This window comes from Rhodococcus sp. 14-2470-1b (assembly GCF_002259415.1).
Taxonomy (GTDB): domain Bacteria; phylum Actinomycetota; class Actinomycetes; order Mycobacteriales; family Mycobacteriaceae; genus Rhodococcoides.
Genome location: NZ_NPFY01000038.1, coordinates 1 through 56839, shown reverse-complemented (window position 1 = coordinate 56839; position 56839 = coordinate 1). Strand labels below are relative to the sequence as shown.

56 protein-coding genes, 2 pseudogenes and 1 riboswitch (1 of these 59 cut by a window edge) are annotated in these 56839 nt (G+C 63.9%); of the genes and pseudogenes, 22 read left to right on the top strand and 36 right to left on the bottom strand.

What is annotated here, in order from left to right; all coding sequences use genetic code 11:
* The 8 genes from CH293_RS26265 to CH293_RS26235 form a co-directional block, all read right to left on the bottom strand.
* A protein-coding gene (locus CH293_RS26265) for a hypothetical protein (RefSeq protein WP_094721887.1) crosses the window boundary here: on the bottom strand, window positions 1–175 show its start. The gene continues 401 nt to the left of window position 1, outside the view; only the first 175 of its 576 coding nucleotides appear in the window; the start codon lies at window positions 173–175; its stop codon lies off the left edge, out of view.
* Window positions 172–999, bottom strand: coding sequence for an NAD(P)H-binding protein (locus CH293_RS26260; RefSeq protein ID WP_094721886.1), 828 nt, complete (start codon window positions 997–999; stop codon window positions 172–174). The genes CH293_RS26265 and CH293_RS26260 overlap by 4 nt, the downstream gene beginning before the upstream one ends.
* Window positions 996–1607 (bottom strand): TetR/AcrR family transcriptional regulator, encoded by a 612-nt coding sequence (locus tag CH293_RS26255; RefSeq protein WP_094721885.1) that lies wholly within the window; start codon window positions 1605–1607, stop codon window positions 996–998. Before CH293_RS26255 ends, CH293_RS26260 begins: the two co-directional genes overlap by 4 nt.
* A gap of 83 nt (window positions 1608–1690) precedes the next feature.
* Window positions 1691–2095 carry a hypothetical protein gene (locus tag CH293_RS26250; protein WP_094721884.1) on the bottom strand — a complete coding sequence of 135 codons (405 nt, stop codon included), beginning with the start codon at window positions 2093–2095 and terminating at the stop codon, window positions 1691–1693.
* The gene (locus CH293_RS28430) at window positions 2085–2441 is read right to left on the bottom strand and encodes a hypothetical protein (RefSeq protein ID WP_217900791.1); all 357 of its coding nucleotides are present in this window, start codon (window positions 2439–2441) and stop codon (window positions 2085–2087) included. Before CH293_RS28430 ends, CH293_RS26250 begins: the two co-directional genes overlap by 11 nt.
* A gap of 73 nt (window positions 2442–2514) precedes the next feature.
* Window positions 2515–4233 (bottom strand): hypothetical protein, encoded by a 1719-nt coding sequence (locus tag CH293_RS28425; protein ID WP_217900790.1) that lies wholly within the window; start codon window positions 4231–4233, stop codon window positions 2515–2517.
* On the bottom strand, window positions 4230–6062 hold the full coding sequence (locus CH293_RS26240) for a hypothetical protein (RefSeq protein ID WP_094721883.1): 1833 nt from the start codon (window positions 6060–6062) through the stop codon (window positions 4230–4232). The genes CH293_RS28425 and CH293_RS26240 overlap by 4 nt, the downstream gene beginning before the upstream one ends.
* Entirely contained in the window at window positions 6059–7567 is a 1509-nt protein-coding gene (locus CH293_RS26235) for a hypothetical protein (RefSeq protein ID WP_094721882.1), read from the bottom strand. The genes CH293_RS26240 and CH293_RS26235 overlap by 4 nt, the downstream gene beginning before the upstream one ends.
* Window positions 7568–7882: 315 nt before the next feature.
* Here CH293_RS26235 and CH293_RS26230 point away from each other — a divergent pair, with 315 nt between their 5' ends.
* The 7 genes from CH293_RS26230 (at window position 7883) to CH293_RS26205 (ending at window position 16087) form a co-directional block, all read left to right on the top strand.
* A complete protein-coding gene (locus tag CH293_RS26230; protein ID WP_231893742.1) occupies window positions 7883–9259 on the top strand; it encodes a site-specific integrase in 1377 nt (458 codons plus the stop codon).
* 35 nt (window positions 9260–9294) lie between these two features.
* On the top strand, window positions 9295–11076 hold the full coding sequence (locus CH293_RS26225) for a hypothetical protein (protein ID WP_141215008.1): 1782 nt from the start codon (window positions 9295–9297) through the stop codon (window positions 11074–11076).
* Entirely contained in the window at window positions 11073–13166 is a 2094-nt protein-coding gene (locus CH293_RS26220) for a hypothetical protein (RefSeq protein ID WP_094642678.1), read from the top strand. The genes CH293_RS26225 and CH293_RS26220 overlap by 4 nt, the downstream gene beginning before the upstream one ends.
* On the top strand, window positions 13163–13597 hold the full coding sequence (locus CH293_RS26215; RefSeq protein WP_042940335.1) for a hypothetical protein: 435 nt from the start codon (window positions 13163–13165) through the stop codon (window positions 13595–13597). The genes CH293_RS26220 and CH293_RS26215 overlap by 4 nt, the downstream gene beginning before the upstream one ends.
* A gap of 614 nt (window positions 13598–14211) precedes the next feature.
* The gene (locus CH293_RS27990) at window positions 14212–14547 is read left to right on the top strand and encodes a hypothetical protein (RefSeq protein ID WP_141217217.1); all 336 of its coding nucleotides are present in this window, start codon (window positions 14212–14214) and stop codon (window positions 14545–14547) included.
* Window positions 14548–14628: 81 nt separating this feature from the next.
* Window positions 14629–15429, top strand: coding sequence for a matrixin family metalloprotease (locus CH293_RS26210; RefSeq protein ID WP_008720606.1), 801 nt, complete (start codon window positions 14629–14631; stop codon window positions 15427–15429).
* A gap of 160 nt (window positions 15430–15589) precedes the next feature.
* Window positions 15590–16087: a hypothetical protein gene (locus CH293_RS26205; RefSeq protein WP_008720607.1), complete on the top strand. Its 498-nt coding sequence runs from the start codon at window positions 15590–15592 to the stop codon at window positions 16085–16087.
* Window positions 16088–16445: 358 nt separating this feature from the next.
* Here CH293_RS26205 and CH293_RS26200 read toward each other — a convergent pair whose 3' ends face one another.
* The 5 genes from CH293_RS26200 to CH293_RS26185 all read right to left on the bottom strand — a co-directional run bounded on the left by CH293_RS26200 (window position 16446) and on the right by CH293_RS26185 (window position 18343).
* Window positions 16446–17297, bottom strand: coding sequence for a hypothetical protein (locus CH293_RS26200; protein ID WP_094721881.1), 852 nt, complete (start codon window positions 17295–17297; stop codon window positions 16446–16448).
* A gap of 65 nt (window positions 17298–17362) precedes the next feature.
* The gene (locus CH293_RS27985; protein WP_141217216.1) at window positions 17363–17563 is read right to left on the bottom strand and encodes a hypothetical protein; all 201 of its coding nucleotides are present in this window, start codon (window positions 17561–17563) and stop codon (window positions 17363–17365) included.
* Between the two features lie 2 nt (window positions 17564–17565).
* Complete coding sequence (locus CH293_RS28320) at window positions 17566–17718, bottom strand: hypothetical protein (RefSeq protein ID WP_176460132.1); 153 nt, start codon at window positions 17716–17718, stop codon at window positions 17566–17568.
* A gap of 41 nt (window positions 17719–17759) precedes the next feature.
* The gene (locus CH293_RS26190; protein WP_008720161.1) at window positions 17760–18146 is read right to left on the bottom strand and encodes a hypothetical protein; all 387 of its coding nucleotides are present in this window, start codon (window positions 18144–18146) and stop codon (window positions 17760–17762) included.
* Window positions 18143–18343, bottom strand: coding sequence for a type II toxin-antitoxin system HicA family toxin (locus CH293_RS26185; RefSeq protein WP_008720157.1), 201 nt, complete (start codon window positions 18341–18343; stop codon window positions 18143–18145). The genes CH293_RS26190 and CH293_RS26185 overlap by 4 nt, the downstream gene beginning before the upstream one ends.
* A 197-nt stretch (window positions 18344–18540) precedes the next feature.
* On the opposite strand from CH293_RS26185, the gene CH293_RS26180 reads away from it, so the two are divergent.
* Window positions 18541–18912 (top strand): Lsr2 family protein, encoded by a 372-nt coding sequence (locus tag CH293_RS26180; RefSeq protein ID WP_094721879.1) that lies wholly within the window; start codon window positions 18541–18543, stop codon window positions 18910–18912.
* Window positions 18913–19086: 174 nt separating this feature from the next.
* Here the strand turns inward: CH293_RS26180 and CH293_RS26175 are convergent, their stop codons facing one another.
* From CH293_RS26175 to CH293_RS26165, 3 genes are all read right to left on the bottom strand, one after another.
* Window positions 19087–19848, bottom strand: coding sequence for a DUF4839 domain-containing protein (locus CH293_RS26175; RefSeq protein WP_094721878.1), 762 nt, complete (start codon window positions 19846–19848; stop codon window positions 19087–19089).
* Between the two features lie 169 nt (window positions 19849–20017).
* Complete coding sequence (locus CH293_RS26170) at window positions 20018–20959, bottom strand: DUF2637 domain-containing protein (RefSeq protein ID WP_094639408.1); 942 nt, start codon at window positions 20957–20959, stop codon at window positions 20018–20020.
* A gap of 458 nt (window positions 20960–21417) precedes the next feature.
* Window positions 21418–22038, bottom strand: a complete 621-nt coding sequence (locus tag CH293_RS26165; RefSeq protein ID WP_094721877.1) for a recombinase family protein — start codon at window positions 22036–22038, stop codon at window positions 21418–21420.
* A gap of 810 nt (window positions 22039–22848) precedes the next feature.
* Window positions 22849–22939, top strand: a riboswitch (Fluoride riboswitch).
* A gap of 17 nt (window positions 22940–22956) precedes the next feature.
* Here CH293_RS26165 and CH293_RS26160 point away from each other — a divergent pair.
* From CH293_RS26160 to CH293_RS26115, 9 genes are all read left to right on the top strand, one after another.
* The gene (locus CH293_RS26160; RefSeq protein ID WP_027494245.1) at window positions 22957–23442 is read left to right on the top strand and encodes a CrcB family protein; all 486 of its coding nucleotides are present in this window, start codon (window positions 22957–22959) and stop codon (window positions 23440–23442) included.
* Window positions 23439–23804, top strand: coding sequence for a fluoride efflux transporter CrcB (gene crcB, locus CH293_RS26155; protein ID WP_027494244.1), 366 nt, complete (start codon window positions 23439–23441; stop codon window positions 23802–23804). Before CH293_RS26160 ends, crcB begins: the two co-directional genes overlap by 4 nt.
* Before the next feature lie 26 nt (window positions 23805–23830).
* Window positions 23831–24391 (top strand): universal stress protein, encoded by a 561-nt coding sequence (locus CH293_RS26150; protein ID WP_027494243.1) that lies wholly within the window; start codon window positions 23831–23833, stop codon window positions 24389–24391.
* A 367-nt stretch (window positions 24392–24758) separates the two neighbouring features.
* Window positions 24759–25637: a phosphatase PAP2 family protein gene (locus CH293_RS26140; protein ID WP_051364869.1), complete on the top strand. Its 879-nt coding sequence runs from the start codon at window positions 24759–24761 to the stop codon at window positions 25635–25637.
* A gap of 312 nt (window positions 25638–25949) precedes the next feature.
* Window positions 25950–26381, top strand: a complete 432-nt coding sequence (locus CH293_RS26135; RefSeq protein WP_027494242.1) for a MerR family transcriptional regulator — start codon at window positions 25950–25952, stop codon at window positions 26379–26381.
* Between the two features lie 20 nt (window positions 26382–26401).
* On the top strand, window positions 26402–27412 hold the full coding sequence (locus CH293_RS26130; RefSeq protein WP_027494241.1) for an arsenic resistance protein: 1011 nt from the start codon (window positions 26402–26404) through the stop codon (window positions 27410–27412).
* A 170-nt stretch (window positions 27413–27582) separates the two neighbouring features.
* Window positions 27583–28488: a LysR family transcriptional regulator gene (locus CH293_RS26125; protein ID WP_230074817.1), complete on the top strand. Its 906-nt coding sequence runs from the start codon at window positions 27583–27585 to the stop codon at window positions 28486–28488.
* A gap of 69 nt (window positions 28489–28557) precedes the next feature.
* Window positions 28558–29730: a TDT family transporter gene (locus CH293_RS26120; protein WP_080729195.1), complete on the top strand. Its 1173-nt coding sequence runs from the start codon at window positions 28558–28560 to the stop codon at window positions 29728–29730.
* Window positions 29731–29825: 95 nt separating this feature from the next.
* On the top strand, window positions 29826–30173 hold the full coding sequence (locus CH293_RS26115) for a hypothetical protein (RefSeq protein WP_051364864.1): 348 nt from the start codon (window positions 29826–29828) through the stop codon (window positions 30171–30173).
* Window positions 30174–30204: 31 nt separating this feature from the next.
* On the opposite strand, the gene CH293_RS26110 is transcribed toward CH293_RS26115, so the two are convergent.
* The 9 genes and pseudogenes from CH293_RS26110 to CH293_RS26070 all read right to left on the bottom strand — a co-directional run bounded on the left by CH293_RS26110 (window position 30205) and on the right by CH293_RS26070 (window position 40135).
* Window positions 30205–30840, bottom strand: a complete 636-nt coding sequence (locus CH293_RS26110) for a uracil-DNA glycosylase (RefSeq protein ID WP_051364861.1) — start codon at window positions 30838–30840, stop codon at window positions 30205–30207.
* A 504-nt stretch (window positions 30841–31344) separates the two neighbouring features.
* Entirely contained in the window at window positions 31345–32022 is a 678-nt protein-coding gene (locus CH293_RS26105; RefSeq protein WP_094721876.1) for a zf-HC2 domain-containing protein, read from the bottom strand.
* Window positions 32019–32570, bottom strand: a complete 552-nt coding sequence (locus CH293_RS26100) for a sigma-70 family RNA polymerase sigma factor (RefSeq protein ID WP_027494238.1) — start codon at window positions 32568–32570, stop codon at window positions 32019–32021. Before CH293_RS26100 ends, CH293_RS26105 begins: the two co-directional genes overlap by 4 nt.
* Window positions 32571–33557, bottom strand: a complete 987-nt coding sequence (locus CH293_RS26095) for a DUF302 domain-containing protein (protein ID WP_080729192.1) — start codon at window positions 33555–33557, stop codon at window positions 32571–32573. It lies immediately after the preceding gene.
* A 259-nt stretch (window positions 33558–33816) separates the two neighbouring features.
* The gene (locus CH293_RS26090; protein WP_052059180.1) at window positions 33817–34806 is read right to left on the bottom strand and encodes a hypothetical protein; all 990 of its coding nucleotides are present in this window, start codon (window positions 34804–34806) and stop codon (window positions 33817–33819) included.
* Window positions 34807–34907: 101 nt separating this feature from the next.
* Entirely contained in the window at window positions 34908–36080 is a 1173-nt protein-coding gene (locus CH293_RS26085; protein ID WP_027494235.1) for a site-specific integrase, read from the bottom strand.
* A gap of 204 nt (window positions 36081–36284) precedes the next feature.
* Window positions 36285–37517, bottom strand: coding sequence for a TniQ family protein (locus CH293_RS26080; protein WP_176456963.1), 1233 nt, complete (start codon window positions 37515–37517; stop codon window positions 36285–36287).
* Window positions 37514–38451, bottom strand: a pseudogene (locus tag CH293_RS26075) (TniB family NTP-binding protein). Before CH293_RS26075 ends, CH293_RS26080 begins: the two are co-directional and overlap by 4 nt.
* A 4-nt stretch (window positions 38452–38455) precedes the next feature.
* Window positions 38456–40135, bottom strand: a complete 1680-nt coding sequence (locus CH293_RS26070) for a Mu transposase C-terminal domain-containing protein (RefSeq protein WP_032386874.1) — start codon at window positions 40133–40135, stop codon at window positions 38456–38458.
* 296 nt (window positions 40136–40431) lie between these two features.
* Here CH293_RS26070 and CH293_RS26065 point away from each other — a divergent pair, with 296 nt between their 5' ends.
* Together CH293_RS26065 and CH293_RS26060 are read left to right on the top strand one after the other, a co-directional pair.
* Complete coding sequence (locus CH293_RS26065) at window positions 40432–40854, top strand: hypothetical protein (RefSeq protein WP_032370903.1); 423 nt, start codon at window positions 40432–40434, stop codon at window positions 40852–40854.
* Between the two features lie 85 nt (window positions 40855–40939).
* Window positions 40940–41566 carry a DUF305 domain-containing protein gene (locus tag CH293_RS26060; protein ID WP_032370902.1) on the top strand — a complete coding sequence of 209 codons (627 nt, stop codon included), beginning with the start codon at window positions 40940–40942 and terminating at the stop codon, window positions 41564–41566.
* A 106-nt stretch (window positions 41567–41672) separates the two neighbouring features.
* Here CH293_RS26060 and CH293_RS26055 read toward each other — a convergent pair whose 3' ends face one another.
* From CH293_RS26055 to CH293_RS26020, 8 genes are all read right to left on the bottom strand, one after another.
* Entirely contained in the window at window positions 41673–43841 is a 2169-nt protein-coding gene (locus CH293_RS26055; protein WP_094622984.1) for a heavy metal translocating P-type ATPase, read from the bottom strand.
* A gap of 34 nt (window positions 43842–43875) precedes the next feature.
* Window positions 43876–44106 (bottom strand): heavy-metal-associated domain-containing protein, encoded by a 231-nt coding sequence (locus CH293_RS26050; protein WP_032364250.1) that lies wholly within the window; start codon window positions 44104–44106, stop codon window positions 43876–43878.
* Between the two features lie 677 nt (window positions 44107–44783).
* On the bottom strand, window positions 44784–46025 hold the full coding sequence (locus tag CH293_RS26045; RefSeq protein WP_032371006.1) for an Nramp family divalent metal transporter: 1242 nt from the start codon (window positions 46023–46025) through the stop codon (window positions 44784–44786).
* Window positions 46026–46124: 99 nt separating this feature from the next.
* Window positions 46125–46973 carry a cytochrome c biogenesis CcdA family protein gene (locus tag CH293_RS26040; protein WP_032370900.1) on the bottom strand — a complete coding sequence of 283 codons (849 nt, stop codon included), beginning with the start codon at window positions 46971–46973 and terminating at the stop codon, window positions 46125–46127.
* Complete coding sequence (locus CH293_RS26035) at window positions 46970–47602, bottom strand: TlpA disulfide reductase family protein (protein ID WP_080729299.1); 633 nt, start codon at window positions 47600–47602, stop codon at window positions 46970–46972. The genes CH293_RS26040 and CH293_RS26035 overlap by 4 nt, the downstream gene beginning before the upstream one ends.
* A complete protein-coding gene (locus tag CH293_RS26030; RefSeq protein ID WP_094721875.1) occupies window positions 47599–48228 on the bottom strand; it encodes a TlpA disulfide reductase family protein in 630 nt (209 codons plus the stop codon). The genes CH293_RS26035 and CH293_RS26030 overlap by 4 nt, the downstream gene beginning before the upstream one ends.
* A 55-nt stretch (window positions 48229–48283) precedes the next feature.
* Window positions 48284–48931: a vitamin K epoxide reductase family protein gene (locus CH293_RS26025; RefSeq protein ID WP_094721874.1), complete on the bottom strand. Its 648-nt coding sequence runs from the start codon at window positions 48929–48931 to the stop codon at window positions 48284–48286.
* On the bottom strand, window positions 48906–49565 hold the full coding sequence (locus CH293_RS26020) for a thioredoxin domain-containing protein (protein ID WP_032370897.1): 660 nt from the start codon (window positions 49563–49565) through the stop codon (window positions 48906–48908). The genes CH293_RS26025 and CH293_RS26020 overlap by 26 nt, the downstream gene beginning before the upstream one ends.
* A 136-nt stretch (window positions 49566–49701) precedes the next feature.
* Here CH293_RS26020 and CH293_RS26015 point away from each other — a divergent pair, with 136 nt between their 5' ends.
* From CH293_RS26015 to CH293_RS26005, 3 genes and pseudogenes are all read left to right on the top strand, one after another.
* Window positions 49702–50100 carry a metalloregulator ArsR/SmtB family transcription factor gene (locus CH293_RS26015; RefSeq protein ID WP_032370896.1) on the top strand — a complete coding sequence of 133 codons (399 nt, stop codon included), beginning with the start codon at window positions 49702–49704 and terminating at the stop codon, window positions 50098–50100.
* Window positions 50093–52300 (top strand): cation-translocating P-type ATPase, encoded by a 2208-nt coding sequence (locus CH293_RS26010; RefSeq protein ID WP_032370895.1) that lies wholly within the window; start codon window positions 50093–50095, stop codon window positions 52298–52300. The genes CH293_RS26015 and CH293_RS26010 overlap by 8 nt, the downstream gene beginning before the upstream one ends.
* A 48-nt stretch (window positions 52301–52348) precedes the next feature.
* A pseudogene (locus CH293_RS26005) lies at window positions 52349–52648 on the top strand (DUF3703 domain-containing protein).
* Between the two features lie 9 nt (window positions 52649–52657).
* On the opposite strand, the gene ccsB reads toward CH293_RS26005, so the two are convergent.
* Genes ccsB through lnt form a run of 3 tightly spaced genes read right to left on the bottom strand, consistent with a single transcriptional unit; the run spans window position 52658 to window position 56757 of the window.
* On the bottom strand, window positions 52658–53620 hold the full coding sequence (gene ccsB / locus CH293_RS26000; RefSeq protein ID WP_032370894.1) for a c-type cytochrome biogenesis protein CcsB: 963 nt from the start codon (window positions 53618–53620) through the stop codon (window positions 52658–52660).
* 4 nt (window positions 53621–53624) lie between these two features.
* Entirely contained in the window at window positions 53625–55250 is a 1626-nt protein-coding gene (locus tag CH293_RS25995) for a cytochrome c biogenesis protein ResB (protein ID WP_176460131.1), read from the bottom strand.
* A 13-nt stretch (window positions 55251–55263) separates the two neighbouring features.
* Window positions 55264–56757: an apolipoprotein N-acyltransferase gene (lnt, locus tag CH293_RS25990; protein WP_094721873.1), complete on the bottom strand. Its 1494-nt coding sequence runs from the start codon at window positions 56755–56757 to the stop codon at window positions 55264–55266.
* Between the last annotated feature and the right edge of the window lie 82 nt (window positions 56758–56839).

Below are 56839 nucleotides of genomic sequence, written 5' to 3'. Positions count from 1 at the left end.
CGGACGCTTCGAGCTGTTCGAGATCAACCCGATCGACCCGGTCGATGCGGACGATTCCTGCCACGGTTCGTAGGGTCGAGCCGGCCTTGATTCCCCGTGTATCCATCCAGCGGCGGTACGCAACAGTGACGTCCCCGGCGGCCACGCCATGAGCGATCCTGTCGGTCAGAATCATCGAATCTCCTGAACGAACTCACCGAATCGCCGGGTAGGGCGGCCGAGAATATTCGCGGCGTCGGGCAACACCGGTGCAGCGTGTCCGGCCGCGATGGTGGTGAACAAGCCGCTGATGGTGTCGACGTAGTCGAGGTGCCACCCCAGGTCGATCACCATCGCGCGGAACTGTGACGCGGTCACCGGCTGGTAATCGTCCACGAGCACCTTCGAGTTGCGGCAGGTGTCGGCGACATCGGCGAAGGTGAGACTTTGTGGTCCGGTCAGGTCGTATTCCCGGTAGGTGTGGTCGCCAAGGAGGGCTTCGACAGCGACCGCAGCGATGTCGCGGGTATCGATGAAGCTGACTGCGGCATCTGATGTCGGGAGCCGTAGTGTTCCTTGTCCGGCTTCGGCGATGGTATGCAGCGGACCGTCTACGAGATTCTGAAAGAACCAGTTCGGGCGCAAAATCGTCCACTTGAGCTTGCTTCGCTGTAGGTGCAATTCGACAGCGCGTTGCTCGACTTCGGCTGGTGCGTAGTTCATTCCCAGCGCGGTCATCAACACGACGTGTGTTACGCCGCTCCGACTGGCGAGGTCCAGAAAAGCACACACTGCAAAGCCGAGGCCGAGTACGGATCGGTGGCCGTCATCACCACCGGGCACGATCACGAACACTCGCTCGACACCGTCGAGCGCGGCGGGCCAGGTCGTCGGATCGGTCCAGTTCAGCGGGATCGCGCTGCGCCGCGATCCCGGCCGCAGATCCGCTCCCCGATCCTGTAGCTGCGCAAGGACTTCCCTACCGACCTTGCCGCTCGCCGCGGTAACGAGGATCGTCACGCGTCCGCCCTGAGGGCGAAGGCCAGCTGTGCAAGCACCACGTCGCGGTAATCCAGATCAGCCGAGGCTCGGTGATCGAGTACGAGCGGGTAGAGCCGCCCATCCATGGTCGCCACCGCAACATCGACAATCGCGGAAACCTCGAAACGGGGGTCGAACGAGCCCGACTCAACGCCGCGTGACACAGCCGCGAAGAATGGACGGCGGTAGTGCTGGGCGAGGTCCGCGGCACGCTCACGCAACTCGTCGTCGTGTGCCGCGGCGGTCCAGAATTCCATCAGCATCCGCCACGTGTGCACTGGTGTCGACAATCCACGATCGACCAACGCGACCAGCTGATGCCACGGATCCTCGAACCCTGCAGCCAGCGACCCCAGCGCATCGACTTCATCCGATGTGGCACCTCGCAGAGCCTCGATCAACATATCCTCGCGGGAACCGAAATAGCCCTGCAGTGTCGACACGGCGACCCCCGACGATTGGGACACGTCAGCGAATCGAGTTGCGGCATAACCACGCTCCGACAACACCGCCACAACATGGGCCAGAACCTGGGCTCGTTTCGCTCCGCCTGCTCGCCGCGTCCGCGACATCTCCTTCGCACTCATGTACGTACCGTATCACGATACGGTACGTACATGAGTGATCTATGCAGCAACATCGCGCTGGCCGTGAACGCGACGTTGACCGGTCAGTGCCTGTGAGTGGTTATGTGCGAAAGCTTGCGCGCAGGTGACTGCGGACTTGTTCTGTTGCGTTCGGTGGTGAGTTCGTGGATGACCTGCGCGTAGATGTTGACTTGTTTCTGTAGCCGATTGTTCTCTCGCCGAAGGCGATCGTTCGCTGCTTCAGCAGTTTTCGCGCGTCGATCGAGGTCTTGGAACGCAGCTGGCATCTTGCGCTGTGTTCGTGCACGTCGTGTGAATTGTTCGGCGAGGTCGGTGTGTTTGTGGGTCAGTACCCATCGCTTGACGTCGGCTTCGACGGCGAGCTGGACGATGCTCAGGGCACCGGTCGAGCGTTGAGGTGTGCCGTCGAGGAGCCGAGTCATAGCTGCCTCGATCGCGTGGCGTTCCGTCATGTTCTCATAAGTCATGATCGTTGCCTTCGCGACGAGTGTGTTGGGTCACAGCGTCTTCGAGTCGGAGTAGTTGCTGTCGTTCACGTGCGACACGTATCGGTGGTGCCAGAGGATCGTCGACCAGGACGCGGAGGGTTTCGATGTCGGTGGTGAGTTCGTCGATATCGCGGTCGGTGCGGGCGATGTTGACGCAGTTGGGTCGGCAATCGGCGAGGTCGGGGGTGCGGCGGGTGTCTGTGTCGTCTCGGCTGAGGCGGCATGCCGCCCGGCGCGGGTCGAAAACGCAGGTCATCCCGTGTCCCGGGTAGATCTGCAGGTCCGGGTTGGCGAGCAAGGTGCGTGCATCGCTACTGGTGCGCAAGACGTATCCCGCGAATCGTTGCGCGCCATCGACGCGGTGCCGGTAGGTGTGTGCAGCCGGGCCGCTGACATGTTCACCGTGTCGAAGGTGCTCGTCCGCGTCGGCGAGCAGATCGAGTCGGGCGAGCCACTCCTCGAACGCCAGGTCGTCTGGGAACCCGGAGGCATAACTGCCGGGCGTAGCCGACGGTCATCTGCACTTTCAGGTGACCGTACTGGATCGCGGCAGCGACGAGGCCGCGTGGTTTGCGGGCGATGAACCAGGCCAGTGTGCGCCGCAGACGGCGGGCGGGAATGCTCGGATCGGTCGGATCGGGGGGTATGACATCGGTGCGGCCGGTGGCCGCGCAGTAGGAGTCGACCCAGCCGATCATGTCGGCGATATCGGTGTTGATGCTGCCGGTGGTGCGGGCTTGCCCGGTCCGGAACTGTCGTGGCCCTGAGTTGTGTTCGCCGAGCATGTGCGGGAACAGCAACGAGTCGTGGTGGAGTTTTTCCAGCACACCGATCGCGGTCGCGACGGGTTCGGCGACCACCCAGGGGTCCGGACGAATCTGTCCTTGCGGCACGGTGGAGCCGGTGGCGTCGTGTGCCCCTTTCCAGTGTCGACCGCGAATGAGCAGCAAGCCACTGTCGGAATCCCGCTGCAGGCATCCGCGTTCGAGGGTGAGTACCTCACCGGTCCGCATGCCGGAGAGGTAGCCGATGACGATGAAGCAGGCGGCGGTGAGGTGGCGGGCCAGCTGGTGGGCTTCGCGTTCGTCGATGGAGTCCTCGCACCATAGCTGCCCGTCGAGGGTGCCGGTGGCCGGTGTCAGCAACGGTGCACCTTCGCGGATCGGCAGCCCCGACCGGCCCAGGATGTCGAGGATCTCCGGACGGCGGAGTGAATCGGGCGCGGTGTCGAGGAGCCGGGCCAGATAGGGCAGGTGGTGGATCAGTTCACCACTGCGACTACGGATGCCCGGTAACGGGCGACCCATATCGGCGTACTTATCGAGCAGGGTGTGCAGATCGGTGACGAGCTCACCTGGGCGGCGCCGCACCCGGTCAGGGCGTAGACGGGTGGGCAGCATGCGTCGGTGGAGCCGTTCGTATTCATCGAAACCGGCCGTGATGTCGTCGGCGAAGTCCTCGACGAATCGCAGTGACCATGCCAGCAGGCTGTTCATGGTGTCGGGGTGAATGCGTGGGGTTCGAATTTCCACATGGCGTGAGGCTTCGAGCAGCCGGTAGACACGTTCGCCGTTCCACAACGGTGTGGGTGGGAGACGATCGGATTCTGGCACGAGTTTCCGGTAGCCCCACATCTTGATTACAGCGGCGAGGAGGTCCTCGCGATTGGCGTGCGTCGTCTCCGCGGTTTTGACGTGCACCAGGTAGTCGTCGAGATCGGCGGGGCTGACCTGTGTCAGAGATCGACATCCACGCGATGCCAGCCAGTCGGTGAAGGCGCGGGTGAACCGGAACATGGTCGAGATCGTCAGCATCGCGGGCGTGCCCCCACGATGATGTCTGTTGACAGTGGCGTCGTCACCGTCATGGTTGATCATCGCCCAGTACAGGTGTTTGAGTGCGAGCTCGAAATCGGGGTGCACGGACCCGAAGTTGAGCGAGGTGCTTCGTGCGTGCGGAGCTAACAACGCAGGTGTCAGATTCCAGCGCTCGTCGCCGAAACGGGACAGGATGACGGTGTCGGTATCGGTCCGTAGTGGGCGGTTCTGCAGGACAACGGTTTCCGATCCCGGGTACCCCGCGTCGTCATCGTCGGTGAGGACGCTGGTCGTGGTCATCGGATGTCCAGGTTGCGCGCTAGGAACCTGGCTACAAGTGTTCGTTGTTCCTCACTCACGTGTGTGCGCGCTTCCTCGATGACGGTGTCGGGGTATCGGCTCATCACGTGGGAGAGTTGAGCCACGGGGCCGGCGAATCGTTGCGCCCACTGCAGCGGCGTCATCTCCTTCGCCTTGTGTTGCAGTCTGTCGTGGACTTCGGCGATGACCGGTAGGTGCTGTGAAGTTGCCCGTGCGCACGGGCACGACAGGCACAGCAGAAACGATGCCGTGCACGGCTGTCCCGTGGGGGCGTGTGGGCTGTGGGTGTTGTCGACACAACCAGCAACAACGGTGTCGAGACGGCCAGCCAACAGGTCAGTCAGCACGCTGGCGGTCAGCCCGACGTGCGCGGCGACTGCGTCCGGATCGGTGTGAGCGTGTTCGATTTGTTTCGGGGTCAGGCTGCGCATCACCGCGGTGCGTCGCGCTTCGGTGACCTGCTCGTCGAGGGTGGCGGCCACGATCTGCTGGTATTCCGCGAGGTTGCCGCGATGCCGGGCTAGATAGTCGTTGGCGAGTGTCTGCTCGGTGTGTGCGACCGGTTGCTGGTGCTGTTCGAGCCAGTTCATCCGTAGTCGTCTGCTGTCGAGTCGCAGCGGGGCAGGCTGACCGGTCTCGTCGACCGTATCGCCGAGTACACCGCGGGCTTGCGCCCATTGGCCGAGCACGTTGCGGCGGAGCCCTGGTAGGAACAGCATGCCGTTCTTCGGCGTGAAATAGGCGAACAGCACCTTGGTTTCGGCGCGGGCACGCACCGGTCCGCAAATATCGTGAACGACCTGATACACGGCGTACGCACTGGACAAGTCGAGCCGGGTCGGAGCGGACGCGGCCGGGTCGTGCAACGCGATGCTCTGGTGGGCGTGCTGTCGACCGCGCCGGGGTTTGATCGTCTCCACAATTGCCGTGCGGGAGGCTCCGGCGTCGCCGTCCGGCCTGTGATGCCGTGCTGGAAGGGTGGCGATCGTGGACAGGTTGTGCCCGGTCAAACAAATCAACAACGCTGCCGCAGCGGCGACATCCTGGGGTGTGGGATACAACTCGGCGAACAACGCCGCCGTCCCTCCATGGGCGGTGGAAATATTATGCTTCGCACCGTTCGAATATCGGGGCACTTGGTCGTGGCGGTCGATGTGATCGAGTAGCCACCCTCGCTCCCAACCGTGTTTGTCGAGGTCCCGATCGATCTCCCCGGCCCTCCATCGAGCCAACAGAGCACGACCCTCATGAATCCGGTGGACGCATTCGCGCACATGCGATTTCGCTGCTGCCGTGATCCGGGTGAACTCTGCGGCACTGTAGGCCTGGAACTTCTGCTTGCTCGAACTGATCTGTGTGCGATGCATCCTCGCCGCGAAATCGTCGGGCACATTGCTGGCATGTCGCAGCAAGCTGCGCAGATTGATCACTTGTGTTCGCCGGTTCGACACCCCTTGCGCCAGCACATACTGATCCCAATGTGTCCCGTGCAGCTGCGCCGGCGTCGCCGGTGACCGATCCGATGAGTCCAAGTATCGAGCGAACGACCGTGCTGCGCCGAGCAGTGTTCGTGCCGATGCCAATGTTCGGGCGGAGCCGCTCGGTCCGGTTCCTTTCGCGAGCGCTGCGGTAAGCCACTCACGCATCGCCTCCCCAACCGGCAGGTCGGAGAGGTCGAACGTGGTCGGGCGGCCACCACGCTCTGGATGGAAGACGACCCGAAAACGGTTGTTCCCCAACGGCTCGTGCCGTCCGGGAGATGTGTAGCCCAGGTCGGGCAGTTGCGCGCGGCGGCCTTGTGCGCTCATGAGAGCTCGATATCGGCCAGTGGGTCGGTGAGCACCCGAGGGTCGGTTCGGAACAGATCCGTCAATACTCGGTCCATGGCCGCACCGTGCGCATGCTCGATCAGTAACGAGACGTCCAGATCGCGGAACGGCTCCAGGTAGGTGTTCATCGTGGTGGCAACATCGGCGTGCCCGAGCAGCGTCATCACGAAGTACCAGGTGTCACCGAACTGTGCCCGGTAGTCCCTCATCTCCTCGGCATCGAGGTGGGCGAAGCGCCGCTCGTACAGCAACCGACCGACAGAGAACCATCGCAAAGCGAACGAGTGCCGCAACATGTGCGCAGTCGCGGCCAACCCGATCAAACCTTCACGCTCGACCCGCTGGTTTGCGGTGACGAACGTGTGCTGCCAACCGTGCGGTATCCGCGGCATGCCGTCCTCGTTCACCCACAGCGACGCCGGGCTCAGCCCGCCGGCATCGTCGTGGAACAGATGCAGCCGCGCGGCCGGGTCGAGGGCGTCCAACGACACCACGGATTTGACACCGCTACGGTCGCAGAGTTCGAGCCGGCGGCCACCGAGCATCCGAATCACGATCCGGCGCTTCAGGATCCGGTCGTATCGGCCCTCCCGGCGTGCTCGCCGTACTGCTCGGGCTCGTTCGCCCTCCACGTAGGCATGTACGTCGGTCAACGTTTCGCGGGGCATCCAGAACCTGCGACCGCGGCTGCCTTTCGCGCATGCGGCCGCCAACCGGCACGTCGTGAACCCGCGGCTGGCATCGTCGACCGGTAGCTCGACCATCAACATGCTCGCCCACTCCGACAACCGCAGCCCAGTTCCGTACAGCCCGTCCGCGAACGCAGTGTCGCGCTGTGCGTTCCGGCCACGCCACCCCGCCACCTCTCGACCACGCCGGTCCAGACCACGCAATCCGATATCACGCCATCGCCGATACCCTGCTGGGTCGAGCCACTTCACGTCACGATCACGCACCACGTGCGGAGTCGCCGAATATTCCTCGGTAGCTATTCCTCTGGATCGGCGACCGCGGACGGCCGTCCGCAGTACCGGATTCGTCACGCCATAAGTGCGGTGTGCCCACTCATAGAACGTGCTGATCGCGACCAGATCCGATCTGACGGTGCCACCTGCAACGCGTACCGGGTTTGCCGCATCGGTCATCCGCCAGAACTTGAACGTATCGATCTGCTCGGAACCTGCCTCGTACCAGCAGCATTCGATCGCGTCGAGGAAACCTAACCATGTTGCGAGAGCGAACGCATACTTGCGAAGCGTTCCCTGCTTGCAGCTCCGCATTCGAGGCGAAGCGAAGAACTCGTCGACCTCCGGCACGCCGTGACCATCCGTACGCAGCAGAAACGGCTGTCCGGCACGCGTCCCGTGCAGGCGGGCCCACTCCGACAACGAGGGCAGCGCGGCCAGCACCGGATCGTCGACGACATCAGCCGACGAACTGGGTGGATCACACCAGAACACTTGCCACCGACGAAGACCGACCATTGCGATCCACCGTATCGGCAAGTACCACGCTGGCGGCCCGAAATCAGTCAAATCGATTGCAACAACAACACTTCACTGGCTAGAGACCCTCGGATCGGACCTTGAGCGGTGTCCCATCGCGAAAAGAGCCGCTTCCGGATGCGCCTGCCACGGTGAGCGCCACGTTTTGTGCACGGATGGACAGATGTCCACGTACTGTTGCCCACCATGCCGAGACCTGGTTGGCGTGTTTGTATCACTCCACACGAGTTGGTGCCGCGGCCAGCGGTGCCGGACACAAATTTGGAGTGGCCTGGGTTCGCGCGGCCAGAGTTGGTGGCCGGCACGCCGTTCCTCATTGACCCATCATTTGAGTATGACATCGAGTTGAATGCCTTCTTCAGATCAGTCGATATGCAGGCGAAGGCGCGCCACACCCAGGTGGGCTACGCCCGCGATCTAGCCGCGTTCTTGAACTTCGTTGCTGTCTCACGAGACAGAGCTCGTTGGTGCGACGTCAACGAGGCTGACCATCTGGCGTACTGGCGCTGGCGCAGGATCGACTCTCAAGGGCCGCACATACAAGGTGCGACATGGGACCGAGAGGTTGCCGCAGTCGACAAGTTCTATCGATGGCAGGTCCGCGCGGGCCATATATTGAACAACCCTGTGCCGCAGAGAGTTCGACGACCAATGCCGTTCGGCGCGGGCCTCGTCCGTCATGACTCTTCGACCACAACACCGGCAACCTACTCGCACGATGCCGCGACGGATCGTATCGAGTGGCTCCCACCCCAGTCCTACCGTTTATGGCGCGATGTCGGGATTCGCGGATATCGCGCCGACGGTGTCCACGACACCGGGTTTCGCGGTCGCTGGGCGGCGCGCAATGCATCATTCTGCGACTTGATGGTGCGCACCGGCATGCGGTTGTCCGAGCAAGCGGCGCTGACGGTATTCGATGTGCCAACAGCTCGCGGTCTCGGGGGCTATCAACGTTTTTGGCTGCCGACGGCCATCGCCAAAGGTCGTTCGGCCCGCCGAGTCTACGTTCCTGAATCCGTGATCGCCGACCTGATCGGGTACGCGACACTCGATCGCGCGGAGGTCATCGCCCGCGCACGCGCCTGCGGACGGTACGAACAGGTTCGCCGCCCGCTCGTGATCCCTGATCCGCATTCGCCGGTCGTCGTACAGACTCGGTCCGGTCTGCGATCGACCGTGAAAGTTTCCAACCTCGATGCCGACGAACGACGCCGCTTGCTCATCGACGGGCCCGATGGCTTGACGCCGGCCGCGTTCTGGCTGTCGGAGTTCGGCACCCCCATCGCGGTCTCGACCTGGAAAGACATGTTCGCAGTCGCCAACACACGGTGTCGTCGAGCAGGAGTTCCTCTGACTGCACATGCTCACCTCCTGCGGCACACGTTCGCGGTGGTGACTCTGGAACAGCTACAGCGCGGACATATCAGCGCGATGACCGAAATGACTGCCGAACAGCGAGGGCAATGGACACAGATCTTCGGTGACCCTCTGGACTGGGTGCGACGTCGCCTCGGACACCGCTCCGTGGTGACAACACAGATCTACTTACACGCGCTGTCGGAATTGGAAATGGAAACGCGAATGATGTTGGTGCCCAACACATGGGAAGATCCCCGCGACACTCCACTCGACGTCTTCGACGTCGCCACTGAGAACAAAACACAGTGAACGGTCGCGGCAGTACCGGCACCGGGCGCCGCGCGATGCTCCCATCTGGCCCGTACACACCGACCGAAGGCGAACACGCCATCGCCTCCGGCCTCACGGTCCGATTCGATGGTGAAGACGGCCGGACTCTGCTGGTGGACGTCGCGAAGATGGCGCTGCCCGGTTGGCACACGGCAGTTGCAGAGGCTCTGGCCCTTGCCCTCGGGGCGACGGGACGCAGCAGGACGCTCAGCTCAGCGAAGGGACTGGTTACGAGGGTGCGATCCATGCTGCGATCCCTCTCGGAACTGCCGGATCCACCGACCGGACCACCGTTGCTGGAGACCGCCCACCTCCAATCTGTCTACAACCAGCGCAGAATCACGCAGAAGGACGTCTACGCCTGGCGAGGCATCGCACTTTTCGGACAGTTCCTGACGTTGCCACCGCTGGTCGATACGGTGAATTCATCAGTGATCGACTACACCTGCCGCCAAATCGGGCAGACCCGGATTGGCCAACCTGGCTACTCGGACGGAGAGTTCGATCGTATTCTCTCAGCCGCTCGGTCAGACATCACCGCATTGCGCGATCGAATTCGACTCTCGGAAGCTGCAATAGGACAAACGGGTGAACAGGAAGGCTTGGAGGGCGACAAAGAGCTCGTCGCGATTGCGGAATCAGGAGTCGTACCCCCGAGCCGGAGCTTCAGCGCGCACGTCGTCAGACTGGAGCTTGCGAGCCGGCTCTATATGACGATCCGGGACCTCGCGCCAATGCTCGTGTTGATGGTGGCGCTGACCGGCCGCAATATCGAAACCATCAAAGAGCTCCCCTGGGAACACCGAATCCTGGAGACACGCGCCGTCGAAGTTCGTGTCATCAAACGCCGCCGCGGCAATCACCGATGGTTCGAGACCGCGACGTGGGAGATCGGGCCACCGGGTCGCGAACTGCACTATCCCGGCGGTCTTTACCTACTGCTACACGAACTGACCACTCGCAGCAGGAACACTTCTGGCAGCGCATCCGTTTGGTCGATCTGGCGTAGCGGCCACAACACCGGCCTTCGCGGTATCGAAGAACATTTCGACCCATTCGCTCGCGAACTGACCGCGACAGCAATCAACCTTGCCGGATGGCGCACCCGGCATTGCCTCCACGCTGACGTCGTCGACGGAACGCCCCCGGCTCCGCTTGCGGTCACCGGCAACCGGATCAAGACCACGGCAGACGTGCGCCGTACCAAACAGATCGGCGGTCACCTCCCGTCCGCTGCCCGGAGCAACACCATCCCGGTTCTGTTCCGGAACTATCTACGCGGAGACCCGACAACACAGGAATGGGCACACACCGTTGTTGCGGCTGCCGTCAGCGACGCCGAATCGAGCGCTCTGGCAGCACACAGACGGGCGCTGCACGTTGCAGGAGGCACACTGAACGTGCAGCCGGAACGCTCCGCCACCAATCCTCACGGGGATACCCCGCCGACGCACACAGACGCAGCCGATACCGCCTGGTCAGCGTGCCGGGATCACGACCACCATCCCGCCACCGGGAGAAGCTGTCGCGCATCGTTTCTCGACTGCTTTCACTGCGGAAACTGCGTGATCACGCCTGATCACCTTCCTGGACTGCTCGGATTGCTCGATGCGCTGGCGGCCCGCCGCGATCAGCTGTCGGAGGCCGATTGGTGGGTCCGATACGGACCGACGTGGGCGGCCATCCGCCATGACGTTCTCTCGAAGTTCAATCGGTCCGAGATCCTGGCGGCAACGGAGATCAAACCCACCGATGCACTTCTCGATCTCGTCGAATCACCATGGGAGCAAACATGACCAACGCCCACCCTCAACCGTCGACGTCGCACCCGTTCGACGAACGATGCGTACTGAACGGGCGGCCGGTGCGCCCGGAGACAGAACTCAGCCGAGCTTCCCGATTCGTAGAGGACGTCTGGGATCTCAGTCCAGCTTTCTTTCAGCAACATCATGTTGCTCTGATCCTCGACTTCACATCCGTGCCGTCTGTCTATCGCACCGTGGCCAAAGAACTTTTCATCGGGCTGCTGGGCGGGCCTGCACCCGCCAGAGGACGCGGCTTACCGAAGGTAGCGACGATTGCCTCGATGTTGCCCACGCTCCGCCACTTCTTCTCCTGGCTCGCTTCGCGACCCAACCTGCGCCAGCCGCTGCTATCGGAGTTGCAACCTTCCGATTTGATTGCGTACCAACTGCATTTGCTCGCGACGCAACCCACTCTCACGGTTCGTGATCGCTATCGCAGTTCGGTTCGGTCGCTCTATCGCTACCGCGGACTCATGGTTACCGATCAGCTGACTTTCGACCCGTACCACATCGATGGTTGGAGCGAGTCCGGCGACAGGAGCGGGCCAGACAACGCGACCGCCAGAATTCCGGAGGCGGTGCTCGGACCCCTACTCACCTGGAGTCTGCGGTTCGTCGATGAGTTTGCATCGGACATTCTCGCGGCAGACCGCGAGTGGCGACGAGTTCGATTGCAAGAAGGGGTAGTTCCGCCCGAGGCAAGGCGTTGGGTAGAGAAGGATCTGGTCCATCTGTTAGCTGAATACCGTGACGCAGAACGCCCACTACCGGGACACAACGGCCAACCGAGCTTTCGCCACCTGTCCCGCCTGCTTGGATGCGATCGCTCGACCTTGCGGACTTACCATGACCTCATCGAGGACACAGCTCGACTGGTCGGGGTCGACAACGATGTCTCGTGTGACGTGGTGATCAACGGACGGATCAACGGGTCCCCCTGGATTGACCGCATCCTGTTCAATCGGCGTGATCGGCAGGCCGGGATCTTGCACCTGCTGTCGGCGCTGAGCGCAGCCTGCTACGTGATCATCGCGTTCCTGTCCGGCATGCGTGACAGCGAGATCAAGCATCTGCAGCGGGGCTGCATCAGCGTCAAACGTGACCCTCACGGCAGGCCCTACCGGTGGATGATCACCAGCCTGGCGTTCAAAGGTGAACGCGACCCCACCGGAGTGCAAGCGACCTGGGTTGTCGGCGCTCCGGCCGCCCGCGCCGTGGCGGTCCTCGAACTCCTCCAACCCCGTAACGAAACCCGGCTGTTCGCACCCTCAACTCATGGCACCGCTGTGCGGATCGGCAAAACCGCCGCCCACGTCAATTTGACCAAGACCACGAACGACCACATCAACAATCTGGTGTCCTGGATCGATGGCTATTGTCGCGCACATGATCTCGCAGAGGACATTCCGGCTGTGAATGCCCAAACGTGGCGGCTGACAACCCGCCAGTTCAGACGAACACTCGCCTGGTTCATCGCACGCCAACCCGGCGGATCCATTGCCGGGGCAATTCAATATCGCCACCAAGCTGTCCAGATGTTCGAGGGCTACGCCGGCACATCGGATAGCGGTTTCCGCGCCGAAGTCGAGTCAGAGGAGGCCCTTGCCCGAGGGGAGGGTCTGATGGCAATGATCGATGCCCACGAACACACCGATCTCGTTGGACCCGCCGCCGACGAAGCCCGCCGACGTCTGAGCGAGCTCGAGTCGAATATCCGATACCAAGGACAGGTCGTCACCGACCGGCGTCGGCACGACCGCTTAATACGCCGATTCGACCCAGCAATCTATCCAGGCCGATACGCCACCTGCGTCTACGATCCGGACAAGGCACTGTGCACACGCGCACAAAACCTTTCGGGCCAGAACGCGCCGACGCTCGGTGGTTGTCGACCTCTCGAATGCCGCAACGTCGCGCTCACCTCAGGCAACCTCGACGAGTTGCGTTCGGAGAGCTCCGATATCGAGCGCGAGCTCGAACGAACACCGTCGCTGCCTCCGTTGCTGCAGCATCGACTACGGCAACGGAGTGAGCAGATAAATCAGTTCGTCGACCGACACGATCCGAACTCAATCCGATGAGTAAACGCATCGACCTCCCGAGCGAGCAGGACGTCCGTCGAGTGATGACAGAGCACATCGAAGACGCAGCATCGGCCGGCGGCCGCGCCACTGTCATCGGCCTTGCCCGTCGACTGGGTCTGTCCAACGCAACCTTCTGGCGGCACTACCCCGCTATCGCTGCCGAACTCAGAGCCGCTTCCGTCGCAGCTCCCGTCGCCACACGGCATGACGACCGGACCGAACTCCTTGCCTCCAACAAACGCGTGCAACGAGACAACGCGGCGCTGACTCAAGACCTCACCCTCGCACTGGCCGTCATCCAGCGGCTAACACTCGACAACCACGCCCTACGGAAAGAACTGGAAACAACGTCAGGGGTGACCTCCCTGCAGTCACGCTCGAGCTCCGCGGACGCTGTCGTGGGCGCGTGTGGCCGGCAGGACCGCTAAGCCTCGATCCACCGATAAAGCTGCAAGATACTGGGCGTCGGGGAGGAAGTATCCTCCGACCAGAATTAATTCGAGTTCTCACACAGCGAATCAGACCAGACCACTCCGAGTATGTTCACCGCTGTCCTTTTTGAGATGACTCGTTCAGCTTTTGACGTCGGATGGCAGATACACCAACGACAATGCTTGCGATCCCAGCCGCGAGGACAAGCGTTGACAGCGGATCAAATTCATTAGTCTCCACACGCGTGTCAAAATCCTGTGCAGCGCAACGCACGACGACTAGCGGTAGGAGGGGACGACTGGACTCGACGTCGACAGCCCCCGGATAAGCATTCTCGCAAATTTCTGAGGCCGAGCGACCGAGCCCAATCTGGCTGGTCGCCCCAAATGCAACACCAACGAGCAAGACGCCGATTAGAACCAGCAGGACAGCTGGCCGTAGCCACCGAGAACCTGTATTGCTCATGCGTTCGAAGTCTAGCCGCCGTCGAGTTGGCGGCGGTCACGGTGACCGAATTGTGACCAAACTCGTGTTCGCGTGTCTCTCCAACGGTGGGCAAACTGACCGTACTGTTCGGTTCGTCCTTGATGCCCTTCACTGTGGGAGCTCCATGAAACCGAGCAGGCTACCTCTCAAGTCGCATATTGGCGATCCAAGCCCATTGATCAATGTCCGCTTCAGGCAGCATCGGACGCGAAATCAAATTGTCGCTCGAAGAATGTCACTTATCGGTGCGTTAATTACATCCCTTGCATTGCTAGTTTCTACACCTGGCGTTGCGAACGCCGATCAATTTCGCAACAACCAGTGGGTATTCGGCTCCATCGAACGCGAATTTATCGATTTCCTTTCCGGTGCTAACCAATACGGCCAAGGCGGCACCTCGAGTATCGGAGAACCCACCAGTGGCGAGCTTTACGCAGGAAACAGCAACGAGGGGCGGTAGCAGGAATTCGGGTTTACTAATCGCATTTACTGGTCGCCGAATGTCGACCCAAACAAAGGTCGTCAAATCGGCGGCTTGATCATGAACAAGTGGCTTAATTTGCCATCGCGTCAGTACAGAACGTATGTCAACGGCCCGTATCAGTACGAGAAGCGAAGCGACGAACGTGGACGACTCGGGTACCCGGTCACACGTGAGAGCCCTGCTTCTGGCGGGCGGTACAACAACTTCCAGGGCGGCGCGATTACATACAAGTTCGGAGCCACATCTGCCTATGCCACCTGGGGTAACATTCGCGATCAGTGGGCTGCGCAGAACTACGAGCTTGGACCCTTGGGCTTCCCGAGCAGTGATGAGTACCTGTGTCAAGATGGAACAACGTCCAATGATGGTTACGAGTCATATGGCGCTTCCGGACAGAACTTCCAGAACGGCCAGTATCTGACGTCAGGACGCAGGCCGCCGACATTGGGCTACAGCTCAGTCCTCTTCTCCAAACTCACCTATCAGTCATCTTCCCAATACACGACCGCAATTTCGCAGGCATCCACTGCTTGGAATGCACTTGGGAGCGTCCAGGTTACCCCCTATGACCCTGTGAACCCGACGCTCACTAATGTGGAAATTTCCGACGCCAACCGTCCGGACGTCACATGGGCCGGGCTATACAGCAACACCGACTTTGGGGTGGACACTATTCAAATGAATACAGCGAAGCTCGGTAACGCCAGTAATCAACGGAACGTTATGACACACGAGATGGGTCATGCGCTCGGTTTGGCGCATAACTGCAAAAGTCAGCTGATGGATCCGATTTCAAACTCATCGGTTTTTGCGCCGCAGTTCATGGATCAAGCCGCCTACCGTCAACTCTGGGGATGACATGATGAAGGTCAGAAGTTTAGGATCAAAGTACGGCACGGTGGGCGTTGCGAGCTTATTCGCCTGCATTGTATTAGTTGGCTGCAGCACTTCGGCAGGCACGCAACCTGGAGATGCTGGCACGACTGCCAGCGTGACTACGCGCACACAAGCAGTGGAAATGGACTCGGCTTTCGATGTGACAGACCCTCAGCAGCTTGCCGGTTGGGCCGACGCGGTCTTCGTCGGAACAGTGATTGAGCAAGTCGGTACGAAGGCAGTTGGGCCGTTTCCCGAGACGCAGTTTTCTGTTGAGGTGCTTCAGACCCTAAAGGGTGACGTCGCGGGCCAAATACTCGTCAATCAGCAAGGCGGGTATGGCACCGACGGTACGTTGTACTTACTGGACGATGACCCACTGATCGAGCCGGGAGCAACATACCTTATGTCGGCTGGCTTCTTGCCGTCCGAAAACTGGTACACGGTCGCTCCACGCGCGGGCAAAGTGACGTTGTCAGCAGAGGAAGTTGCTGCCGTCAGCGATGGAACTGCGCGGCGATCAACCGATGAGCCAGCGCCGGTCGCAACAATGCGAGATGCCATCGACAACGAGATTCCGTTCGATCCGAACCGCGAATCGGAGCCCGTCAGCTCCGAACCGCCAGTGCCACCAAGGTAGGTGTGTGACTTCAGTCGACTGGACCGGAAGCTGATCTTCACGTCCCACCAGTGCAGTTCGGGGGTGTATGACTTATTCCCGAACTGCACTGACGTTTTAGCCTGTCTTGGCTGTCGACGGGCCAAATCCTCATCCGCGGTGGCTCCGCTACAGCGGCAGCTCATGGTCCGAGCGTGATTCGGGCAGGTGTCGAACCCTCGTTGGTGATGGCCCGAAACAGCGGGATACTAATCGGATGCACAGTGGTCAGAGGCAAACCCCGTCTACAATATGTTGACCAGGACTCTCCGAGGTGGGTCGACGATGCGGCGCGTGGGGGGATCGAAGCTCACGGGCCAGTTCTCGTACAGGTCGGGGGTCATTGTGCGACCGCCAATCGGTGCGGCCCATGTTCGGCGACTGCGTCGGAGGCCGCAGGGGTCCAGCGCAAGCCGTGTTCGCCGAACGTAGGTGCGGTGAGGGTGTAGCGGCCTGTGCGCTGGGTGATTCCGCGTCCGTGGACGGTGGTCTCGAGTGTGATCGAGCGGATGCGGCCCCTGCCTTGCTCGATGCCGCCGTAGACGATGGGCCGAGAGGAAATCGTCAGATCGAGGCCGGGCATTCGACCGTCCGTGATCGCGAATATCCCTGCGTGAGTGCGGTTTCGGGCCAGCAGGGCACGTGCGCGGGTCGGTGGTACGTCGCGACCGTGGACGGTGCTGATGACCAGATCGATCCCATCGATGCAGATATTGGCGGCGTCGAGAGGGTCTGCTTGACCGGGGTCGATCAGGGCGATCTTCGACAAGTCCCCGCCGTGTTCGTGGACGGCGAGGAGCCCGAACTTGGGTTGACCGATCAGGGCGACGTGGTGGCCGGCCGCGGTGGCGGTGGCGACGAGTCCGACGAGAATCGATCCGGCACCGGTGATCGACAGGGCCGTTCCACGGGCCAGTGCGCCGCGTGGGAGCAGTTCCGACAGCGGCGTGGGTACCGGCAGGGTTTTGAGGGTTCGTGAGCGCACGGGGCCGCTCAGGGCCCGCTCATCGCCGTCGGTCGCGGCGGCCTGCGCGTTCGGCTGCGAGGGGGCGAATGCGGGCGAGTCGTCGGAGTCGACTGGTGCGTGGTCGCGGCGTCCGGGGATCGCGGCCATGCTGCGGCGGAGAGCGGCGAGCTGTGCAGCCTTGTCCAGGTTGGTCAGGTCGGGGATCGTGTCGGCGGTACCGGCCATGAGTGCGACCTTTCGCCGAACGGATCAGTGCCCTCAATCTATGCGAACATACGTTCGATGTCGAACTACCTGCGTACGTTCGTAGCTGGCCCTGGTTCGCGAACCCTGGCGGCGTTCACGAGGCGGTCGAGGGAGAGTTCGGGGTCGGCCGTCAGGTGGCGATGTTCGGCGAGCAGACGCCTGACGTGATCGAGGTCCGCGCGCACGATCGGGTCGTCGGGGTCGTAGCCCTCGTCGATGATGGCCGCGCGTTCTTCTGGGTCCATGTCTAGTTCGACGCGGCGGCGTCGGGCGCGGTTCCCGTGTCATAGATCAGGTCGTCAGAGCCGTCGTAGCGGTAGGCCCGCTGTCCGCTGGGGAGCGTCACCCATCCGGCCTGTCCGTGATCGGGATTCGGATCGAAACTGCGGTCGCTGGTCATGGGATCAGTATCTCGTTCGCCGTGCCTGCACGGTCGGGTGGTCAGCTGTTGACGAGTTGGCTGGCGCGCTGAAAGGTCACGCCGAGTAGCGATCCGATATCTCGGACGGGTACCTGAGCGGTGGCGAGCTTCTTCGCGAAGGCCTCGGTGCTGGCTTTGACGCGGGCTTCGTCCTCGGCCAGACGTGCTCGCTGTGTCGCAATCTCGGCAATGCGGACCGCGAGATCCTCTCCCCCGGGTTCGAGTTCGATGTGCTGCTCGATCTCGACATCGGCGAGGGCGACTCCGGTTTCGAGGGCGATCAGTTCTTTCGCCGCGGTGGGGACATCGTCGATGCGACGGGCCTGAGTGAGGGCGTCGAGTTCGGGGACAGCGATCATCCACCACTTGCCATCTCGGGTGACCGACACCGTGTAGGTCTTGTTCACTGCTGCGCCTCCTTCATGGCTGCGAGGATCTTGCGGTAGACGCCGGGCGAGATCGTCCGGTGCCCATCGGGCACAGTCACTTTGACTGCGCCATCGGCCGAGACCCACGTACTGTGCGAGCCGACCGTGCGGACCGAAGTGAACCCAGCCGCCTTGAGGGCCTTGACCACTTTCCGCGTGGGCTGCTCGGTAACCATGACTTTAGTCTAGTTTATTGGACACTTTCTAGTCAAGTCGACTAGACGAAATATGGCCGAGTAGCGGTGCTGTGGTCGACACGGAGGAAGTGCCTATTCCAAATTTCCTCATCCGGTTCATCTGCCTGCGAATTCGGTCCGGTTAGGGTGGTCATCGACAGCAATGTGTTTCCATTCGAGAGAGGCCGCATCGAACCGTGGCGAAAAAAGTATTCACTCAATTGGTCGACGATATCGACGGCTCGGTCATCGACGACGAATCAGGCGAGACGATCGAATTCTCCGTCAATGGTGTCGACTACCTCGTTGACCTTAAGGCGAAGAACGCCAGCGAGTTTCACCGGAAGATCGGCTACTACATCGAGCACGCAACCCGGGTCGGCGGGCGTAAGCGTCGACACTCCCCCACCTCCACGCCTCCATCTGCTGCACCCTCGAACAGCGGGGCCACACGTGATCCGGCTCAGACCAGAGCGATCCGGCAATGGGCCGCAGACAATGGTTACGAAATCAACGATCGCGGCCGCATTCCCGCTGCGATCGAAGAAGCGTTCAACGCTACACACTGACGTAATCGGCCTCGTCGGCCGGTTTTCTCCTCTGCCCTACACCAACCGGCCTCCCGATTTGCTCACGAAACGACTGCGCGAGATCAAAGCCAGGCCGTGCGTGCGCTGCGGGCATGTGTGCCGGGATCCTGTTCTGCGCAGGCAAGACTCTCTGATCTTTGGTTCGAGTTCGAGTTAGCGGACGGCAGTGGTAACCGGATCGAGAAGGAACAGGCACTGCTGCTCCACGTAGCGGTCGACCTCCGCCGTGACGCCAAGGTTCGTTCCGACGCCAATAGTGTCTGGCGCCGAGCCGATCCAGTTGAGGTCGTAGCTGGTGTTCTCATCACGGAACTGGAAACTTGGCCCGGGCTGCGAGAAGGTTTCGCTGAAGTCGCCGGCGTTGATGAGGATGTCGTATCTGGTACTCGCGCCCTCGTGAGGTCCCATCGCGACGATGCTGCCCGGGAACGAGATTGTCTGACCTCGATGAGCCGCAGCGAACGCTGCGATGTCAGGCGAGCAAGTGTCGGTCAATGCGAGCAGGGCCGCGAACTCCGGACTGTTCTCCGACGTGAGAACAACGTCGTCAGGCAACGGCGATGGTGTAGGCGTCGCCGTGGCCATCGATTCCGGGGACGGTTGCTCGTTCGGGGCCGCTACCTCACTGGGCGCAGGACTGGCAGTTTCCGCAGGGCCGGTATCTCTTTCGCCGATAATGCCGATGGTGAAGATGACCGCGAGCGCAAGCGCAAACACGCCGCCACCGACAATCAAAAGGCCCCGACGAGACTTGGGTGCCGGGCGTCGGAACGTGATCTCCGTCCGGATCTTCGCGGGTACCTGAGAGACAACCTCCCAGCCTTCACTTTCCCACTTTTCGATGGTCCGCGACTCCATGCCGCGAACCGCGCGGACCGTCTTAGTCTCATAAGTGATTTCGGTGTCCGTTGTCATGCGTCAGCTCCAAGATCTTCGCCGGAACGTCACCGGACTCGCGAGGACCCTACCGAACGACAACGCTGAAGTGACCGGCGGCACTGAGGACTCGGTGCAACCGTATCGAGTGGAATAGGTCTCAACTTCGCCAGCAGAAGTGAGCGCGTCGCAGTGGCTCGATTCTCGGTCAGCGACTTGAACCTACGAAGTCACGACCGGTGTCCATCGGGGCGTACTCGTCGTCGACTCGGTCGTCCGTGCCCGCTTCATCGATGCCTGGGCTCTGGTCTTGGCCGGGGTCGGTGGTGTGCGTGTGGTTGGCTGCGAGGGGGGTTGCGGTGCTGCGTTCGCTGGCGATGTTCTGCTGGACCTGTGTCCAGGTCTTGATGTGTCGAGAGACGGTCGAGGTGTGCAGCTCGAGGTGGCGGGCGATGTCACTCAACGACCAGTCGGGGTGCGCGAGGTAGAGGTCGACGCTGGTCCACACGGCGGGCTTGAGCAGGCCGTTATCGAGGTCCTCGTCTATCCCGGCGAGCGCCGATCCTGCTGTTGCGCTGTACTGTTCGCTCTCCACGCGATCGATTGGGTATTCGATGCGAACTGTCTCGGTGGCCGTATCGAAGGATTGGGGGGTCTCGATCGTGGTTGCGGCACGGCGGCGGGGTGCGCGGAGCACGACAGCGACGATCTCGCTCATCGTGAGGACCATCGCGGGCGCTAATGCTGCTATTGCCGCTGCGACGGCGGCGTTGAGGACGGTTGCGGTCAGGACGGCGTGATAGGCGTTGCCTGCGATGGACAGGATCGCCGAGACGGTCAGCACTGCCACGACGAGTCGCCGGCCTCTTTTGGTGGCGGCGTCGGTGTGTTGAGAGAGGGCGATCCGGATGACGGCGGCGGCGAGGATCGGGCCGTCGAGAGCGACGGGGATGACCCAGGCATCGGCCGGGTGGATGCCGGCCATGACGGCGAGGTCGAGCAGGGTGGAGAAGGAGAGCTTGAAGGATGCTGCGCCGACGACGATGGCGATGGCCAGGCCGGTGATCAGGGCACCGGTCAGGACGCGGGGGTGGATGTCGAGGGTGTCCTCGCTGGTGGGGTCGTGGTCGGGGGTATTAGCGTTGTTCATTGATCGCAGGTCCGTTCTGTGATCGACCGGCCCCGGCGGTGTTGGAGCACTGTCGGGGCCTTCGCGGTCGGATGATGTAATTCGGTGTGGCCACAGGTGCGCGAGGAGATCGCAGATCTCTGCGCTTCTGTTGCGCGGTCGGGGAAATGGACGTCGCGGCCGAAGTCATTGCATTACAACCGCTTCGGCGGGTGGGGTCTACCGCCTGGGCCGAGCAGGGCCAGCAGCCTTGGCATCGGCGGCGGTCCAGCCGTGCACGCCGGCTGGGCGGCACTCGTCGTGATAGACCGGATCGGCCGGCACCGAATTCGCTGGAGTCTCGGAGTGCCACTGGTCGCACCAGGCGCACTGTGCGACCACCCGTTCGGCGGTCATGAAGTCGCCTCGGCGGCAAGGCCGAACTGAGCGCCACCGGTCGTGTCGGTGGTGTGGCGATTGGCGTGGGTGCTCATTGTGTGTCAGCTCCTGGCGGTTGTGGCGCGGGGTGTGGGTGCTCCGTCGCGTTGCTCGCGGGCCCGAATGAGGGCTGCGTAGACGGCTGATCGGCTCAGGCCGTACAGCTCCATGAGTTTCACGGCACCGTACTTCCCGGATTCGTAATCTTCGAGTATGCGTTCGTGTTGCAGCGCAGTGAGTTTGGGCTTGCGGCCGGTCATCCGGCCCTGCTCTTTGGCGATCGCTACGCCCTCGCGGGTACGTGCGCGTGTCAGGTCGGCCTCAAACTCGGCCATAGCGCCGAGGACGGTGAAGAACATCTTGCTCGATGGATCGCCGGGGCTGTAGACCTGGCCGCCGTAGATCAACCGTGCGCCTTTGGCGTCGAGTTCGGTGACGATGGCGTTGAGGTCCGTGACCGATCGACCGAGTCTGTCGAGTTTGGTGACCACAAGGGTGTCGCCCTCCCCCACTGCTGCGAGAGCTTCGGTTAGGCCGGGCCGTTCACGGTTGCGTCCGGTGTATCCGCGGTCGGTGTAGATGTTGCCGGCGTCGACGCCGAGCTTGCGGAGGGCTGTGCGCTGCGCACGTAGATCCTGGCCTCGTGTAGAGCATCGGGCGTACCCGACCAAGTTTTCGTCCACCTGGAGCCCTCCGTCTCGAAACCTGCGATCATCTCGGAATTTCTTGCAACACTATCTATCAGGACACCGACAGGCTGGTCGGAGCGTCTGTCAGTTTCAGAAGACGACTGCACTAGTTCAGAAGACGACTGCACTTACCCACCACACGGGAGCGCCGGTCAGTAGCATTCATCCCGCCGAGCTACGCGTACAACCACCATATAGAACAGCTTCTGTGATCGAAAAGTCCTCGATCTACCAGTGAACATGATTGCCCTCGACACGTCGTGTGTGTTCCCTTGGAGTCTTTGACTTTGACGTAGCTCGTCACCGGTATGTTGAGTGCGCTTGTGCGCCAGACGTTCTATGCGTTCGATTCGAAGTATCCCGATTCACTCTCGACCTACTGCAGTGGGGTTAAATTGGGTGGCGCAGTTCATGTTCGAGTGTGGTCTAGTCGACTGCGTGTCGATGCGGCGTGGCAATGAACCTCGGTTCCGAGCCTGGTGCCCGCTCTGAGTTCGACGACAATGCTGTGTTCGGCGAAATGTTCAGCGTCTTGGTGACGCCGTGTGCCACGTACCCGTGTTGAGAAGATCGCGGTGGTCGGCGGATCGGGAATACCGGGCTTGATACGCGAACACAGGTGTCCAATCCGACCCGTTGCACGGCCGGTGCCGTCGTGGCCGGTGCCGTCGTGGCCGTTAGTCGAGCTCAACAACCGGGTTCGGTTGTTGAGCTGCAGCGCTGGCACATAGACACCTCGGCCTGCTGACCGAGAATCTCGAACGTACATCGGATCTGCTTGGGTCGATCCCTGGTCAGGCTATAGTGGTGTCCGGCGATGGATCTCCGCCGAGACCGCCCCGTAGGGGGTTGTCTGAACCGCCCCAACCCTGGGGCTGATGGCTCCTTTCCCTGAGTGGAAGGAGTCTGTCCATGAACGGCCATCACGACCCGAATCCGACCCTACCGGTCGATCCCGACAGTGCGCCCCCAAGCCCGCTGCATGCGCGAGCGTCCGCGATCGCCGCCGTCGGTGTCGGTGGATTGGTCGGGGCCCCGCTCCGATACCAACTCGGACTGTGGTGTTCCTCTGCCGCGAGTGGCTGGCCGGTGACGACCTTCGCTATCAACATCGTCGGGGCGTTCCTGCTCGGAATGCTGCTGGAGGGATTGGCTCGCCTGGGCCCGGACACAGGGTGGCGGCAGCGGGTCCGGCTGTTGGTGGGCACCGGGATGCTCGGTTCGTTCACTACCTACAGCACACTGGCCGTCGATACCGATCTGTTTCTGCGCAGCCATCAGTGGTGGGCCGCCGGCAGCTACGCGGCCGGCACCGTACTGGTGGGTCTGGTCGCCACCACCGCCGGAATCGCGATCGCCGCGCGACTGCGGACACGGCCCGCGGAGGCAACACAATGACGACACTCTGGATCGCCTGCGCGGGCAGTGCAGGGGCGATCGTCCGTTTTGTGCTCGACGGGGCCATCAGGCACCGCCGGGCGTCGGATTTTCCCTGGGCGACAGCGATCATCAACGTGACCGGATCACTGCTCCTCGGATTCGTCACCGGACTGATCCTTTTCCACGGACTACCCCAGGAACTTCAGCTGATCGTGGGCATCGGTTTCTGCGGCGGGTACACCACCTTCAGCACCGCCAGTTTCGAGACGGTGCGGCTGATCCAACGTCAGAAGTACATCGCTGGCGTGTTGAACGCGGTCGGCACCCTGCTGGTGACTGTCGTCGCCGGCGGTGCCGGTCTCGTCCTGGCTTCCGTATGAGGAGAAAACAATATGAGGAGAAAACAATGACCGAGGACGATCCCAGCCACGCCTCCTGCGACGACCTAGGGGACTGGCGCGCTCCGCTACAGGTGGACGGCCCCGCCGCCTCGGTAGAACCGGTGTGCCACCTGGTCGTGGGGTTCGACCGGCACCCAGCAAGCCACGCTGCCTTGACCTACGCGATGGACCTTGCCGGTCGACTGAACGCGTTCCTGCATGTAGCGCACATCGTCGACACCGATGACCTGCCGATCGACCCGGACAGCGACGACTGGGAACAACGCATCGCCGACGCTGTCGAACAAGAGCGCCGCGAGGCATGCGCGATGCTGGCCGCCATCCCCGGGAACTGGGCGTTCTACTCGAGGCGGGGCAACCCGGCTCGACTGTTGACCACGATCGCCGACGCCAACGACGCCCTGATGATCATCATCGGTACCACCCGCGGCGGGATGATGTCACTGGTGGAGAGGGCCGTCGGCGAATCGGTGTCCGCGACACTCGCCCGCCACGCCCACCGCCCGGTCCTCCTCGTCCCCGCTACCGATAGGCAGCATAGTGACGCAGCCCAAACACGCCGGTGACCCATCCGCCGCACCGGGTTCCCGCCGCGCGCTTCCAGAAAGAAATCCACCGAACCGCCACGACCATCGATGGGGGGCGTGTCGGTTCGTTGTCGCGTTCGGGACGGTCAGCATGCTCGCGGACTTCGTCTACGAAGGTGCCCGCTCGATCACCGGCCCCCTCGCCTCGCGGGGGGCTACCGCCTTCGTCGTCGGGGTGTGGTCACCGCATCCGACGAGGTCGCAGCGCTGATGGTGCGCTCGGTCTCCGGCCCGGTGGCATACACCAAGCCGCCGCTTCTGGGCGTCGACGTTTCCGGTTACGCCCACCCCGTCATCGCCGTGCACTTCCTCTGGATCGCCGGCGCACTGGCGCGTCTGCGTTCTCGTGATCGACGAACGGAGCGGCAAAGCCATCCGTTCCCCAGCCGAAAACCGATCTGCTCTACGACATTCGATTCCCGCGTCGCTCACCGTCGTTCCCGCAATCCAGGTCATCGCAGTGGCCGCCCTACTCGCCACCGGTCGTCGCCGCACCTGGCACCCCACCGTCCATCCCACGCAACCCAACCAAGGAAAGTCACCTATGTTTCCTGCTCGTCCGTGGATTCGGCCGTTTGCCGCCGCTCTGCTCGCATTTGCCGCACTGCTCGCCGCCGGCACTCTCGCCTCCACCACTGCTGTGACAGAGGCGGGTCTGCGGTTCCACGACCGTATCGCCCTTCATCGCGCCGGCTGGGCCACTGCCCTCGCCGAATTTGTCACGGACTGCGCACAACCGGTCGTCGGAATCGTGGTGGCGATCGGTATCGCCGCATGGCTCACGTGGAGAGGCCGACGGGTCGACGCGGCATGGGCCCTGGCAGTGATGGCATCTACCCTCGTCGTGTCGACAATCGCGAAATACAGCATCCGCGAACCCCGTCCCCCGCAACGGTTCTGGCTGATTCCTCCCGACACCGTGTGGTCGTTCCCGTCTGGACATACAGCGGTGGCTGCGGCCATGATCGGGCTTGTGGTCCTGCTCACCGCTCGGGCGCACGTAATTGTCCGGCGGTTGGCCCGCACGACATCAGTGCTGTTCGCGCTCGCCGTCGCTGCCTCCCGGCTGTACCTCGGCGTACATTTCCCGCTCGACGTCGCCGCGAGCATTCTTGCCGCCAGCACTGCGCTCCTCGCACTGTGGACCATGTGGTCGATCCCTCCGGTCCGACACTGGGTCAATGTCCGGCTCGGACCGACCCCTCAGGCAGCCTCACCCGACTGATCGCGGACCCACTCCGACTCCGAGCACTACGTGACGGGAAGGTGAATACAAGTCCGCCGTCGACCGTCCGCGGCTGGTAGCGCAGGTGAGGATCGTTGCCCACAACTCGATACCCTCAGGTTGGTCAGCCGTTGAGAGCGTGCACGCCGACGGGGCCTTCATCTCGCTGAGAGGCGTCAGGTCTAGACGGATGAGCGCCCGGACGTCCGGGCGCGGTCTCGCTGGGAACATGGCCCGACGTTAGCCCCAGCACCTGCGTGGAAGGTCAAGGATTTGACCTTCCACCCGACTCGAAGGTTTATCCTCGTGCGCATGTCCGCTCTGCGCATTTCACAGCTGTCATCGGCGACCGGCGTCCCGGCGACCACGCTACGGTTCTACGAAAGCGAGGGCCTGCTCCCGGCGGACCGTTCGGCGAACGGTTACCGCGTTTACGACGACCGCGCTCGGCAACGCTTGGCGTTCATCACCGCCGCCAAGAGCCTGAACCTGTCGCTGCCGGAGATCAAACTTCTCCTTCGTGTCTGGGAGAAAGACTCCTGCGCAGCAGTCAAAGCCGAACTCGGCCCCGCCATCGAGTCCCACATCGCGCACGCCAACGAATCGATCGCTCAATTGACCGCTCTGCGTGAGAGTTTGACCGACGCGCTGGCCCGGCTCGGGGACACACCCGACGCGCCGACGCCATGCAATCCGGACTGCACCTGGCTGATCTCAGCGAACACCGCGGTGGGCACCGCATGAACATATCGAGCACCACCTCGGTGGTGGCGTGGCTGGAGAAGTTCCAGATCCCGCTCTACCTGCTGGCCCTGCTCATCGGTGGCGGTGTCGGTTTGGGTGCGCCGTCGTCGGCGCATGCGTTCGAGATTGCTATCAATCCGGTACTGATCGTGTTGCTCTACGCTACGTTCCTCGCGGTTCCGTTCTCCGCCATCGGCGCATCGCTGCGCGACGGCACATTCTTGCTCAGCGTCGTAGTACTGAATTTCGTGCTCGTTCCAATCGTCGTATTCGCTCTGACCCGGTTCGTTGCTGCTGATCAGGCGGTACTCGTCGGTGTGCTGTTGGTGTTGTTGGCTCCCTGCATCGACTACGTCATCGTCTTCAGTGGGTTGGCCGGTGCAGCGTCGGAACGGCTCCTCGCGAGCGCGCCGCTGTTGATGTTGTTGCAGATCGCGTTCCTGCCGCTCTACCTGTGGTTGTTCGTCGGGTCCGAGCTGGTGGAGATCATCGACATTGCACCGTTCGTCGAAGCGTTCGTGCTGTTGATCGTTGTTCCTCTGGTGTTGGCGGCCCTGACGCAAGCACTTGCGCGTCGTCGGCGTATCGGCACCCAGATCATGGATGTGATGGCCGCGGCGATGGTGCCGGTCATGATGGCCACTCTTGCCGTCGTCGTGGCGTCGCAGATCGACGCAGTCCGCTCCGAAGGCTCCCAGCTGTTTGCCGCGGTGCCGATCTTCGTCGCGTTCCTGGTCATCATGGCGGTTGTCGGATGGGCGACGGCCAGAGTGACCCGCCTGGACGTCCCGGACGCTCGGGCCTTGATCTTCTCCGGTGCCACCCGAAATTCGTTGGTCGTTCTGCCGCTGGCGCTCGCGCTGCCACCAGCACTGTCTCTTGCTGCCGTGGTCGTGGTGACGCAGACACTGGTGGAGCTGATCGGAATGGTCGCCTACGTCCGACTCATCCCCTGCCTTGTCCCAGCTCACGCTGCGAGAGCACCGGTGAAGTTCGAAACAACTCGCACGAACCAAGGCAATCCTGGGTGACGAGAACTGGATAAAAGCAGGTGGCGTCAGTGAGGGTGAACGAACCACGGGATCCAGTGCCGCGACCCCGTTCCACTTCCCGCGAGCATTGAGCATCGAATGGGGACTTTTCCGGCAAACGCGCCTGTGGGCTCCGCGCCCGCTACGACTGCAGTCTCTACGCTGGCACCGTGCCCCTGCCGACCCATGTGACCGACCTGATCAGCTACGAATTATTGCTGTCCGTCGCCGAGCTGGGAAGCATCGGACGCGCAGGGGAGGCGCATGACATGTCGCAGCCAGCGGCGAGCGCACGCCTGAAAGCACTCGAAAGCCGCATCGGGGTAGCACTCCTGCATCGCGGGCAGCGAGGTGCCACCCTCACCGCAACCGGCGAACTGGTCGCCGGCTGGGCCGAGCGCGTCATCGCCGAAGCCGCCGAGCTCGCCACGAGCATCGCAATGCTGCGCACCGACCGCCACAGCCACATTCGTATCGCCGCAAGCCTCACCATCGCCGAATACCTCATACCGCGATGGCTCATCACACTGCGCTCCCACGACACTTCCATCACACCGACTCTCACCTCCGGAAACTCTGTCGACGTAGCCGCATCGGTGCTCGACGGCCGCGCCGACATCGGATTCGTCGAAAGCCCCGATCTGCCCAGCGGACTCCACTCGAAGGACGTTGCCCGCGACGAACTCGTCGTCGTCGTCGCCCCCGATCATCAATGGGCTCGACGAACGATCACGGCGAGCGAACTGGCCGCGACACCGCTGGTCACCCGCGAACCCGGGTCCGGCACACGTCTCGCGCTCGAACGTGCGCTCCGGACTGCGGGCCCACTCGCCGCGCCACTGCTCGAGGTGTCCTCCACCACTGCCATCAAAGCTGCCGTCATCGGCGGCCTCGCACCGGCCGTACTCAGCTCCCTCGCGGTATCCGCCGAGATCGCCGCCGGAACGCTGGCCCGCGTTCACACAGAGGGGCTCGACCTGCGCCGGTTCCTGCGTGCCGTGTGGCCCGCGGGCCGTGAACTGCGAGGACCGTCGAGCGACCTGCTCGTCGTCGCCCTCAAATCCCCGCAGTCATAACCTGAGGTTGGGACCGGCCAGGTAATCGGTGTCTACCGGTGACGACTGTGTGCGAGGACGCTGGAAGTCATGACCACGACAGCTCTGCACCGCTCCTCCATCACGTCTCGGCGCGGCGACGATACCGAGCGGCCGCGCAAGTGGCCGGTGCTCTCCGACCTCGACCACCCGAGCCAGATCTTCGAACACATCACCCCCAACTGGTTCGCCTCGGTCATGGGCACCGGTATCGTCGCCAACGCCGCCGCCACCCTGCCCGCCCACATCCCCGGACTGCACGTGTTCGCAACGATCGTGTGGATCGCAGCGTCGGTCGCCTTGATCACACTCTCCGGTGCCTTCGCAGTGCACTGGATCCGACACCGGCAGTATGCGCGTGAGCACGCCGCGCATCCGGTGATGGTGCAGTTCTACGGCGCACCCCCCATGGCGCTGCTGACCGTCGGTGCCGGGACGATGCTGCTGGGCAAAGACGTCATCGGAGCGGCGCCCGCAACCGTGATTTTTGCCGTCCTGTGGACCGCTGGCACAGCCCTCGGGCTGATCACCAGCATTCTCGTGCCCTACCTGATGATCACCGCCCACGATCACCAGACCGCCGTCGCACTCCCGGCGTGGTTGATGCCCGTCGTACCGCCGATGGTGTCCGCCTCCACCGGTGCGCTGCTGCTCCCTCATATCGCGGATGGGCAATGGCGCCTGGCCATGCTGTCCGGTTGCTACGCGATGTTCGGGCTGTCACTGATCATCGGAATGCTGACCATGACGCTCATCTACGGACGGCTCGTCCACGGCGGAATCCCGCCGGTCCAGGCAGCACCGACGGTGTGGATCACCCTCGGCATGATCGGTCAATCGATCACCGCCGCGAACCTGCTCGGCAACGATGCACCCTTGGTGTTCACCGGCGAGACCGCCTCCGTCGCAACCGGCCTGCACGTGTTCGGCATTCTGTACGGACTGACGATGGGCGGCTTCGGCGTCTTGATGTTCACCCTCGCAACCGCCCTCACCATCCATGCCGCCCAGAAGGGACTGACATTCTCACTGACCTGGTGGTCGTTCACCTTCCCCATCGGCACCTGCGTCACCGGTGCCACTGCCCTCGGCGGCGCTCTGGGGTCGGCCGCGGTCGAGGCCCTTGCAATCGGACTGTATGCGGCCTTGCTCGCAGCCTGGGGCACAGTCGCCGCCCACACTCTCCGCGGCAGCGTGCAAGGAAAACTTTTTCAACCCAGCTGAACCGACCGCCGGGTAGTACCCACTCGGAACGCTGATACCGAACGAACAGCGTTGATCCAATCGACCACTGACCCCGGAAAGGACTCACGATCACGATGAACACACCGAATGCAGACACACCGACTTCCGATACCCCGAGACGGGGCAGCCGCGGACGCGTCTGGGCACGAGTCACCGAAAATTATCTGACCTGGCTGTTGCTGATGGCGGGAACAGCTGCTGCGGGGGCCTTTCTCACGGCCCTCGCCGGCGGGTTCGAGGGCTGGACCGTCGTCGCAGCGATCGTGACAGTGGTGCTGTTCGCGGGATGTTGGTTCTCATATCGAGACGGTGCACGCCGGGGTGCCGCCGAACCACACATCATCCAGTACCACCCCGACAGCCCGGACGAGGTGATCGACATCGACACCGACACCGGCGAACGCCAGCCCCACCAGGACTGACCGGTCGGAGGCAGCAGCAGCACGATCCGCCCTACCTCAGCACAGTGCGGGGTTCAGGTGCCTTCTCCAGGTGCGTTGCGACCGACAGTGCTGCGTTGATCAACCGCTGGCGAGCAGCCGCCGGTGCGTGTGCGTTGCGAGCCGAGGGGTGCGGTGCCGCTATCACCGGGAGGAGGCGGGTGGGAGCAGATGCAGTGATGACGCGCATGTAGCCATCGAGAGCCTTCGCACCAAGAACGAAAACCACCTCCAGTTTCGGCAGCAAGGCCATAAGCTCGCCGACATATGGGCCCGCCTCACCGAGAACGGATGCCGTCGGCGATACCGGATGACCGGCGTCATCGAGCACTGCCCACGGCACAATATTCCACTTGACGCACTGCACCCGGTCGATACCCGCGTCGGCGAACACCGATTTCAGCACGGGGTTCGTTCGATCTGGATTGTCGAACGAACACATGTTGGTCCCGCCCGGACGTATCGTTTTCGGCCCCGGAGACTCCAACAGCACCAGACAGCGAGCCGCGTCGCCGCCGTCGTCGGGATCGAACAGTGGAATGGACCGTGCAGTGTCGATCCTCCATCGCAACACCGACGCATTGAGTGAGCGGACCGGGGCATCGTGCGCTCGGGCGTGCTTTCCGGACCACACGTCATCATCTGTCATACGCCGCACTCACTGCTGACCCACGCCACACGTACTGCTGGCCATGGGGAAACGCACCGTGAGCCGTAGACGCCAGCTCTCGGTGGCTCGCCTCGACGACCACTGCTGAGCGTTTGACGACTCCGCTGCCTGAACACACCTATGAGATAACCACGACAGGCCGTGTGGTGCCTATTGCACCCGTCTTCTCATCGACTTCGATTCCAGATCAGGTCGGATACCCCCTAGGGTACTTACATACCCCCCTTGGTATATGCCACAGTGGGTACCGAACCGACCGAAAGTATGCACGACTTTTCTGGAATGAGTCCGGAAAACGAGCGACGGACCGATGCGGTGCGGCGAACGCAGAGCCAGCGCGTTCGGACTCGGATGTCGATCCGGGGTACGTCGTCAGCGTCCCGATCTCACTCGACCGCGGTCCAGCCGTTCGGGCGGCCACGCGACCGACACGCTGTCCGAGGCACCGCATCGAAACCTGCCCGTGTCCGTGACGACTCGGTCTCAGCGAGAGGCCCGCGCGATCGTGTTGCCCGCCGGATCGTCGATCACGATCGAGTGGATGTCCTCGACAGAAAGGGACGTTGCGCCGGTCACCGCTGCTGCTCGGCTCGCGGTGACCGACCATTGAGCTGCTTGTTGTCGAGTCCCGTCGTTGCCGACCACTTGCAGAGTGAGGATGCCTGCGCCGGGGAGTTGTTGAACGTCGACGTCGATCGATGTGCCCCAGGCTTTCGTGGTGAGCTCGAGGTCACCTGTGGCCCCGACGGTGCTCGACAGAACGAGCGGGCGGGCACCCGCATCGTTCACCGTTGTCGAATCGTCGGAGCGGGCGAGGGTACTGAGCGGGACGATCGCCGCAGCGACTCCCAGAACGAGGGTCGCCGACACCGCAGTCCACACTCGCCGCCGCCTCTTCTCGGAGGTCCGTTGATGCCTCATCGCGCTCAGCAGGTGGTCGAGTCGCTGGTCTGCACCGGCCCTCGAGTGCACCGGTGAGAGATCTGCTGGCTGCCTGCGACGTCGAAGCACTCCTGCGACGGGTGCCAGGACGTCGATTTCGGTTCGGCAGGCAAGGCAGTCGTCGAGGTGTCGTCGTACCGCTGCTCGGTCGTCGCGCTCGAGTCCGTCGAGTACGTACGCCCCGAGCAGTGGTCGGATCTCGTCGTGCGCTGAGCTCATGGAATCAATCCCAACTCGTCGAAGATCCGGCGTAGGGCACGCACAGCGTAATAGGAGCGGGACTTGACCGTGCCGACCGCGATATCGAGGTGCGCGGCCACTTCGGAGACGGTTCGACCCTCGTAGTAGATGAGCACGATGACTGCTCGATGCTCCTCGGACAACCGACGCAGCGACTCGTCTATGAGCCACCCGTCGAGGACCCCGCCCAATTCGTCGTCGATGCACTCGGCGGCGAGTGCGATCTGATCGTGGACGAGAGTCGGCCTGCTCGTGCTCGCCCGCCACTGATCGGTGAGTACGTTTCGCGCGATGGTCATGAGATAGGACCGCGTCGATGCTGCCGTCACATCGATGCGGTCGATCCCGCGCCACGCGCGCAACATCGTCTCCTGGACGATGTCCTCACACTGCTCGCGGGTCTGGGTGTAGCGGCTGACGAATCGAGTCACTGCGTGCTGGTGCTCGCGGAAGAGCGCCGACATGGCGACTTCGGACGCATCGACGAGCTGGTGGTTGTGCTGTGAGCCGGATTCGACACCGTCCACCTAACTGCCCGAGCCGGAAGCGGCATCGGTGAAACCGGTCGTGGCGGCGGCGACCATGTCGAGAACAGGATTGGTCGGCGAGATCGAATGCCGAGCGGCGAGTACACGGATATCGGGGTGAGCCACGTGAACGATCCCTTCGGCATCCTGCCACGCCACGTATCGGGCGGGGAGGTCGATCCCCATGGTCTGCTGCGCTCCGACCAGCGCAGTCGAGACCGCAGGATTACCGACGTAGGTGACCATGGTGGGCCTCAGAGGTGTCTCGGCAGCGGCGGACGCGAGATCGACGGTTGCGACTGTGGGCTGATTCTTGGCCGCGAACGCTGCCTCGTATCGGGCAATGGACGCTGCAACCGATGCATCACTGGTCTTCTCGACCAGGTATCCCGGCGCTGCGGACACATCGGTGCCCTCTGCGGCGGCCGCCGAGGATCCCGTCGCATCGGACGCGGTCGATGCCGAGCCGGCCCGGAGTCCGTCGAGGGCGTCGGACGAGACCGGGATGCCTGCGAGCGTCGCGATGTACTCGGCGGAGTTGTATGCCAGAAACACCGTTCCGTTGGCGGCCTGCCAGACCAGGTACTTCTGTGGAAGGTCGATCGCGGCCCGTTGGTCCGCGGCGATCAACGGCGACGCCGCTTTCGGATTCCCCCCGATCACCACGGTGGTCGGGCGGATCGTCTCACCTGCTCCCTGTGCCAACTTCTCGAAATCCACAGTGGCTGCCACAGCTCCCGCCGTCTCCAGCGCGCGCTGTACCCGAGAGACCGTGTCACTCACAGAGTAGTTACTGGCGTACACCACCAGTCCGGGTTCGGACGGTGCCACATCGGGTGTCGCAGCCTTCGCGTCCGCCGACGTGGACACCGGAGTGCTCGACACCGCCACCGAACCGGTGGGTTCGGTGGAACCGCACCCGGCGAGGGCGATCACCGCCGCCGACGCGAGCAGCGACGTTGCCATACGGAACCTTGAAGTGCTCATCACGTGTCCTGTCCTCGTGCCCACGCCAGCGGTGGGCTTCACTGTGGTGTACGCACACCGAGCCTGAGGGGTTCACCCGAACCGAAGTTCCCTCCGGCGATTGCTCCCGGAATGTCGGTGCACCGGAGGGCGACACAGTCGAGTTCACGCAAGCGGAGATCTGATCGATCGGTTCACCCCGGTCTCGTCGAGCGTCTCCACGCCACAGAAGCGGCCTGAACGGGTGCAGGGACCATCTTCGCGGCACGAACGGCCGACCTCACGGCGGCACTTCTGCCTCGACGAATTCGAGAAGCCGCTTCAACAGTGAATCCGCACGCTCTTCGACGTCGTCGAGCGTCGAATCGACGCCACCGAGTAGCTGGTGTGCGTCTCGGCGTGCCCGAGTCCCGTGTTCGTAGTAGCCGGGGTCGAGTAGCGAAGCCGAGGCGGGCTTGGGTACGAGATCTGTGCTCGGCTGCCGTGCCTGCACCGAATGGTGTCGGTGCACAGGTGCTCGTCCGTCCAGGTGCGCTCGAACGATGTCGGCGACCGCATGGGCGGTAAGTGCAGTCGCAGTCAGCGGGGTGTGACCCCACCGGTCGATTGCGGTCGACAGCGGCTGTCGACCGGCCGGATCGACGTACCGGTCGAATCCGCTGAGCCCGGTACCGCCCACGGCATCGAGAGCGTCGGCGAGCATTCGAGTGTTCGGGTACCGCGTGTGATGGCCCAGCACCTCCAACCAGCGCTGGAACACCGTCCGCGGCGAGATACCCGTCTCCATCAGTGCGAGAGGAGTGACGGTGCGAACGCCGCGGCCTGTGTCGATACGAAGGGCATCGATCCTCGGATCGGCGGTGACGTCGCAGGGCCGCAGGGCCGCGATCTGGGTGTACGGCAGACCGGTCGAGGCAAAGACCAGGACGAGGGCGTCTCGCCGCGCGAACAGTTCGGACGGCCAACCGGATTCGGGGAGGCGCGCGATGACGCCGCCGATCACGGCTGCCAGCTCGTGCAGGCGCGCCGTACGCGCCACGTCCAGCGCAGCCCGGACGACCTCCGCACGGCCCGGCTGGGGTAACAGGTGCCGGGAATGGGCGGCGTCGATCACCGCGATCCGGCGGCGCTGGGTCGTGGACGCCGCGGGGTGCGCCGAGAGGAACCGAGCAAGTGAATCCGGGGAGGCCGCCAGTGGTGTTTCGTCATGGGCGGTGCACCAGTCCTCGAACAGTGACCACGTGTGCCGATCCCGCTTCGGCACCGCCACGTTCGTGATATCCGCTGGTCGAATCGAACCGGTGCAGTCGTCGTGGTCAGCATCTACCCCGGTCGCCCTATCGGCGTTCACGGGTGAAGTCACACGCCCGGTCATAGACCGAGTTCGGTGACCGCGTTGCCGACCAGAGGGGCGTGCTCGCGGGCATATGTCTCGACCATTGCGGGTGTGGTGTGCCCGGTCTGGCGCATGATCGCATGTGCATCGGCACCGTTACGGAAGGCTTGGGTGACGAATCCTGCCCGCAGGGAATGGCCGCCGAGCTGCATGACAGTCTCGGGGTCGTACCCGGCGTGAGCTGCGCGGCGGCGGATCGCCGCATGGACCGCTGCCCCGGACAACACAGTGTCGGAGAGGTTGCCGTTCTTGCGGACAGACCGGAACAGCGGCGACCGTTTCTCGGCGGTCGGCAGGGTGCCGCGGCAGAGATGGGAGTCGAATTGTGCTGCGCGAGAAAGCAGTCGAATGACGGCGGCTCTGCCCCCGGTGTCGAACGCGGCGACGATCTGCAGCCATCGCACCCACGCGCAGACCGGGCAGGATTCGTGGCAGTCGGTGAACGGAAGCGCTTTCACCGTTCCGATGCCGGTTCCGTCCTGGTCGGTCTTCGATCTTCGGATCCGTACGTGCGCACCGTCGAGACGGTCGCGGCGCACATCGCGGCATTCCAGCGCTACGAGTTCGCTGCGTCGAAATGCGCCGGTGTATCCCATCAGCAGCAGCGCGGTGTCGCGGCGTTCGAGCACCTCCGACGCCCACCCCGCTGTAGTGCGTCGGGCGTGGTCGACGATCGTGGTGATGTCGGAGGTCAGCAGCGGTGCGCGCGGGTTGCGGGGCCGCTCCCCCGCCGACGCGTAGTCCCGCCGGATACCGGCGAGGGTGGCGCGCACCATCTCGTGCCCGCACGGGTTGTCGTGTCCGGTAGCGCGGTGGCGGTCGGCGATCGCCGCAATCCACTTGCCGAACGTCGCGGCCGCGTACGCCCGCGTCCCGTCGACGGTGAGCGTGTCGGCCGCGGCGACGAGGTAGGCCGCCACTGTCGCGGGATGCGCCGGCAACGCGTGGTGCCCGGCGACGGTGCACCAGGTCTCGAAGCGTCGCCACGCCGAGGTGTAGGCCCGGCGGGTACCGGTCGAGCGGGACGCGGCCATGGAACGCTCGATCCGAGCAGCAACCTCGGGCGGTAGGTCTGGAAACACCGCCGCGGCACCCGGCACGACAGCCGGGATCGTGGTCGGGCCGTCTACGAGCTGGCGATCTGTCATGGCTGGACTGTAGCGGGCCCTCCCGACAGACTTCTCAGGCCGAAAGCACGCTGAGCAGGCGTTTCCGCGGAGACGGTGCGGGAAGGAAAATTCTCGTCGGTCACCGCACAGATAACGTTGGTGACTATGACCCGGGCGCGAAAACGGGCTTCTCGGCTGTCGCCGCGTGTGCGCCGCGGACGACCCCGCTCCATCGGGCGATAGCTATGTCGGCGGATGGTGCAGCGGGATCCCGTGGTCGAGGAACAGTTGCACCGTCTCATCCAGCTCCGCTGCGGTGCGGCACCCCCAGCGCAGGAAGTTGTACAACGAACTGGCGGATGCGGGATCGACGCGCGCTGCCGCGATGGCGGCCTCGGCCGCAGCGTGCGCGTCAGCCCATAAATCGCGCTCGGGTGCGGGATAAGACGAGCGCGTCGGAGCTGTCCCGGGATCGACCGGCTCATACGGTCGTGGGCTCAGCAGAGATGCGTGCGCACCGCCGGCGTCGATCTCACCGCTCTCGACCATCGCAATGCCGATCGCTGCGGCCTCGAGGACTTTCGCCTGCTCGTCCCAGTGCAGGTCCTCGAACGGAACCCACGCGGTCCGGAGCGGGCGGGAACGACCGGCGGCCTTCCAGATCGCAACGAGTCTCGTCGCCCACCGTCCGGTGCGAACCAGTGGTGAGGACACTTCGTCGACGACGGTGCGCAGCAGTCGGAACCAGACTGCGGCATGTACCCGGCCTGGGCCGAGTTCCACCCATCCCGTCGTCAGGGCCTCGGTGCTGCGCCGATCGAGGTCCGTGACCGCCGAGGGAACCGGAACGGGCGAGACCCGTTCGTCCGAACCGAACCGGACCTGATCCCAGAAGATCGCATGACCAGGGAAAACAGAGCAGGGTTCGAGTCGACAACGGTGGTCGAGGCAGCTGCTCAGCACCGGATATTGCTGCAGCAGAGCCATGTTGATACCAGCAGTGGATTCGAGGCTGTCGACACATGCCGGGCATGCCCGACTACGCGGAGTGCTCGCCCACGGCAACCATGCCTCGCTCGTGGGTGTGCGACGTCGTCGATCCTCCCTCGCGAGGTCGGCCGGTAGCAGGATCGAGAACTGGTGGACGTAGGTGTCGAAGTCGCAGTCGGCGGGGTCGGTGCTGTCGAGCAACCACGGTGTCCACCCCGCCAACGTCATCATCCGCACCCTCTCTACCGGGACTGCGCCGCGACCGGCCAGCTCGATAAGTATCGGCTCCGGTGTGTAGCGGTCGAGATCCTCGACAGCACAATCGATATCGAGGTCTGCAAGCAGGTCAGAAGGCTTGATGTGCGGATACAGCTCGCATATCCGGGCCACCCAGGACGAGAGGGCCTCACCTGGCAGTGGCTGCGGATGCAGCGGCCACGGGCGAACGTACGCATCACCGGGCATCGGTGCGAGCCGCGCGTTCACGCGAGGTGGCGCTCGAACTGGCGGCGCCGCTCGGTGGGACCGAGGTACAGAGTGCGCGTGAGCACCGATGAGGTGATCGCTTCCTCTCCGCTGTCGACGGCGGTCACTGCTGCGGCAGTGAGCAGCGTTGTCAGTTCACCGATGGTGCCCTCGGAGCGAGTGAGGAGGTAGTCGGTCATCTCCGGTGATGTCAGGTGCGAGGGTTTACGGAGGGGGAAGCTCGTGGTGAAGCTGGCCAGCAGTGATCTGGTGTCGGCAGTGTTGGTACAGACCGGCAAAGTCATGGGGTGGAATCGGTTCTCCAGCTGGGGATCGGTCCGGATGGCGAGGTAGGCGTCGCGGGTTCCGACAGCGACAAGAGGAATGCGTAGTTCGTTGCCCAGGAATCGCAGCACGTTCAAGAATTCGCGGCGGACGTTGTCGCGGCCGGCGAGAACATTGTGGAGCTCGTCGATGATCAACATCTTCACGCCGGTGGCGCGGAGCAGCATCAATGCTTGCTGTTCGAGTTCGTGGACCCGATTGCGGGGCCTGGTCGGTGTTCCCAACGCTGTGAGCAGTGCGAGGTAGAACCGGCCGGGTGACGGGTCCGGGGGCATCTGCATGCACAACACCGGTATCTGCTCGCGGTCGGACAAGCTGATCGGCGGATGAGTGCGCCGGAACTTTTCGATGATCATCGACTTGCCGTTGTTCGTCGGACCGAGCAACAGTAGGTTCGGCATACGCTGTCGGTCCGGCCACGACAGCAACGTCTCCAGATGGTCGATGACCGTACGGGCCTGCGGATACCCGTCCATCTCTCCGACCGGATCAACCGGATCCGCTCCGCGTCGTCGAGTGCGGTGAGCGGTCGAACCGACTCCCGCAGGTGCCCCAAATCCTCGCTGGACGACTCGGTGGGTTCGTTGCTGCTTCCTTTCGATGCGGTCATCGGCTCACCATTCCTCGATGTCGCTGAAGACCGGCGTTGCGGTGCCGCCGTCCGTTTCAGGCTCCACCGGCGGGTGGATCGCCGGGATCGGTGCAGACGCGGCGCCGGTGAGATGCGTGCGGCGGGCACGGTTGCGCCGGGCTTTGCGGGTGGCTTTCTGCGAGCGGTCGGTGACCTCACGCATCTGCTCGATCATCGAAAACAGTGCGCTCTCATCAACGTTCGACCGACCTTGTTCGCGGAGACGGGCGATAGCAGCTCTGTGCTCCCACAGTGTCACCGCGGGATGTGACATCGTCCGGTACGGCACCTCGACATAGCCTGCACCGTCTGGTTCGAGGACCCAGATTCTGCTCAGATCGCGTGGGTCACGTCTTATCACGAACCGCCCCAACTCCTCTCGCCGCGCAACCCACGGTTTGAGCGCGTTCGAGAAGTAGTGCACGTGATCGAGAACGAAGCCCGTGCGCGTCAGACGTCGCCGGATGACGGGAAGAAAGTCCACCAGGAACGCGGTCTCGCCGAGCACCACACGATGGGCATGACCAGCTGCGGCGACACCGCCGGCCCACACGGCGGCCGGAGTGTTCCCGATCCCTGAATGCACGCTCGCGTGATACGAGGCTATCGCCAGAACCAGCCAGCGCTCCAACTCGCGCAATGTCAACGCGGCGTGCTTGTCCGAGTCGTAATTTCCTCGGTCCGCGGGGTTCGAAAAAGTGGTCCCGGGTAGCTCGTGCACAGCCGTCATCGCCGTTCCGAGAATGCGTTCGACGATCCCGCCGTAATGCGGCCGGCCCGGTGGACGGTATTCGAGGGTGATCGCGTGCTGGGCGCATCCGCGGCGTAACGCTTCGCTTTTGAACTCGGCGGCATTGTCGAGGTATAACCGCTTCGGCTTGCCTGCCATCGGCCATTGCACCTGTTCGGCCAGCTCGCATGCTTCGAGCCACGTCTGCTTCTCGCTGCACACCCGGCCCAGGCACAACCCAGCAGATACGGCTGACGGTGCCTCCAGAGTGACGACGAACCCGAGGACGGTACGGCTGAAGACATCGATGGCGATCGTCAAGTAGGGGCGACCTATCGTTTGACGCTCGTACTCGTCGACGATCATCACATCGACGACGGTGTGGTCGATCTGGACCTGATCGAGAATCCCCGCAACCGCCGGTGGAACGTCGCCGGCGGACTGACGCGGCCGGGCGGCATCGGGTCCCCCGCGTGACCTGGCCACCGACGCCGGATGGAGGCCGGCGATACGCGCGGTGACGGTGTTCCTGGCCGGCACAGGCAGACCCGCACGGTGACAGGCCAATGCGATACGTCTATGCAGCGCAGCGACACTGAGCTTCTGACGGTGAAGAAAGTATCGAGTCAGATGGTCGGCGATCACTTCCTCGACCTCAGCGGATACTCGGCTGCGGCCACGCCCACCCGACGAGACCTTCGTCAGAAGATCGGTGACCGTCCCCGTCCCGTTCCTGAGCCTGCCGACCAACGTGTAGACCTGCCGCCTGGACAGTCCCAAGCGCTGCGCTGCAGCGTCGACCGCTTCCGAACGCACCGGATGCATCTCCAGCAAGGGAGCCAGGACAGCGAAACGGGTCTCGGCCTGGGACCACCGCTCCCCCGACGCTGTCAGCACACCGGTCTCCACGACGTCGAGCTTGTCGGGGTCCATCACAAGCCTCCCTGTCACCGAGAGCCGAACATGCGACCGTGCACCGCACTTTTGACATCAGAATGTCAGAAGACACGTGCACTCACCCTCGTAACGCCTGCAATGAGTGCAGCCGTCTTCTGAAACTGACAGATTGTCAGATTCAGAAGTGAGCTGCACTGGTTCAGAAGTCGAGTGCACAGCTCCTTAACTGGGGCGGCGTTTCCCAGAGATTCGGCCTCTGCCCGACAGCGGAGGGCGGGCGATCCCCTGGTTCGCCATTACCCCTGGGGGGTATCTCTGCTACCGTCAAGGGCATGCAATTGGCAGTCAGACGTGGTCGACGGGGCACGGCCTCGGTGACCGGTCTGCTAATTGCACTGACGGTGTTCGGTGTCCTGTTGATGCATTCGGTGACACCGATGTCGATGTCCGTAACCGGCTCGATGTCGTTGAACGGCGGCCGTGCCTCGATGGCGACGCCGCTTCATATGTCCGAAACTATGTCGGTTCCGGTGATGGCCGGGGAGCACGACTGCCCGACGGCCCACCAAATGATGCACCCTTGTGTGGGCACGACGGTGTCGTCGCCCGCGCTGACGGTCCCGGCGTTGAGCGCAGCCATCGATCCAGTACCGACGCTACTCAACCGGACCGTCGGATGCACCGATTCCACGCTCGAACGTGCACCGCCGTGGACGTTGTGGGAGTTGGACAGATCGGTGACCTTGCGAGTGTGACAGGGAGCCCGGTAGACGCGCGTCGACCGGCGGACCGAAACACGTCACACACCCCTGATTGTCCACTCTTGCAAGGAGATTCCACATGCGTACCAAAGTCATGGCTTCACTCGCTGCCGCCGCCGCCAGCGCGTTCCTCGTCGTCGGCTGTAGCAACGACTCGACCGAGTCGTCGATGGACGGGCACTCCATGGGCTCGATGTCCTCCGCACCGATGTCCTCGGCCCAAGCAAGCGCGTCCGCAGAGTTCAACGATGCCGACGTGATGTTCGCGCAGATGATGTATCCGCACCACGCCCAAGCAGTCGAGATGGCCGACATGGCGAACGGCCGCACCGACAACCCGGACGTGCTGTCGCTGGCATCGGCGATCGCCGGCGCACAGCAGCCCGAGATGGACCAGATGACCACCTGGCTCACCGAGTGGGGTAAGCCCGCGCCCTCGGCTGACATGAGTCAGATGGGCGGGATGGACCACAGCTCCGACAGCGGCATGATGACCGCTCAGGACATGGACGCGTTGATGGCAGCGTCGGGACCCGAATTCGACCGCCAGTGGTTGACGATGATGATCGCCCACCACACCGGTGCCATCGAGATGGCGAACACCGAAATCGCAGACGGTTCCAACCCTGACGCCCTGGAGATGGCCCGCACCATCGTCGCCACCCAGCAGCAGGAAATCGAGACCATGCAGCGGCTGCTCGGCTGACCTGGTCCGCTATACACAACGATGGCCGCATCCTCTCCGGCGGAGAGGGTGCGGCCATCAGCGCTTCGCAGTCGTCAGGGCTGCGTTTCCGGTACGAGATCAGCTCTCACAGTGACGGTGTGCGCTGCGACGGAGAATTGGAACTCCCCTCGTTCACCGCTCCGGTGATGGTGTCGGGCGTGAGGTCGAGTCGCCGAAGCAGCTGCGCGTTCGCGGCGACGATGATCGTCGACAGCGACATCAGGATCGCGCCGATCGACATGGGCAGCACGAACCCGACCGGCGCGAGCACTCCTGCCGCGAGCGGAACTGAGATGAGGTTGTATCCCGCTGCCCACCAGAGGTTTTGCTTCATCTTCCGGTACGAGGCCCGCGAGAGTTCGATCACCGACAACACCGACCTCGGGTCGTCGCTGGCGAGGATCACTCCGGCCGACGCGATAGCAACGTCGGTACCCGCGCCGATAGCGATACCGACATCGGCCTGCGCCAGAGCCGGTGCGTCGTTGACTCCGTCACCGACCATCGCCACCGTGCGCCCTTCCTGTTGAAGTTCAGCAACGTTGTGGGACTTGTCTTCCGGTTTCACCCCCGCGAAGTAGCGGTCCACACCGAGCTCGGTCGCGACGGACTGCGCGACGGCATCGGCATCACCGGTGATCATCACCACCGCGATACCCCGAGCGTGGAGCGCATCGACTGCCGTGCGGGATTCGGGCCGGATCTCGTCGGCGAGCGCGAGGGCACCGATCACGGCCCCGTCGGCGAGGACGTGCAGGATGATCGCCCCGTCGCCCCGCCACCGGTCGGCGACAGCAAGTTCGGATCCGCGCTCCTGCTCGAGCAGCGCGGGCCCGCCGACCTGCACGCGGGTGCCGTCGACGTCCGCAGAGACCCCGACGGCGGGAGACGACTGGAAGTCTGCTGCAGCCGGGACGGTCAGGTTCCGCGCGCGTGCGGCCGCAACGATGGCGCGAGCCAGGGGATGTTCTGAGTCGGCTTCTGCGGCAGCGGCCAGCGCGAGGACGTTGTCGGCGGTGCGCCCGTCTGTCACCTCGATTGCGGTGACGGTGGGTTCACCCTTGGTGAGGGTCCCGGTCTTGTCGAAGAGCACGGTGTCCACCGTGCGCATGGTTTCGAGTGCGAGCCGGTCCTTGACCAGGACACCGCCGCGGGCGGCGCGTTCGGTGGCGATGGAGACCACCAGCGGAATCGCCAGTCCGAGTGCGTGCGGGCAGGCGATGACCAACACGGTGATGGTGCGGATGACGGCGTCGTCGGGCATCCCGACCAGAGTCCACACAGCGGCGGTGATGATCGCGGCACCGAGAGCGAACCAGAACAGCCAACCGGCGGCCGTGTCGGCGATGCGCTGAGCGCGCGAGGTCGAGTTCTGGGCGTCGGCGACCAAGCGGCCGATGCCGGCGAGGGCGGTGTCCTCCCCTACTGCGGTGACCTGGACGCGCAGACCGGAGTCGGTGGCTACCGTGCCGGCGACGACGTGGTCGCCGTCGCTGCGGCGGACGGTGCGTGATTCGCCGGTGATCATCGATTCGTCCATGCTCGCCGATCCGGAGACGATGGTGCCGTCCGCCGGTACTCGGCCGCCGGGGCGGACGACAACGACATCACCGAGCTCCAGCTCGGCCGGGGACACCGGCACCACATCGTCGCCGTCGACGCGTTCGGCGACATCCGGGAGCAACGCCGCCAACGAGTCCAGAGCGGAGGTGGTCTGCGCGAGGGATCTCATCTCGATCCAGTGCCCGAGCAACATGATCACGATCAGCAGCGCCAGTTCCCACCAGAAGTCGAGCTGATGATCGAGCAGGCCCAGGCTCGCTCCCATCGACGCGACGAATGCGACGGTGATCGCGAGGGCGATGAGCAGCATCATTCCCGGTGCACGTGAACGGATTTCACTCACCGCGCCGGTGAGGAACGGGGAACCGCCCCAGGCATACATCACGGTGCCCAGCACCGGGGAGACCCAGGCGATCCACGCTGCGTCGGGCAGCGAGTATCCGAGGAGCATCGCGAACATGTTCGAGGCAACGATCACCGGAACGGCGAGGACCAGCATGACCCAGAACAGGCGACGGAACATGCCGACGTGATCGCCGTGACCGGCATGGCCACCGTGCCCGGTATGGCCTTCGTGTTCAGTCTGCTCGCCGTGTCCGGTGTGGGCTGCGCTGTGTCCAGACGGGTCGTGGCCCGACTGTGTGCCCGCTGTCTCGGCCACGCCGACATCGGCATGTGTGTGGTTGTTCATCGCGGTAAATCCTTCTCTCCGCCGAGTTCAGCGGCTACGCGGTGCGTGAATCTGCGGGTTGCGGTTCGGCTGTGTAGCCGGCATCGCGAACGGCAGCGACGACCTGGGCGTGGTCGGGCTCGTCGGCGCTCGTCACCGTCAGCGTCCCCGCCGACGCCGATGCTTCGACCGTGTCGACCCCGGCCACAGCACCGACTTCTTCCCGGACCGACGCCTCGCAGTGTCCGCAGGTCATGCCGGTGACTCGGTAATTCGTGGTGATCATGAGGTACTCCTTCATCCTGAATAATACCCCCAGGGGGTACCTAGCGACGACTCGGACCATACCCCCTCCCCGTATTGCTTGGAAGGGGGACAGCATTCAACGATCTGACGGCGAGGGCTATCGCGGATCTCGACGATCGCGACTGGGACGTTCCGATGCTCGCGGACGTATTGGAGTCAGTGGACCGGCCTACCGGCGGCGCTTGATCGACCCCCATCGGCTGGCTCACTGCGAGCGTGGTCGATTGTTTGCAGGGCGGTGAGGACGATTGCACCGCCTGCTCGGCGATTTCGGCGGGTAGTGGTGGTCCACCGACGGTTCTATCCGTATGACGGCGAGTATGACAATTGGGCACTGACAGAGCTGTTCTGTTGCAACAGTTTCGGGTCGCGCCGTACTTCGTCCTGGCTTCAGAGATAGAGCAGGTGTGGTGGTGCGGTGCCGTCGAAGCGCTCGAGGACGCCGTTGGGCTCAGAGCGTGTGACTTAGATCCACAGAATCCTGCAAAAATTGAGGCAGGAGTGCTCGACTCTCGCTGCCGCAGTGGCACTGTGGCCCGTTGGTGTGGAAGAAAGGTACGCGGCCTCTCCCCCGCTGACTGCTGAAGGGCGGCGAGGTGTCGGTAGAGGGTGACTCTGCCGACACCGAGGACTGATGCGATCCCGGTTTTGGTGCAGTCAGACCACGGTCAGATAGATCAGTGCAATGTTGAGTGCGACGACGATTCCCGCGATGAGCCATGCCGCGTATGCCGTGATCCGGTGATTGACATCGCCGCCCATCAGGATGCGGTCCGAGGTGAACCGCACCAAGGGAATCAACGCGAATGGGATACCGAACGACAGCACGACCTGCGAGACGACCAGTGCCCGACTGGGGTCGACTCCTGCTGCCAGAATTGCCAGTGCGGGAACAAGTGTCACCAGTCGTCGCACCAGAATCGGAATGCGCTTACGTAGTAGCCCGTCCATGATCATCGCCCCCGCGTACGCCCCGACCGATGTCGATGCAAGGCCCGAGGCCAGCAGGCCCACCGCGAACAGCAGTGCTACCACCGGCCCCAGAGTGTCACCCACTGCTGCGTGAGCTCCGTCGATGGAATCGACGCCCTCGCGGCCCCCCAGCGTCGAGGCCGCCAACAGCAGCATCGACATGTTCACTGCCCCGGCCAGCAGCATCGCCAACCCGACATCGATCCGGGTGATCCGCAACAACCGCTGACGGACGGGCCCTGCCTCGGGGTGTCCGTGCCTGTCACGTGCTAGACCGGAGTGCAGGTACACCGCGTGCGGCATGATCGTCGCACCGAGCATCGCGGCGGCGATCAACACACTTTCCGCGCCGTCGAACCGCGGAATGAGACCGGCGGCGGCCTCGGTGAACGATGGCGGTTCCACGACGACGCTGGCAAGAAATCCGACGGCGATGACACCGAGTAGCCCGAGAATCACGAACTCGAAGGGCCGTTGGCCCCGGCGATCCTGGACCATCAGCAAGATCATCGATACGGCCCCGGTGATGAGGCCGCCGATCAGGAGCGGCAGGTCGAAGAGCAGGTAGAGGGCGATCGCACCGCCGACGATTTCGGCGAGGTCGGTCGCCATGGCGACCACCTCTGCTTGCCCCCAATATGCCAGTCGCACAGTCCTGCTCGACTTCTCGCGGACTACTTCGGGCAGTGTCATTCCGGTGACGATGCCGAGTTTGGCGGAGAGGAACTGGACGAGACCGGCCATCACGTTCGCGGCAACGATCACCCAGACCAGCAGGTATCCGAACTGCGCACCGGCGCTGACGTTGGAGGCGACGTTGCCGGGGTCGACGTAGGCGATCGCTGCGACGAAAGCGGGTCCGAGCAGAACGAGGCCCGACCGAAACCTCGAGGGCGGCCGAGACGATCGGCGCTGCAGCACAGACATGACCACACCCTCCGGCACCAACAGTATGTCAGGACCCTGAAAATATAGTTCGGCTACCCGAACAATGCAATGCGGCGGGGTGGTTTGGCGACATCTCGATCAGATGGGCAGGACCACTGCACTGACGAATTCGTTGCGGATCCAGGCGATGAACAACCCCCACACTCCGGTCAGCAGCGCGATGCCGACGGCGATCATGATGACACCGCCCGCGATCTTGATCTTCTGTGAGTTCCTTCGAAGCCACCCCACACCTCGCATCGCCGAACTCGAGCCGAACGCGAGGACGACGAACGGTAGGCCGAGTCCCATGCAGTACGCGACGATGAGAGTGACCCCGCGGGCTGCGGTTGCACCTTCGGTTCCTGCCGCGACAGACAGAACGCCGGCGAGGGTGGGGCCCAGACACGGTGTCCAGCCGAGCGCGAACACACCGCCGAGCAGCGGCGCTCCGGCGAGGGACGAGATCTGCTGAGGTGCGTATCGGGTGTCGCGTTGCAGAACGGGTATCAATCCGATGAACGCTGCACCCATGATGATCGTGATGACGCCGCCGACTCGTTGAAGTACTTGCTCGTTGATGCGCAAGGTGCCGATGACTCCGAAGATCGAGGCTGTGGCGAGGACGAAGACGATCGTGAATCCGGCGACGAACAACGACGCTGCGCCGGCCACACGCCAGCGATTCGCCAGCTCCGGCGACGACGTGTCGGTGGTCGAGGTGCCGGTGGTCGAGGTGCGGGGCGATCGGGTATCGGCTGATTGGGCGTCGGCACCGGCGATTCCTGCCAGGTAGGACAGGTATCCCGGCACCAGCGGCACCACGCACGGGGAGGCGAACGAGACCAGCCCGGCGAGCATGCATGCCGCGATCGCGAGCAGTAGGGGCCCGCTCGATGCCGCGTTCTGGAAGGCCGACCCGATGTCTTGGGCGAGAAGAGTCGTCATTCCGCGGCTATCCGTTCGACGACGGGAAGGAGGTCGTCGGTGAGCAGGGCGCGCATGAAGACCGCGGCCACGCGGTGTGAACGGTCGAGTACCAGCGTCGAGGGGATCACGCTGGTCGGGTAGTTTCCGCCGAGGGCGATCAGGGTCCGCATCGAGGGGTCGTAGATCGAGGGGTAGGAGACGTCGTTGTCGACGACGAAGTCCTGCGCTTTGTCCTTCTGTGGATCTCTGACGTTGAGGCCGAGGAATTGCACGCCACGCTCGCGGGTGGTCTCGTAGACCTCTTCGAGGTCGTCGGCTTCGCCGCGGCAGGGGCCGCACCACTGGCCCCAGAGATTGATCACGACGACCTTGCCGTCGTAGTCCGACAGAGCGGTCGTCTTGCCTTCCTCCATCAGATCGGGGCCGGCGAGTTCGCCTATGGTTCCGCGTGTTTCGGGGGGATCGTAGACGATGTCGGTTCGACCGCCGGGGGCGACGAAGTCGAAGCTGCCTCCCGGGGGCGCAGCCTGTGCGCCGTCGGAGCATCCGGAGATCAGTAGTACGAGGGCAAGAATCGATCCAATTGCCGCGGTGGGCGTGCTGCCCTGACGGCGCGCACCGACCCACACTGGTGGGAAGCGTGTCATGAGGTGAAATCCTTTACTGCAGTGCGGATCTGGTCTGCCGTCTCGAACACCGTCGGGTCGGTGACGCGCTCGACCGTTCCGTCCGGGCGGAGGAGAAAGCTCAGGGGAAGGACCGGCGGTGCCGAGAGCGCGTCCAGGACGCTGCCGCCGTCGATGTAGTTCGGATAGCGGACGCCCAGTTGCGTGAGCAGCGCGGCCGCGTCCGCGGGCCGGTCCTCGACGTCGATTCCGATGACTGGGATCGCGTCGGGTTCTGCGGTGTAGGCATCGAGTACGGGCATCTCGGTGCGGCACGGGCCGCACCAGGATGCCCACAGGTTGATCAGCGTCACCTCGCTTCCGAGAACGTCGGCGAGATCGACATCGTCGGCGCTGCCGATGCAGCGCGCTATCACTCCTGCCAGCGGACCGCCTTCGCGCGGTACCGGCGGCGGACACAGCGGTAGCGCTGTTGCTCGTGCCGCGTCATCCGGCGGGCGGGACAGTGTGGGTTCGGGTCCGACCGGCGCGACATTGTTGGCGATGGCCTCGGACGGGCCGCCCTCGACGCCACCGGAGCGGGGCCACAGTGCAACGATCGATGCAACGACAACGACGAGCATGACGATCGACCAGCCGCGCGTCATCGCCGTGACCTTCTTTCTCGAGAGAGCGGCAGAGGGGCGAACGGTACGTCGCGGATCATAGGAGCGTGGACCAGTACGACCAGAAACGCTGCGCGATCAGGGCGATGAGGACGAGAAACCACACGGTCAGTGGAATCGAGTGATTGCGAATCAGCGAGTCAAGCCATGGCCGAAACCATTGCCCAAGAGCGGATTTCGACCTGGCGCGGTCGAGGTTGCGCAGCGTGACGTACCAGAAGATCGGTACGGTGACCGCCCACACCGCCATGCAGTACGGGCACAGGGCACCGATCTCGTACAGGCTCTGCGCGATCAGCCAGTGCACGAAGACTGCGGCAGCAGTGACACCGACCTGCAGTGCACCCCAGAACCACTGCGCGAACACCGCACCGGCGAGAAGGGCGGCACCCACTGCCGCCACGACGGCGAAGCCTGCGATCCCGAGAAGGGAATTGGGAAATCCGAACGCAGACGCCTGCGGGGTGTCCATCACCGATCCGCAGTTGAGTACCGGGTTGATGCTGCAGGTCGGGGCGTAGGCGGGATCGAGCGCCAGAGCGAACTTCTCTACTGTGAGCACGAACGCGGCGGTCAGGCCGATCAGGCCGCCCACCAGTAGCAGCCAGGGCAGGCCCCGGGCGAACGGTCCGCTGCGTCGGGTGAGAGCGGCTGCGGGGTCAGCCGAGTGCAGCGTCGAGGGCATCGGCGAGGTCTCCGTAGGTGGTGGGTTCGATCTTGGTGCCGTTGAGGAAGAACGTCGGGGTGCCCTGCACGCCGAGCGCGATCCCGTCCGCGACGTCGGCCTCGATGCGCGCGAGCGTCGCAGGGTCGGTGTAGGCGGCATCGAAGGCGCTCATGTCGAGCCCTTGCTCGACGGCGAAGCTGCGGAACAACTCGTCCTGCGGAACCTGCTGTTCGCCCCACTGCGCCTGCGTTTCGTACATGCGCTGATACATCGCCTCGAATCCGCCCTGCTGGGCCGCGGCCTCGACTGCGCGTGCGGCTCGTTCGGCATTGAAGTGGGAGGCGATCGGAAAGTAGCGGGCCACGAAGCTCACCCGGTCGCCGTACTCTTCACGCAATTGCTCGATCGCCGGGTAGGCCGATCGGCAGGCCTCGCACTCGAAGTCGAGGAACTCCACGAACGTGACCCGGCCGTCGGGCACCGAGTTCAACCGATGACTGTTCTCGCGCACCGCAATCGAGGCAGGGTCGGTCGCGGCCTGCTCGGCGGCGGCAGCATCCGGAGACCCCGATCGATCCACCACCAGAAATACAGCCAACGCGGCGGCGAACACGATCACCAGGGACAAGGAAATCTTCAACGCTCGGCTCATACAACTACCTTCTCGATTCGTTCGGACTGATCAATGGGCCCGATATGGGCGTTTCGACCCGCTATGACACTAACAATCGTGCGAACGTTGACTAATGGTCCTTCCCTAACGATCGCATGATTGTTAGATTGTGCCCATGGCCTTGGAACCTCTGGACTCGTGCGATCTGTTGTGTATGGACCTCCCTCACGCCGAGAGGGTGCGCGCTACTCTGCCCGCGCTCGGCGATATCGAACCGGTCGCCGACGCTGCCCGAGCATTCGGCGACCCCACCCGACTGACCATCGCGCTCGCGTTGAACGCCGGCGGGCAGATGTGTGGCTGCGACATCGCGTGGATCGTGGGACAGAGCCAGAAGCTGGTCTCCCACCATCTCCGCAAACTCAAAGCCGCGGACGCCGTCACATCGAACAGAGACGGAAAGTTGGTCATGTATGCGCTCACCGACCGCGGCACCCGACTGCTCGCGACACTGACCGAGGTACTGCCCACCACCTCGATCGTCGCTGAAGTCACCGGGGTCGATCATGGCTGACGCGTGCTGCGGACCTACCCCGGCAGCGCCGACCACCGAATCCACTGCTGACGGTGCGGGCACGGGAGGTCCAGCTCCAACCGATGCACTCCCGAGGTTGTGGCAGGTCCGCGAGCTGCAACTCGCCTCGGCCGCCGCGATCATCCTGGGCGCATCGTGGTTGCTCGGTCGAACGGGTGCCGATGCGGTTGCGACCGTCGGCGCTCTGATCGCTGCCGCGATCGCCGCCGTCACCTTCGTTCCCGCGACGGTGAGAAATCTGCGACACGGACGCATCGGTGTCGGCACGCTGATGACGATCGCGCTGCTCGGTGCCATCGCATTGGGCCAGATCCCCGAGGCCGCGATGCTCGGTATCTTGTTCTCCGTCGCCGAGGGGCTCGAGGAATACGCGGTCACCAAGACCCGCCGCGGACTGCGCGCACTCCTGTCCTTGGTGCCGCCGACGGTATCTGTCCTGCGCGGTGGAACCGAGCAGGCCCTGTCCCCCGACGATGTCGTGATCGGGGACATCATGGTGCTGCGGCCGGGTGAGCGAGCTGCCACGGACGGCACCATCGCTCGCGGTTCGACGAATCTGGACGTGTCTGCGATCACCGGCGAGTCCGTGCCCATCGAAGCCGGTGTCGGTGACGAGGTGCATGCCGGTGCCATCAACGGCGGCGGGGCCATCGAGGTCACCGTCACCGCGCCGGCATCGGAGAGTTCGCTTGCTCGCATCGTCCGCATCGTCGAACAGGCCCAGGACCGCAAAGGGGCCGGCCAACGGCTGGCGGACCGTATCGCACGTCCGCTCGTGCCCTCGATCATGATTCTCGCCGTACTCGTCGCCGGCGTCGGTGCGGTGCTCGGTGACCCCATGTTGTGGCTCGAACGCGCACTGGTGGTCCTGGTCGCGGCATCACCGTGCGCGTTGGCCATCTCGGTGCCGCTGTCGGTGGTGGCGGCGATCGGGGCTGCGAGTCGCAACGGGGCATTGATCAAAGGCGGTGCAGCAGTGGAAGAGCTGGGCCGCATTCGCGTCGTCGCCTTGGACAAGACCGGCACCCTCACCGCAGGACGACCGGAGGTCGTCGACGTCGTCACCGCTGCGGGAATCAGCCGCGACGCCGCGCTGGCCGTTGCTGCTGCGCTCGAAGCGCGCAGCGAGCATCCACTCGCCCGCGCCGTACTGGCCTCCGTATCGACCGTCGCGGCCGCCGATGATGTCACTGCCATCGCCGGGCACGGCCTGACCGGCACCCTCGACGGTGCCGCGATCAGGCTCGGGAAACCGAGCTGGTTCGACACACACCCCAGCTCCGAGGTGTTCCGCGCCGACGTCGCTCGTCTGCAGAGCGGCGGTGCCACAGTCGTTCTCGTCGAACGCGCCGGAGTTCTGATCGCTGCGATCGCCGTCCGCGACGAACTGCGGCCCGAGGCCGCCGAGGCTGTCCGCCAACTCACCGCGCTCGGTATCGACACTGCGATGCTCACCGGCGACAATGCGCTCACTGCGCAGGCTCTGGCGACCCAGGCGGGCATCACCGCCGTCCACGCCGAACTACTGCCCGAGGACAAAGCGGCCCTGCTGACCGACATCGCGGCCGGACGCAAGATTGCCATGGTCGGCGACGGCATCAACGACGCTCCCGCCTTGGCGACCGCAGATGTCGGTATCGCCATGGGCGCCATGGGAACCGACGTTGCCATCGAGACCGCCGATGTTGCCCTCATGGGGGAAGACCTCCGGCATCTACCGCAGGTGCTGGCCCACGCTCGACGCGCCCGGCGCATCATGATCGAGAACATCGCCTTGTCGATCGCCATCATCGGCGTGCTCGTCCCACTGGCTGCCACCGGTGTCCTCGGTTTGGCGACTGTGGTGCTCGTCCACGAACTCGCCGAAGTCCTGGTCATAGCCAATGCGATTCGCGCTGCCCGCACCACACCGTTGGACGGGTTCGTGCCCCCGCCCGCGGCGTCCGGTGCCCTCAACGTCACGATCGCACCCGCAGCGGCCTTCGAGGATGCCTGCTGCGCTCCGGCTCCGACGCCGAGGAACACCGCACCTCTCGCATCTGGGAACCTACTGGCCTCCACCACCGCAACGTCACCGTCGGCGATCGGAGCAGACGATGGCAGCTCCGTGTGCTCGGATGGATGTACCTGCTGCACATCGACCCCCGCGTACGGCGAACTCTTCCGCGGACAGAGGTAGAGACCTGCGGGCGGTGATCGGACTGCACGCAGGCTCTACGGGATCGACATGACCGCAGCAGCACGGGCATCGACAACAGAGGTGCGCTGGTACCACCTCGAACGAGCACACATCCTCTCGCAGCCCTGTTGACGGTTGCATGCTCGCAACCACGCCGCGATGTTGAAAGCTGCGGCGGTAGAACATGATCGGCGCGAATCCTGGGGCCAGTTGATTCGGATCGTGGTCGCTGCTCCAGGATCGTGGTCGGGGCGATACCCGGCCGGTAACACCGGCCGGGTCGAGGCGGGACTGATGTCGCCGATGCCCATTCCGCAGGACCTTGCGGACGCGCTGGAGGGCACGTAGCGGGAGTCATCAGTTCAGGCCTGCGTAGGAGTGCAGGCCGGAGACGACCATGTTGATGATGAACAGGTTGAACAGCATCGCTACGAATCCGGCGATGTTGATCCATGCTGCGCGGGTGTTGCGCCATCCGCTGGTGGCGCGGGCGTGTAGGTAGGAGGCGTAGACGATCCAGGTGATGAAGGAGACCGTTTCTTTCGGGTCCCAGCCCCAGAATCGGCCCCATGCGGCTTCGGCCCAAATGGCACCGAGGATGACGCCGACGCCGAAGAGTGGAAATGCGAAGATCGTGGTCTTGTACGCCACGATGTCCAGTGTCTGCGCGGAGGGCAGACGGGCGACGATTCGGCTCATTCTGCTCCCCGAGGCCTCGGGATGCTTCATGCGGATCAGGAACAGCGCGCTTGCAACCCCGGAGATCAAGAACACCCCGCTGCCGAGCGAGACGATGGAGACGTGCACCGGCAGCCAGTACGACTGCAGTGCCGGTACCACCGGTGCTGCGTTGGCGTACAGCACGGTGCCGGCGACGAACAGGAGGATCAATGTCGGTACCAGGACGAACAACCACAGGGTGCGCAGTTGCTTGGAGCGCAGCACCACCAGTGCAGCCAGTACACCGGCCGCGCAGGTGACCGAGACGAATTCGTACATGTTGCCCCACGGCGGCCTGCTGGCGGCGATCCCGCGAAGAACGATCGACCCGACATGCAACGTCAGCGCCACCATCACCAGCCCGAGGCCTGTGCGCCCCAGGCGTTCGGACGGAACCCGCCGGGGTGCGTCGGGAATGCGACCGGGTGTCGTCGACGTCGCGGCGATTATTCGCGTGCGCAGTCGCTCCGTGTTGTGCAGTGTCGCCGCACGGGTCGTCGCGAGCTGGCCGAGGAACGCCATCGCGGCGAGGAGATAGACCACGAACGCGGTCTCGAAGCTGATGTCGCTCCAGCGGGCGAGGGTGTCGTCGATCGGCATGGCGCTACACCGTTTCTCTGTCGTGGGTCTCGGAGTCGCTCGAAGTTGCCTGCGGCCAGATCTGTGACCGGAGGGTCTCGAATTCGGGTCCCCAGCCGGCGTGATCGGTGCGAGCCAGTCCGCCCATGTCCACGCCCGCGCGGCCGTGTTCGGCAGGGTGGATCCGAAACCAGACACGACGGCGGGTGATCACCAGGGAGATCAGTAGTCCGGTCATCATCGTGACCGCGAACACGAGCACCCACCGCTGCGCGGGGTCGTATCCGACCTGGAGGTTCGCGAATTCCTTGGCCCCGTCGAACCGGACGACGGTGCCGTCGGTGAGGGTTGTCGATTCTCCGGGCCGCAGGTTGACTCGGTCCTGCTTGACCAGCCGTCCCTGGTTGATCATCTCCTGGTCCAGGGAGAAGATCGACTGCGGGATGCCGGTGTCGAGACCGGTGTCGCCTTTGTAGATGTCCACTGCCACAGCGGGATCGACCAGTTCCGGGAAGCGGGAGGAGAGCAGGTTTCCGTTGAATTGCGCGGTGGGCGCGAAGAGTCCTTCGATGGCGATCTGCCCTCGGCGGCGTTCGTCGGCGGTGGCGTAGGTCCCCCCGGGTGGGTCGAATCGCAGCGCGCCGCTGCTGAGGAACGTGGTGGCGTCGTCGGGGCGGAACTGCAGGGCTTCGGTGCGGGTCTGGCCGTCGGGGAAGGTGACGGTGAATTCGGGGGCGTAGCCGTGTCCGGTGAGGTAGATGCGTTCGTCGCCGAGCCGGAGGGGTTCGTTGACTTTGAGTTGATAGTCGCGCCAGGTGTCGGCGGCGATGTCGTCGGCGCTCTGGTAGGAGATGTTCGAGGTGAACATCTCGGCCTGACCGTTCTCGAGGTAGTCGGCGGTGAAGTCCTTGACCCGGATACAGAACGGCTCGAGGCCGGTGCCGTCGGTGCTGTTGCCGGCGCGGAAGGAGTCGTAGACGGCGGGAGAGGTGTTGCAGAAACCGGGTCCGTTGTCGGCGATGACGATGACCGAGCCTTCGTAGCCGAACAGTTTGCCGATGGCGATAGCGGCGAGCAGGCCGATCAGCGAGAAGTGGAAGAGCAGGTTTCCGGCCTCGCGGGTGTAGCCCTTCTCGGCCGAGAGGGTCAGTGCCCCATCGGGCTCGGGCCGCACGACGGTACGCCACCCTTTCAAGTGCGGCGCGATGTCGGCGATCACCTTCTCGGGGTCGCCGGCGAGGGTGCCCGAATGATGCAACGGTAGTCGAGTGAGATTTCGGGGTACTCGAACAGGTTGTGCGCGAAGAGCTTTGCCGTGCTCGATCAACCGGGGAGTCAGACAGCCGATCAGCGACACGAACAACAGGACGTAGATCGCGGTGAACCAGGAACTCGCGAACACGTCGAACATTTCCAGCGTGTCCATCACCGGCCCGAGAACCGGACGCGCGGCAATGAAGGAATCGACGGCCTGGGTGTTGAGATTGCGCTGCGGCAGCAAAGCGCCGGGGACAGCTGCGGCGGCGAGGAGGAACAGCAGCACCAGCGCTGTGCGCATCGACGTCAGTTGTCGCCACCGGTTGCGCAGCATCGCCACTGTTCCGCGCACCAGTCCCGGCGAGCGCACACTGGGGTGTTCGTCGATTGTCATCTCCTCGCACTCTTCACTGGCCCGCCCATCGAATACTACGCACCATAGTAGTTGGCGGGTACGGTGCAGATCTGCGCGACCGACGAGTTATCGAAATGCCAAGTGCAGCAATGGTACCGGTGGTGACAGCCCATTCCGAAGCGCTGCCGACGATGGTCGCCGGGGTGAGGGTGGTGCTCAGTGCCACCTCGGCGACGACAGCTGCGGGAGTGAAGAGCTCCGTGCGCTCGACGACCTCCCCGCGCGCGCCGATGACGGCGCTCACGCCACTGGTGGCGGAGACGACGACGCTGCGCCCGTGTTCGACCGCACGTACCCGCGACATGGCGAGTTGTTGATAGGTCATGTTCGTCCGACCAAAGGTGGCGTTGTTGGTCGGCACTGCGATCAGCTCGGCGCCGGCGCGAACGGAGTCGGTGAGCAATGCGTCGAAGGCGACCTCGTAGCAGGTGGCCACCGCGACGGGCACTCCGGCGAGGTCGAGGACACCGTTGCCCTGTCCCGGGGTGAAGTTTCCTGCCTGCGCGGCATACGGGGACAGGGCGGTGACGATCGTGCGCATCGGCAGGTACTCCCCGAACGGCACCAGCTGACGTTTGTCGTGCATCTGCCCGGGCCCGGTGACGGGATCCCACACGATCGAGGTGTTTGTGGTGGTGCCGTCGTCTCGTCGCAGTACCGCGCCGACCAGAACGGGGACTCCGACGGCGCGGGCTGCGGCGTCGATACGTGCAGCGGCATCGGGGTTGCGCAGTGGATCGATGTCGGAGGAGTTCTCCGGCCAGATGACCAGATCAGGTGCGCTCACGCGGCCGGAGTCGATGTCGGCGGCGAGCTCGATGGTGCGCTGAACGTGGTTGTCGAGAACCGCGCGTCGTTGGGCGTTGAAGTCGAGACCGAGACGCGGGACGTTGCCCTGCACGAAGGCGACGGTGACCGTGTTCTGCGGCGGTGGAGCGAACAGTGGAGCCACCACCGTGAGCGCCCCCACAGCAGTGGCCGCACCGACGAACGACGCTGCTGCAGTTCTGCGGGTGATGCGATCGGAGGCAACAGCACCGGCCAGGGCGGACCCGATCAGCACCACGACGAACGACAACCCCGGCGCGCCGATCACCGCAGCCAGAGGCAGCAGCGGCCCGTCGGATTGGCCGAATGCGATGCGGCCCCAAGGGAAGCCGCCGAACGGGATCCGAGATCGTGCCGCTTCCATCGCCACCCATGCACTCGCCACCCAGACCGGCCCCCACGCCAGTCGGGACATCCGATCCGCTACTGCGCCGAACAGCGCCACGAAGAGGGCTTGGACGACGGCCAGGGCCAGCCACGGCACCGATCCGACGTACTCCCCCACCCACGGCAGCAGAGGCACGAAGAACGCCGAGCCGGCGACGAAGCCGTAGCCGGCCCCCGCACGCGCCCCTCGCCCGCGGACCGCCAACAGCAGCATTGCAAGTGCTACCGGAGCGAGAAACCACAGATCGACGGGAGGGAACGTGGCGTACATCGCCAGCCCCGAAGTTGCCGCTGCGGTCAGACGTGCCCAGGTTCGGGGCCCTTCACCTCGACTTGTCCGATACAGCCGCCAC

Coding starts and splice junctions, on each gene's coding strand:
- CH293_RS26255 (WP_094721885.1), bottom strand. CDS start 1,607: ATGAGTGCGAAGGAGATGTCGCGGACGCGGCGAGCAGGCGGAGCGAAA.
- CH293_RS26250 (WP_094721884.1), bottom strand. CDS start 2,095: ATGACTTATGAGAACATGACGGAACGCCACGCGATCGAGGCAGCTATG.
- CH293_RS28425 (WP_217900790.1), bottom strand. CDS start 4,233: ATGACCACGACCAGCGTCCTCACCGACGATGACGACGCGGGGTACCCG.
- CH293_RS26240 (WP_094721883.1), bottom strand. CDS start 6,062: ATGAGCGCACAAGGCCGCCGCGCGCAACTGCCCGACCTGGGCTACACA.
- CH293_RS26235 (WP_094721882.1), bottom strand. CDS start 7,567: ATGGTCGGTCTTCGTCGGTGGCAAGTGTTCTGGTGTGATCCACCCAGT.
- CH293_RS26225 (WP_141215008.1), top strand. CDS start 9,295: ATGCTCCCATCTGGCCCGTACACACCGACCGAAGGCGAACACGCCATC.
- CH293_RS26220 (WP_094642678.1), top strand. CDS start 11,073: ATGACCAACGCCCACCCTCAACCGTCGACGTCGCACCCGTTCGACGAA.
- CH293_RS26215 (WP_042940335.1), top strand. CDS start 13,163: ATGAGTAAACGCATCGACCTCCCGAGCGAGCAGGACGTCCGTCGAGTG.
- CH293_RS27990 (WP_141217217.1), top strand. CDS start 14,212: ATGAAACCGAGCAGGCTACCTCTCAAGTCGCATATTGGCGATCCAAGC.
- CH293_RS26210 (WP_008720606.1), top strand. CDS start 14,629: ATGAACAAGTGGCTTAATTTGCCATCGCGTCAGTACAGAACGTATGTC.
- CH293_RS26205 (WP_008720607.1), top strand. CDS start 15,590: ATGGACTCGGCTTTCGATGTGACAGACCCTCAGCAGCTTGCCGGTTGG.
- CH293_RS26200 (WP_094721881.1), bottom strand. CDS start 17,297: ATGGCCGGTACCGCCGACACGATCCCCGACCTGACCAACCTGGACAAG.
- CH293_RS27985 (WP_141217216.1), bottom strand. CDS start 17,563: ATGGACCCAGAAGAACGCGCGGCCATCATCGACGAGGGCTACGACCCC.
- CH293_RS28320 (WP_176460132.1), bottom strand. CDS start 17,718: ATGACCAGCGACCGCAGTTTCGATCCGAATCCCGATCACGGACAGGCC.
- CH293_RS26185 (WP_008720157.1), bottom strand. CDS start 18,343: ATGGTTACCGAGCAGCCCACGCGGAAAGTGGTCAAGGCCCTCAAGGCG.
- CH293_RS26175 (WP_094721878.1), bottom strand. CDS start 19,848: ATGACAACGGACACCGAAATCACTTATGAGACTAAGACGGTCCGCGCG.
- CH293_RS26170 (WP_094639408.1), bottom strand. CDS start 20,959: ATGAACAACGCTAATACCCCCGACCACGACCCCACCAGCGAGGACACC.
- CH293_RS26160 (WP_027494245.1), top strand. CDS start 22,957: ATGAACGGCCATCACGACCCGAATCCGACCCTACCGGTCGATCCCGAC.
- crcB (WP_027494244.1), top strand. CDS start 23,439: ATGACGACACTCTGGATCGCCTGCGCGGGCAGTGCAGGGGCGATCGTC.
- CH293_RS26150 (WP_027494243.1), top strand. CDS start 23,831: ATGACCGAGGACGATCCCAGCCACGCCTCCTGCGACGACCTAGGGGAC.
- CH293_RS26135 (WP_027494242.1), top strand. CDS start 25,950: ATGTCCGCTCTGCGCATTTCACAGCTGTCATCGGCGACCGGCGTCCCG.
- CH293_RS26120 (WP_080729195.1), top strand. CDS start 28,558: ATGACCACGACAGCTCTGCACCGCTCCTCCATCACGTCTCGGCGCGGC.
- CH293_RS26115 (WP_051364864.1), top strand. CDS start 29,826: ATGAACACACCGAATGCAGACACACCGACTTCCGATACCCCGAGACGG.
- CH293_RS26110 (WP_051364861.1), bottom strand. CDS start 30,840: ATGACAGATGATGACGTGTGGTCCGGAAAGCACGCCCGAGCGCACGAT.
- CH293_RS26105 (WP_094721876.1), bottom strand. CDS start 32,022: ATGAGCTCAGCGCACGACGAGATCCGACCACTGCTCGGGGCGTACGTA.
- CH293_RS26095 (WP_080729192.1), bottom strand. CDS start 33,557: ATGAGCACTTCAAGGTTCCGTATGGCAACGTCGCTGCTCGCGTCGGCG.
- CH293_RS26085 (WP_027494235.1), bottom strand. CDS start 36,080: ATGACAGATCGCCAGCTCGTAGACGGCCCGACCACGATCCCGGCTGTC.
- CH293_RS26070 (WP_032386874.1), bottom strand. CDS start 40,135: ATGGACCCCGACAAGCTCGACGTCGTGGAGACCGGTGTGCTGACAGCG.
- CH293_RS26065 (WP_032370903.1), top strand. CDS start 40,432: ATGCAATTGGCAGTCAGACGTGGTCGACGGGGCACGGCCTCGGTGACC.
- CH293_RS26060 (WP_032370902.1), top strand. CDS start 40,940: ATGCGTACCAAAGTCATGGCTTCACTCGCTGCCGCCGCCGCCAGCGCG.
- CH293_RS26055 (WP_094622984.1), bottom strand. CDS start 43,841: ATGAACAACCACACACATGCCGATGTCGGCGTGGCCGAGACAGCGGGC.
- CH293_RS26050 (WP_032364250.1), bottom strand. CDS start 44,106: ATGATCACCACGAATTACCGAGTCACCGGCATGACCTGCGGACACTGC.
- CH293_RS26045 (WP_032371006.1), bottom strand. CDS start 46,025: ATGTCTGTGCTGCAGCGCCGATCGTCTCGGCCGCCCTCGAGGTTTCGG.
- CH293_RS26040 (WP_032370900.1), bottom strand. CDS start 46,973: ATGACGACTCTTCTCGCCCAAGACATCGGGTCGGCCTTCCAGAACGCG.
- CH293_RS26035 (WP_080729299.1), bottom strand. CDS start 47,602: ATGACACGCTTCCCACCAGTGTGGGTCGGTGCGCGCCGTCAGGGCAGC.
- CH293_RS26030 (WP_094721875.1), bottom strand. CDS start 48,228: ATGACGCGCGGCTGGTCGATCGTCATGCTCGTCGTTGTCGTTGCATCG.
- CH293_RS26025 (WP_094721874.1), bottom strand. CDS start 48,931: ATGCCCTCGACGCTGCACTCGGCTGACCCCGCAGCCGCTCTCACCCGA.
- CH293_RS26020 (WP_032370897.1), bottom strand. CDS start 49,565: ATGAGCCGAGCGTTGAAGATTTCCTTGTCCCTGGTGATCGTGTTCGCC.
- CH293_RS26015 (WP_032370896.1), top strand. CDS start 49,702: ATGGCCTTGGAACCTCTGGACTCGTGCGATCTGTTGTGTATGGACCTC.
- CH293_RS26010 (WP_032370895.1), top strand. CDS start 50,093: ATGGCTGACGCGTGCTGCGGACCTACCCCGGCAGCGCCGACCACCGAA.
- ccsB (WP_032370894.1), bottom strand. CDS start 53,620: ATGCCGATCGACGACACCCTCGCCCGCTGGAGCGACATCAGCTTCGAG.
- CH293_RS25995 (WP_176460131.1), bottom strand. CDS start 55,250: ATGACAATCGACGAACACCCCAGTGTGCGCTCGCCGGGACTGGTGCGC.
- lnt (WP_094721873.1), bottom strand. CDS start 56,757: ATGTACGCCACGTTCCCTCCCGTCGATCTGTGGTTTCTCGCTCCGGTA.